The sequence below is a fragment of the Rodentibacter heidelbergensis genome (genome assembly GCF_002000125.1).
GTDB lineage: Bacteria > Pseudomonadota > Gammaproteobacteria > Enterobacterales > Pasteurellaceae > Rodentibacter > Rodentibacter heidelbergensis.
In genome coordinates this window covers 1-57,671 of the sequence record NZ_MLHH01000014.1, presented here as the reverse complement: position 1 = coordinate 57,671, position 57,671 = coordinate 1, and the positions used below count along the sequence as shown (strand labels likewise).

Below are 57,671 nucleotides of genomic sequence, written 5' to 3'. Positions count from 1 at the left end.
GCGAGAGGAACCTGCTTATCTTCTTGGTTCATCAACCTCACAATTTCCAAAGGAGAAAGTTGATCAATGTTCATTGAATTCGGGTTACGCTGTTCGGTGATTAAGGTTGAGAGTGTGTTAAGAAGTGTGTTATTCATCATTGTTTTATTTTAAATATCGGCTGAAAACCTTAACAATCCTCACGTTAAGGCATGGGAAAAATCGCCCCTAAACTAACCGCACTTTTAGCACCGGTCACTTCAGGTAAATTACCGGATTGATTATGTAATCGGCGATAGGCTAACCAAGCAAAAGCTGCCGCTTCAACATAATCTAAATCCATTCCAAATTCATTGGTGGTATGAATATTCCATTGGGGCAACAGGTTAGCCAAACGTTGCATCATTAAGCTGTTCTTTGCCCCGCCACCACAAACAAGGAGCCGTTTAGGGAGAGGGGAATAAATGGTTTTTAAACTTTCTGCAACGCTACGCACCGTCAATTCTACCAAGGTGGCTTGTACATCTTGTGGGAGAGGTTCGGTGGAGTGTTGCGCCACCTGTTGAATTTTTTGTTCCAACCAAGCCAAATTGAATAATTCCCTTCCCGTGCTTTTTGGAGGGGAGAGTTGAAAAAACGGCTCGTCTAATAAAGCATCGAGTAATGTGTCATTTATCTGCCCACTTGCCGCCCACTCACCATTTTTATCATAGGCTACCCCTTTATGTTTTTCGATCCATTGATCCAGTAAGGTATTGCCCGGGCCGGTGTCAAAGCCAACAACAGGTTGGTTCGGTATTAATACAGACACATTGCTTATCCCGCCAATATTTAATACCACAGTAACCGATTGAGGATCAAAAAAGACCGCTTGGTGAAAAGCCGGCACAAGAGGAGCACCTTGTCCGCCCAATGCCATATCTTTACGCCGAAAATCACCAAGCGTGGTGATCCCGGTGAGGGCGGCCACTAAATTCATATCACCAATTTGCAGAGTAAAGGGATATTGCCCTTTTGGTGAGTGCCAGATAGTTTGCCCATGGCAGCCGATGGCTTGAATTTTTTTAGGTGAAATAAGGTGTTTGTGTAAAAAAATATTGACACAATCGGCATAAAGTCGCCCCAATTGATGATCTAATTCACCCAGCCTATGTAAAGTGGTTTCACCTGATTGCACGAGAGCCGTGATGTTCTCTCGTAAATATTGGGGCATCGGGGTAAAATCAGTCGCCACTAATTGAGGTGGGCTGGTGGAAAAATCCACCAACGCCACATCCACCCCGTCCAGACTTGTTCCGGACATCATCCCGATATAATATTGTGCGCGCATTTTACTCTACTATATAAGGTAAAGGCTGAATGGTGAGCAGGCTTGCCTCTTCTGCCAAACGGAAGGATTGGTCGATTTCCACATCATTATTCATCACAACCTGTAACCACAATATTCCCTCAATATTGACCGCACGGATAATCGTACCGGTTTTACGCCAATGACCTTCAATTTGCATTTCAATGGATTCCCCCACTTCAGGCGTTGATGCGGTTTCACCTTTTAGGATAAACATCGCCCGCTTATTAGCACCACGGTATTTGGCCCGAGCGACAATTTCTTGCCCAAGGTAGCAGCCTTTAGTGAACGAAATCGCTTGTTCAATAGCTTGTAAATTCAACGCTTGTGGAATAAATTCATTTTGTGTTTTGGCCGTTAAATTCGGCAACCCGACTTGAATATCCGCCGCTTCCCACAGCGCTTCCTCTGCATTAAAGGTGATTGGTAATGGGGTTTCATTAATCAAAATCGAGCGTTGTTCATCGATCTCGATTGAGAAGTGCGGTTGAATTTTTCCGCATTTTTCCCCTATCAATCCCACAATTTGCCAATCACGCAACTCAAAACTCACCTTGGAGAAGACGGCATATTTTTTTAAGGCCTCTAACGCACTCGGCAACAACGCTTTTTTCACTAATAAAAGAAATTGTGTGGAACTGAGTTTGTATACCCGAAAGATCGCATTCATTTTTCCTTTAGGATCGCAGTGTGCGGTCAGCGTTGAATCCCCATTCGCCAAGGCCACCACATCGCTGGTAAGCTGTCCTTGTAGATAGGTTTCGGCATCTATACCTTGCGCCTCAATAATCTGATACTGATTCAGTGGAATAAATTGAGTCATTCTTTTCTCCTATTCTAAATTCTGAATTTGCTCACGCATTTGTTCAATTAATACCTTCAATTCTACGGCTGAAGCGGTGATCTCTGTATTGATGGATTTTGATGCCAAAGTATTGGACTCACGGTTAAGTTCTTGCATCATAAAATCCAATTTACGCCCAACTGCGCCCCCTTTTTTCAAAATATTTTGGGTTTCTTTGACATGCATTTGTAAACGATCAAGCTCTTCTGCCACATCCACACGCTGTGCAAGTAAAATCATTTCTTGTTCTACCCGTTGCGGATCAAGACTAATTTGCGCTTCTTCAAAGCGTTGCAACAACCGCTCACGTTGCCACTGTAAAACCTCGGGCATTTGTGAGCGCACTTTATCGGCCTCAACCATAATGGCGTCTAAACGTTGTTGGATAATATCTTGCAATTTCTCCCCTTCCCGTCCACGCATCGCAATAAAGTCTGTCAGCAATCCATCAAAGGCGCTCAATAAATCTTGGCTAATGGCATCTAAATCCTGCTCTTGGGCTTCCACCACTCCCGGATAACGTAATACATCCGTTAAATTAATTTCTCCCTCACCCGCTTGGATTTTAATCCACTGTAAAGATTGAATGACTTGGTTTGCCAATTCTTTATTGAGATTAAGCTCACCATTGACTTGTTTTTTTAGATCAATCCGTAAGCTACATTCCACTTTACCACGGGCAAGTGTTTGGCGAAGTTTTTCACGCAAACCGTTTTCCAACCCTCTAAATTGCTCAGGTAGGCGAAAGAAAGTTTCCAAATAACGTTGGTTAACGGAGCGGATCTCCCATACCGCATCGCCCCAGTCTTTTTTTACTTCGAGGCGAGCAAAGGCTGTCATACTGTAAATCATAAGATCTCCCATTTTTGTCTTAGTTGATTTGTCGGCTATTGTAACGAGAAAGTGCGGTGAATTCTAAAGATATTTTCATATGCTTTGTTTACACTTTGTAAATTTTAAAATACAATCCGTGTAAATTTTATATTACAAAAAAATAAGGAACATATGATGAACAAAACTGTTGGTAGTACCTTACTGGTTTCCGGCACCATGATCGGGGCAGGGATGCTGGCAATGCCACTCACATCCGCAGGCATCGGCTTTGGCTTTACCCTCGTTTTATTATTAGGGCTTTGGGCGTTGCTTACATTTACCGCATTATTATTTGTAGAACTTTACCAAACCGCAGAAAGCGATGCGGGTATTGGTACGCTTGCCGAACAATATTTTGGTCAATTCGGGCGTGTTGTTGCCACTGCCGTTCTCATTGTTTTCTTATATGCCTTAATCGCCGCTTATATCAGCGGGGGTGGGTCTTTATTAAGCAGTTTATTACCGGAAGGACTGGGTAACAAATCAAGCATTGTCTTATTTACCTTAATTTTTGGTGTCTTCATTGTAATAGGAACTCATAGTGTCGATCGCATTAATCGTCTTCTGTTTTTCGTCATGCTCGCCGCTTTTGCCGTGGTATTGGGTTTAATGTTGCCTGAAATCAAAATGGACAACCTGCTGGCAATCCCTATCGATAATGCATTAATTATTTCTGCCAGCCCGGTTTTTTTTACGGCCTTTGGCTTCCATGGTTCGATTCCGAGTTTGAATAAATATTTAGAGGGGAATGTTAAAGCCCTGCGGATTTCTATTTTAATCGGCTCAGCCATTACACTTGGTGCCTATATTTTATGGCAACTTTCTACCCATGGTTTGCTCACTCAAAATGAGTTTTTACAAATTCTAAAAGAAGATGCCACGTTAAATGGTTTAGTCAAAGCAACCCTTGCCATTACAGGCAGTACGATGATTGCCGGTGCTGTGAAGTTATTTTCTACGTTAGCGCTTGTCACCTCTTTTTTAGGAGTAGGATTAGGGTTATTGGAATGTATTGAAGACTTGCTAAAACGTTCATTTAATGTTTCAGCGGGGCGCATTTCCCTTGGCTTATTAACCTTTATTCCGCCTTTAGCTTTTGCACTGTTTTATCCGGAGGGATTCATTTTAGCGTTAGGTTATGCCGGTCAAATGTTTGCTTTCTATGCGGTCGTATTGCCGGTCAGTCTGGTTTGGAAAGCACGCCGTCTTCACCCTAATCTCCCATATCGAGTATGGGGAGGCAATGTCACCTTACTTATCGTATTAATACTTGGCGTAGTGATCACCTCTATTCCATTTGCTATCCGTGCCGGCTACCTCCCTTTTGTCGTAGGCTAAAATCACTTGAAAATTGACCGCACTTTGCTCTGCACTCAAAAAACAATGGACAAAACCACCAGTTAGTGTGCAAAGTGCGGTCATTTTTTATGCTAAATTATTCCCCTTTCCCTACGATTTTAACTTGCCTTTTCCTTTAAAAGGTGTAGAATTCTCGGACTTTTTGTCTATATATACAGAGAAAAAAGTAAGCTATATTTCTAGGTATCTTTCGAGCTTAGAAATATTCTTTTAATCATCAAATAGTGAGAGGAAGGTTATGGTAACCATTCGTTTATCTCGTGGCGGAGCTAAAAAACGCCCTTTTTATCAAATCGTTGTTGCAGACAGCCGTTCACCTCGTGACGGTCGTTTCATCGAACGTGTTGGCTTCTTCAATCCAATTGCACAAGGTAATGCAGAACGTCTTCGCATTGACTTAGACCGTGTAAACCACTGGGTAGGTCAAGGCGCATCATTATCCGATCGTGTTGCCTGCTTGGTAAAAGAAGCTCAAAAAGCCGCTTAATTCGCTTTTGAGTGGAGATAGGTGAAAAATATGGAACAACAACGTATTGAAGTTGTGGGCAAATTAGGCTCAACCTATGGTATCCGTGGGTGGTTGCGTATTTATTCATCAACAGAATATGCCGAAAGCATTTTTGACTATCAACCTTGGTTTTTAAAAATTAAGGGACAATGGCAACCCACAGAGCTTGAAAATTGGCGTCATCATAATCACGAACTGATTGTGAAACTGAAAGGCACCGATGATCGTGAAACGGCTCAGCTTTTAGCGAATGTTGAAATTGGGGTAGATCTTTCTGTGTTCCCTAAATTGGAAGAAGGTGATTATTACTGGCACGATTTAATCGGTTGCTCAGTTATCAATCTTCAAGGTTATACCATGGGAACAGTCACAGAAATGATGGAAACCGGTTCAAATGATGTGTTGGTCGTCAAAGCCAATAGTAAAGATGCTTTTGGAAAACAAGAACGGTTAATTCCGTTTTTGTATGAACAAGTAGTTAAAAGAGTCGATCTCACCACAAAAACGATTGAAGTGGATTGGGACGCTGGTTTCTAATCTCAGGTATGCTCAAACGTAATCTTGTCTGTTTTAAACAAAATAAGGCTGACTTATGCAGATTGGAATAATCACATTATTCCCCGAAATGTTTAAAGCAATTACGGAATTTGGGGTAACAGGGAGAGCCGTAAAACATCATCTCTTGCAACTGCAATGCTGGAATCCGCGTGATTTTACGCAGGATAAACATAAAACCGTTGATGACCGCCCCTATGGCGGAGGACCGGGAATGTTAATGATGGTGCAGCCCTTACGGGATGCCATTCATTCAGCAAAAGCTGCTGTGGGAGAAGGTGCAAAGGTGATTTACCTTTCACCACAAGGGCGTAAACTCGATCAATCCGGTGTCATGGAACTGGCACAAAATCAAAAGCTGATTTTAGTGTGCGGGCGTTATGAAGGGATTGATGAACGATTGATTCAAACTGAAATTGATGAAGAATGGTCAATCGGTGATTACGTTTTAACCGGAGGGGAATTACCCGCAATGACATTAATTGATGCCGTTGCAAGGTTTATTCCGGGTGTATTAGGCAAACAAGCCTCTGCAGAAGAAGATTCTTTTGCCGATGGTTTATTAGATTGCCCACATTACACAAGGCCGGAAGTGTTAGAGGGCTTAATCGTTCCACCCGTGCTGATGTCGGGAAACCACGAAGAAATTCGAAAATGGCGATTAAAACAATCGCTTGAAAGAACGTGGCGCCGTCGCCCTGAGCTATTGGAAAGCCTAGCTCTGACTGACGAACAACGTAAGCTGTTAAAAGAAGTGAAAACGGAAAATAACAGTAAACTCAGTTAATTCTAGGATCATGAGATCAATTAAGGATCAAAAAATGTCTAACATTATTAAACAACTTGAACAAGAACAATTAAAACAAAACGTACCTAGCTTCCGCCCAGGTGATACTTTAGAAGTAAAAGTATGGGTAGTGGAAGGAAGTAAACGTCGTTTGCAAGCATTCGAAGGCGTGGTTATTGCAATTCGTAACCGTGGTTTGCACTCTGCATTTACTTTGCGTAAAGTATCAAACGGTGTAGGTGTTGAACGTGTATTCCAAACTCACTCACCGGTTGTTGATTCAATTACCGTTAAACGTAAAGGTGCGGTACGCAAAGCGAAACTTTACTACTTACGCGAGCGTTCAGGTAAATCAGCTCGTATCAAAGAGCGTTTGGGCGAATAATTTCGCAAATAAAGAAAATGATAAGGCTTGGCATGTCCAAGCCTTTTTTCTTATCAAAATCATAAAAACTTAACAAAACTTGCAAAATATCAAATTTTTTTTAAATAACATAGTGCATCCCTTGAAAAGCCCCCCTAAGAGAGTAGAATAGCCACGATTATAATATCAAAAAGAGCGCATTATCGATGTCAGATGTTAAACAGGCTTCTACGGTAGCATTAAGCCCCGCTGAAGTGACAGATTTCGCAGAAAACGCTGCAGCTTATAAAGCTCAAAAGCGTCCTTTTCTCTCTTTTATGTCCGGTATTAGTGCCGGCGCTTGCATTGCCTTAGCTTTTGTTTTTTATACCACAACACAAACGGCATCAGCCGGTGCACCATGGGGGTTAACAAAATTAGTTGGTGGTTTGGTTTTCTCTATCGGCGTCATTATGGTGGTGCTATTAGGCACTGAACTTTTTACTTCATCAACCCTCACATTCATTGCTCGAGTAGAGGGAAAAATTACCACTTGGCAAATGCTTCGCAACTGGATTGTTGTCTATTTTGGGAATTTTGCCGGTGGCTTGATTATTGCCGCACTGATTTGGTTTGGCGGCCAAACCATGGCGGCAAACGGGCAATGGGGCTTGACAATTCTTAATACGGCACAACATAAGATCCACCACAGCTGGTTTGAAGCCTTTAATTTGGGTATTTTGTGTAACATCATGGTGTGTTTGGCCGTTTGGTTATCTTATTCCGGTAAAACCGTTGTCGATAAAGCCTTTATTATGATTTTACCAATTGCGTTATTTGTATCAGCAGGCTTTGAGCACTGTGTTGCGAATATGTTTATGATTCCAATGGGTATTCTTACGGCTCATTACAGCAGTCCGGAATTTTGGCAACAATTAGGTATTGAAGCGAGTCAATATACCGATTTAGATGTCTATCATTTTATTGTAAAGAATTTAATCCCGGTAACGTTGGGAAATATAGTGGGTGGTGCAATTTGCATTGGTTTATTTCAACGTTACCTCACAAAATCCCACTAATCAGTTGAAACAAATTATTTTTATTAATTAACAAAGGAAATGACTATGTCAGAACTTAATGAAGCGCAAAAAGTGGCTTGGGCCGGTTTCACCGGTGGTGATTGGCAAGAAAATGTCAATGTACGCGACTTTATTCAAAAAAACTATACGCCGTATGAAGGTGATGATTCTTTCTTAGCAGGGCCAACCGAAGCGACCACAAAACTTTGGGAATCGGTCATGGAAGGCATTAAAATTGAAAACCGTACTCATGCCCCATTGGATTTTGATGAGCATACTCCATCAACCATTACTTCTCATGCACCGGGTTATATCAACAAAGATTTAGAAAAAATCGTTGGTCTTCAAACCGATGCGCCACTCAAACGTGCCATTATGCCGTTCGGTGGTATTAAAATGGTGGAAGGCTCATGTAAAGTCTATGGTCGTGAGCTCAACCCTGAAGTGAAGAAAATTTTTACTGAATATCGTAAAACCCACAACCAAGGGGTGTTCGATGTTTATACACCGGATATTTTACGTTGCCGTAAATCAGGCGTATTAACCGGTTTACCGGATGCTTATGGCCGTGGTCGTATCATTGGGGATTATCGCCGTGTTGCACTCTATGGTGTTGATTTCTTAATGAAAGATAAATACGCACAATTCTCCTCTTTACAAGACAACCTTGAAAACGGTATCGATCTTGAAGCCACTATTCGCTTACGCGAAGAAATCGCAGAACAACATCGTGCACTTGCTCAAATGAAACAAATGGCAGCAAGTTACGGTTACGATATTTCTAATCCAGCTACCAACGCCCAAGAAGCGATCCAATGGATGTATTTCGCTTATTTAGCGGCGATCAAATCACAAAATGGTGCGGCAATGTCCTTTGGTCGTACTGCAACCTTCATCGATATTTATATCGAGCGTGACTTAAAAGCAGGCAAAATCACCGAAGTAGAAGCCCAAGAGTTGGTCGACCACTTAGTGATGAAACTGCGTATGGTTCGTTTCTTGCGTACTCCTGAATACGATCAATTATTCTCCGGTGACCCAATGTGGGCAACCGAAACTATCGCCGGTATGGGGTTAGACGGTCGTACATTAGTGACCAAAAACACTTTCCGTATTTTGCACACCCTTTACAATATGGGTACATCTCCGGAACCAAACCTCACTATTCTTTGGTCTGAGCAGTTACCGGAAAACTTCAAACGTTTCTGTGCGAAAGTGTCTATCGATACCTCTTCCGTGCAATATGAAAACGATGATTTAATGCGCCCAGATTTTAACAACGATGACTACGCAATCGCTTGTTGTGTTTCACCAATGATCGTGGGTAAACAAATGCAATTCTTCGGTGCTCGTGCAAACTTAGCGAAAACCTTGTTATATGCAATCAATGGCGGTATTGATGAAAAATTAGGTATGCAAGTAGGCCCTAAAACCGCACCAATTACAGATGAAGTATTAGACTTCGACACAGTAATGACCCGCATGGATAGCTTTATGGATTGGTTGGCAAAACAATATGTTACTGCCCTAAACATTATCCACTATATGCATGATAAATATTCATATGAAGCGGCATTAATGGCGTTACATGATCGTGATGTATTCCGTACCATGGCATGCGGTATCGCTGGTCTTTCTGTAGCGGCAGACTCACTTTCTGCGATCAAATACGCGAAAGTAAAACCAATTCGTGGTGATATTAAAGATAAAGACGGCAATGTAGTCGCCTCTAACGTGGCGATCGACTTTGAAATCGAAGGTGAATATCCACAATATGGTAACAACGATAACCGTGTTGATGACATTGCCTGTGATTTAGTTGAACGTTTTATGAAGAAAATTCAAAAACTTAAAACTTATCGCAATGCTGTACCAACCCAATCTGTACTTACTATTACTTCTAATGTTGTATACGGTAAGAAAACCGGAAATACCCCGGATGGTCGTCGTGCCGGTGCACCATTTGGCCCGGGCGCGAACCCAATGCATGGCCGTGACCAAAAAGGTGCGGTTGCCTCATTAACTTCCGTAGCGAAACTGCCGTTTGCCTATGCAAAAGACGGGATTTCTTACACTTTCTCAATCGTACCAAATGCGTTAGGTAAAGATCCGGAAGCACAACGCCGTAACCTTGCAGGTTTAATGGATGGTTATTTCCATCACGAAGCCACTGTTGAAGGCGGCCAACACTTAAATGTTAACGTGTTAAACCGTGAAATGTTGTTAGATGCCATGGAAAATCCGGATAAATATCCACAATTAACCATTCGTGTCTCCGGTTACGCCGTGCGTTTTAACTCTTTAACCAAAGAGCAACAACAAGACGTGATCACCCGTACTTTCACGGAATCAATGTAAAAACATTAAAAAAATTGACCGCTCTTTAGCGGCAATCACAATGATGGGCCTGATTTTATTCAGGCTCATTTTTTATGTTGTCATATTCTGATAAAATTGAGCTATCTTATTTGATTGCGAGTTGATTATGTCTGTTTTAGGAAAAATTCATTCCTTTGAATCCTGCGGTACGGTTGATGGGCCGGGTATTCGTTTCATTTTATTTATGCAAGGCTGTTTAATGCGTTGCAAATACTGCCATAACCGTGATACCTGGGATTTAGACGGTGGCAGAGAAATTAGTGTTGAAGAATTAATGAAAGAAGTGGTGAGTTATCGCCATTTTATGAATGCTACCGGAGGTGGCGTGACAGCATCGGGGGGTGAAGCCATTCTTCAAGCGGAATTTGTGCGTGATTGGTTCCGTGCTTGTAAAAAAGAAGGGATTAATACTTGCCTTGATACCAATGGTTTTGTCCGTCACTACGATCATATTATTGATGAATTGCTCGATGTGACCGATCTCGTGTTACTTGATCTAAAAGAATTAAATGATCAAGTGCACCAAAATTTGATCGGCGTGCCCAATAAACGCACATTGGAATTTGCCAAATACCTACAAAAACGTCATCAAAGAACGTGGATTCGCTATGTGGTCGTGCCCGGTTATACGGATAATGATCATGACGTTCACTTACTTGGCCAATTTATTGAAGGCATGGAAAATATCGAAAAAGTCGAATTGCTGCCTTATCACCGCCTTGGCGCACATAAATGGAAAACCCTTGGCTTTGATTATGAACTGGAAGACGTGATGCCCCCAACACGAGAATCATTAGAACATATCAAATCCATTTTGGAAGGCTACGGACATACCGTGAAATTCTAGCGTTATCGGTTTCGTCTAAGGAGTAAATAATGAAAAAACTGATGTTAATTTTCCCTGTCGCACTGCTTGCAGCTTGTAGCGTTCAACCTCAACATTCGATTGAAAGCCAAAATGTTAAGCTTACGCCACCTACAAAAGATCGCCAAGGCTATGCCCGCTTGGTCAAAGAGGTGAATTATTATATTGATACGGATTCCATTTGGATTGATAACGAAGAGCCTCAAGAGGTTCATTTTGATGCGGTCATCAATTTAGACCAAGGATTGTATGTTTATCCAAAAGAAGCGAAACGCTATGCCCGTTCCGTTCGCCAATATAAAATTCTCAATTGTAAAAACTATCGTTTAACGCAAGTACGCACGGATTTTTATGATGAATTCTGGGGTGAGGGATTGCGCGCAGCGCCGAAAAAACAGGAAAAATACAGTATTCGTTTAACACCGAAGACCACACTGTATCATGCTGCACAGATACTTTGTGTCAATTACAGTAAATAATTGATTTAGCATACAAAAGGTCGCCTATGGCGACCTTTATCAATTTCAACCATTAAAAGATAAGGCGATCACGATTTTTCTCAAGAGTAGCCTTGCCAATGCCTTGAACTTCAAGTAATTGCTCGGCACTGGTGAACTTACCGTGTTTTTCACGATATTGCACAATCACCTCCGCTTTTTTTGCGCCAATACCGGTTAAGAATTTTTGAATTTCACTTGCCGTTGCCGTATTGATATTAAGTTTCCCCTCTATATTGGTTGAAGAGGTATTTTCAGCCATCGCCATTTGAGTCGGCATCGGTTCTGCCGCTTTTTCTTTTGCCAATGTATTGGCACTCAATAAAGTACAGCTCAAAATAACTGAACTGATTAAGGTTTTCATTAATTTCATAGTGTTTCCTTGTTAATAGTGAGAATGTTGATAAAATCAACTTCAACATTTTTCTATTTCTATGAAAATAAACAAGAAACCCACCCAGCTTTTGCGATCTCACTCGAAAAATTTACCTTTTGTGAAGTAAAAATGGAAGGGATGAAGCAACCACCGTTGAGGTGGTATTAAAATTAGTCAGCTATGTTTAAACTTTTTATTTTTTTGACCGCACTTTTTCTTTCCTTTTCCGCTTATAGCATGCAGTTTGTTTCGCTGACTTTATGCAGCGACAGGCTCTTGGCTGAATTCGCCCGTCCCGAGCAAATTGCAGCCCAATCCACTTATTCCAAAAATCCGCTGATGATGTTAGATAAGGTCAACAGGGATAAACCCACACTAGAGCCACAACTTAGCGCCTTATTACCTTATTTAGATAAAACCTTTCTCATCAATGAAACCTTCTATCCAGAGCTTGTAAAAGCGCTAAAAAAACTGGGGGCAAAGGTGATCCCGATTAATGATGCCCCACAAACCCCTGATGAACTCTTTGCGTTAATGCTGGAATTAGGCAAGCTCACAGGTAATGAAAGCCATTCCGTAGATTTAGTGAATACATTAAAATCGCAACATTTCACACTCAATCCCTCTCTCACAGAAACCTTGATGCTTTCAGATACGGGCATCGTGGAAAGCGATTTTCCACAATATGCCACGTTGCTTAATTTGCTGGGATTAACACCATTAAACATGCCACTTACCACACAATCTTTTTCCCTTGAAAAAATATTGCTCGCCCAACCTCAGGTATTAATTGAAATCTCAGATAAACAAAGCTATAACGAGCAGGCTGAGTTACTCAATCACCCGATTTTACAAAAACTTTTTAAAAACCAACCGCACTTTCGTATTCCAATGAAATACACTTACTGTTTCGATCAGGGCGTATGGCAAGGGGCGGCACTGATTTATCAACAACAGCATACAGACAATTAAACCTGAGCTATGAGCTTTCGCCGATAAATGGAAAGAAAAATGACCGCACTTTTGGTAAAAAAATACCTTAACCCAATACTTTTTCTCCTTTTAGGATTGATGATAAGCGGGGCACTTTGTTATCAGCTTGATCATTTCTCCCATCTCAACAATGCAAAAGGGATAATGACGGATATGCGTTCTCTTGTAATATGGGATATTCGCCTACCCCGACTATTTTTAGCGGTACTGACCGGCGCTGCATTAGCTTTAGCCGGCAATGCGATGCAGGCGGTGTTCCAAAATCCCCTCGCCAGCCCCGGATTGCTCGGCAGTGCCAATGGTGCTACTACTGTCAGCGTCTTTTTACTCTACTATTTTTCCCTTCCAACCGGTCTGTTGCTATTAGGGGGCGTATTGGGTGCATTAACCGCTTTTGCGTTGGTCTATCTCATTGCGCATAAACAAGGCACGACGGTGATGATTTTAAGCGGTGTAGCCGTCAATACACTACTTGCTTCGGCAATCGCCCTTTTACTTTCCAATGCGGAAAGCCCGTGGGCGTTGGCAGAACTTTATCGTTGGCTACAAGGTTCGCTAGTATGGGCAAAAATGGAAACGCTCCTATTCTCACTTCCGATCATCATATTCGGGGCATTTTGCCTGTTTTACACTCGGCGTTATATTGACTTCCTCACTTTTGGAGAAGAAACCGCCGCCACCATGGGCATTGATCCTAAACGGCACTTTTTTATTACCTCATTCGGTGTCGCATTACTGGTGGGCGCAACCATTCCACAAACAGGTACGATCGGTTTTATCGGCTTAATCGCCCCTCATTTTGCCCGTTTATTACTCAAAAAACGCCCCTCCCAGCTTTATATAAGCAGTGCATTAATGGGGGCTTTATTGTTGCTCATCGCCGATCTCAGTGTGCAATATCTGCCACTATTTTCATCGATTTATATCGGCACGCTTACCGCTATCATCGGTGCCCCTGTATTAATTTGGATTTTACTCACACAACAACGGAGGCTTGCCCGTGATTAATATCGAAAAGGTTAGCCAACCTTACGGCTTAACGCGCATCAGCTGTACCATTCCTCAAGGAAAATTAGTGGGCATTATGGGGGCAAATGGGGCAGGCAAATCCACCTTGTTAAAAACCATAGCGGGCATTTTACCTCTCTCAAAGGGGGAAATTTGGCTTAATCAGCGCAAATTAAGTGAAATGACGGCAAGTCAAAAAAGCGAACAACTGGCCTACCTTGCTCAAACCACAGCCATTCATTGGGATCTCTCTGTCTATGAAGTGATTGCCTTGGGCCTCCCCCATTCTCTTAACAGCGCGAAAGAACAAGAAAAAGTGCGGTCGGTTTCAGCACAGTTTTCTGTTTCTAATCTCTTGGACAAGCCCTTTCAACAGCTTTCCGGTGGTGAAAAAGCACGGGTACAACTGGCACGCTGTTGTATTAAAAATACGCCCTTACTCCTTGCTGATGAACCCATTGCACCACTTGATCCCTACTATCAAATCGACATGATGGAACAACTGAAATCCCTCACCCCGAAACAGACCTGTGTCGTAGCCATTCATCATTTATCACTGGCCTACAAATTTTGTGATGAGGTGATTTTACTGGATAAAGGCAAGGTCATTGCCTATGGTGAAACGCAAACCGTACTCAATTCAGACAATCTTGCTAAAGCCTTTCAGGTGCGTGCGGAATTTAACCAAGAGAAAAAGGAAATCTGGGGTATAACGAAATTAAAAGCCTAAGTGGCCTCATTTTTACTTCAAAAAATTCAGCGTAAGTCTTCAATGAAAACTCACGCTGAATGCTAATTTTCTCGACACACCAGCCAAGGGATTTGCCTACCTTGCGCATTTTTATAATAGGTCGAACCATTTTGTCGTGCCACTAAATCCACAAAATAGCCATTAATTGGTTGATAAGAGCGATAAATCACTTCAAATCTCGCCCCTCTCGCATTTAAAGCTCGGTTTTCAATATGATCAAAGGGAATAGGTTTTCCCCCATTTAGCTGAAAATAAATGCCAAAGTTCTCTTTTAAACGGCTTTCTCTTGAAAGCGGAAAGTAGGTTGTTAAATCATCGATGTCCTGCGTTTCAGCATTTTTACAACGATAATAATAACGTTTATAAGCGGTCGGATTATTGAGTTCTGCTTGGCTAATATTCTCTTTTAAGAAACGGGGTTTTGCCGTTTTTTTCGACACCGGTGTACTACAAGCAAAAAGCATTGACATCGCTACACCCAAAAAAATCAGTTTGAATTTGTTCATTGTCATAAAATCGATAAGAAATGAAGCGACTTATCATAGCGGAAATGGCAAATTGTGCAAGCGTAGGAAATATCAAGGAGAAAATGAAATGAAAACTGACTTTTTCCCGCAACAGTGATAGGATAGGCGGAATTTTAGAGCAACCCAATCCAATAAACACAACTATGCCAGCTATTTTAAGAATTGCCACCCGCCAAAGCCCTCTTGCACTTTGGCAGGCAAATTTTGTTAAAAATCGTTTAGAAACCCTTCATCCTACACTGACTGTCGAGCTTGTTCCAATGGTCACGAAAGGTGATGTCATTCTTGATACGCCTTTGGCAAAAATTGGTGGAAAAGGGCTATTTGTCAAAGAGTTAGAAAATGCCCTATTGGAAAAACGGGCGGATATTGCGGTACATTCCATGAAAGATGTGCCAATGCAATTCCCCGAAGGATTGGGATTAAGTGTTATCTGCAAACGGGAAGATCCTCGTGATGCCTTTGTTTCCAATCGCTATACTTCACTGGATGATTTACCTCAAGGGGCGATTGTTGGCACTTCAAGTTTACGTCGCCAATGTCAGCTCAAACAATTACGCCCGGATTTAGATATTCGCTCGTTACGAGGCAATGTCGGCACCCGTTTAAGCAAATTAGATAAAGGCGAATACGATGCCATTATTCTTGCGGCAGCGGGGTTAATTCGTTTAGGAATGAAAGAACGCATCGCTTCCTTTATTGAAACCTCCCTTTCTTTACCGGCAGCCGGTCAAGGTGCAGTGGGAATAGAATGTCGCACCGATGATCTAGAGGTTCAATCCTTGCTGGCACCGCTTGCCGATGAAGAAACGACCGCTTGTGTCTTGGCTGAAAGGGCAATGAATACTCGCTTACAGGGCGGTTGCCAAGTACCTATTGGCGGCTATGCGGTGTTAGACAACAATCAAATTTATTTACAGGCCTTGGTGGGAGAACTTGACGGCTCGGCGATTATTCGTGCAGAAGGAAAAAGTGCGGTCAAAAATGCAGAAGAATTGGGGATACAAATCGCCGAACAGCTACTTGCCCAAGGTGCGGATCGTATTCTGAGCAAGGTTTATTCACAAGGAGAGAAGCAATAATGGCCGTTCTTGTCACCCGCCCTGACGAACGAGGAAAACAATTGGTTGAGCGACTCAATCAATCGGGTATTGTGGCACTGCATCTTCCTTTATTCACCTTTGAAAGCGGAGGGGATTTAGAAGACCTCCCAAAAAAACTCAATCAACTCAACCCTGCCGATTATGTCTTCCTCGTTTCCCAAAGTGCAGTCGATTTTTCCGTAAAAACCCTCAAAGAAACCGGCTTCTGTTGGCGTGAAGATTTACAATACTTTACAGTCGGACAAAGAACCTCACAGTATTTCACCTGTCAAAGCGGACAGGTTGTGCGATACCCAATTAGCCAAGAAAACAGCGAGGCCTTACTTGCACTCCCCCAAATGCAACAGCTCAACGGAAAACAGGTTTTAATTCTCCGTGGCAACGGGGGACGGGAATATTTTGCCGAACAAGCAATACAGCGAGGGGCGAGTGTTGATATTTTAGAATGTTACCGCAGAGTGCCAATCCTCTATAATAAGGAAGAACAAACCAGTATTTGTAAACGTGCCGGTGTTGATACTTTAGTGGTAACCAGCCTCGAAATTCTGCAAGCACTCATTGAATTTGTACCGGAAAATGAGCAAAATTGGCTGAAAAGTTGCCGCTTAGTGACAGTCAGCCCTCGTATTGCAGAAGCAGCGCAACAGCAAGGCTGGCAAAGCGTTACCTTGTCTCCAAAGGCGGACAACCCAAGTTTGTTGAACACATTACTTAGCTCAATGACCTAATAAGGAATGAATATGGCGAAAGATCAATCAAATGAAGTGATAGAAAACCTTGATGAAAGCGTACAAAGTGCGGTTGAAAATCAAGCAGAAATCGCATCCCAACCCGCTCAAACTATTGTTAAAAAAAGTGGTACAGGATTAAGCTTACTGGCTATTTTAATTGCCTTAGGTGTGGGTGCAGCCGGTTATTATTTCGGGCAACAACAAGTGGGTGAAATTCAACAAAAATTGACCGCACTTGAAGGACAGATTGGGCAAACTGCTACCGTTTCCAGCCACAATAACCAAACCGAACAATTTGTTCAGCTTGAAAAAGCCAACAGTGAAACACAAAGCAAAATCACCCAACTTGAACAACAACTTGCAGCAAAAGAACAAGCTTTTAGCACCCTACGCCAACAGCTTGACTATGTCAGCAAACAAGCGGTTGCTCAACAACCTAACGATTGGTTATTTTCTGAAGCCGATTTCTTATTAAACAATGCCTTGCGCAAATTAGTGTTAGACAACGATGTGGATACCGGGGTGTCCTTGCTCAAACTTGCTGATGAGACACTAGCCAAAGTCAACAACACGGAGGCGATGGCCGTTCGTTCTGCCATCAACCAAGATCTCAAACAACTCCTTTCCGTTGACAGTATTGATCAAAATGCCGTGATGCAACGCCTTTCTCAGCTCGCCAATTCGGTGGATGAATTGCCGGTGCTTAATGTGAATTTTGGTGATGATCCTAATTCGGAAAAATTGTCCGATTCGTTAGATGATTGGCAGGCAAATGCAGAAAAAAGTGCGGTCTCTTTTCTAAATCATTTTATTCGTATCAGCCCAAAACAAGGTGCGGATAAAAAAGAGCTGCTTGCTCCAAATCAAGATATTTATTTGCGTGAAAATATCCGTCTGCGTTTGCAATTAGCGATTATGGCCGTTCCACGCCAACAAAATGATCTGTACAAACAATCTTTGGATGCCGTGGCAACTTGGGTGCGTAGCTATTTTGATACTGATGCGGAAGTCACCCAAAATTTCTTAAAATCTATTGATGAATTGGCAGAATTATCCGTTTATGTAGATGTTCCAACCCAATTACAAAGTTTGAACTTGTTGGATAAATATCTCAACCGCGTACCGGCAGAGGTGCAAAAAATCGAAATTGAGGCAGAAAAAGCCCTCAATGAACCGGCTAAATCGGAAGCGGTATCGGAAAATCCAACCAATCATCCGGAAAGCGTTTCTCCGCAAACCAAACCAACCACTGAGCCACAACAATAAGGATAGACTATGTTTAGAACACTATTTTTAATGCTGGCTTTACTCGCCGGACTTATTGCAGGCCCTCATCTTTCCGGTCAGCAAGGTTATGTGCGTATTGAAACGGCGAACAATATTTATGAAATGTCCATCACGACCCTCGTGATCTTATTTGTGGCTACCCTTGCGATCATTTATTTTGTTGAATGGGGTATCAGCCGTTTTCTTCGTTTAAGTAATAATACTTACAGTTGGTTTTCCCGCCGCAAACGGGTGAAAGCACAAAAACAAACCCTTCAAGGTTTAATGAAAATGAACGAGGGCGATTATGCCAAAGCGGAGAAACTTATCGGTAAAAATGCCAAACATTCCGATGAACCGATTTTGAATTTAATCACTGCCGCAGAAGCCGCCCAACAACGTGGTGATGAATTTAGTGCAAACCGCTATTTAATTGAAGCCACAGAGCTTGCTGGTTCTGACAATTTGTTGGTGGAAATTGCCCGCACCCGCATTCTATTACAACAAAACAAATTACCGGCCGCCAGAAGCTCGGTAGATAGCTTGTTGGAAATGACAGATCGCAATAAAGAAGTATTAAAACTTGCTGTTGAAATTTATACCCAATCCAAAGCCTACCAGGCTCTTGATAACATTTTGGATTTAATTCAACGTGCCGGCATATACAATGAAGAAGAATTTAAAGCGATACAGGTTAAAACCGAAAATGGCCTACTTGATGAAAAAATGAATGAAGAAGGCGTGGATGGTTTGCTTGCTTGGTGGGAAGAACAGCCTCGTCGCCGTCGCCAAGACTTAGATTTAAAAGTGGCATTGATTGAGCGTTTAATTGATTGTAATGATCATGAATCCGCTTATGAATTTACCCTCGAAGTGTTGAAAAAATGGGGAGAAAACACCCCATTAAGCCCAACACTTTGCACCCAAATAACCCGCCTACAACCGGTTGATAATACCAAATTAATCAAAATGATCGAAAAACGGGCCAAACGTGCAGATGAAGATCAGCAATGTGGAATCAACCGAGCCTTAGGTTATTTGTATGTTCGCAATAACGAATTTACCAAAGCGGCTGAAGCATTTAAAAAAGTCATCGCTTGTCCAAAACAGCTTGAATCTAACGATACCATGATGGCTATTTATGTCTTTGAACAAGCAGGCGATAACACAACGGCAGAACAAATCCGCCAAGAAAGCCTACGCCATGCGATGTCTCTCCACCCTGAAGAGACAGAAAAAACCGAGGAAAATCCAACCGCACTTTTGGAAAAACAAGCTTAGACGGATAACATCCCCAAACAAAAAGGCACAATACCAATTGTGCCTTTGTTTTTCTCAGAAGATTTATTTCATCAGCAACGCCACAGCTTCGCAGGCGATCCCTTCACCTCTTCCTGTGAAACCTAATTTTTCTGTTGTTGTTGCCTTCACGTTGACTTGTTCAGTATCGCAGGATAAATCAGCGGCAATCACAACACGCATTTCATCAATATAAGGGCGCATTTTGGGGGCTTGGGCAATAATAGTGATATCTACATTCCCAATCTTATAACCTTTTTCTTGAACTTGACGAAAGGCTTCTCTTAACAATCCCCGGCTATCGGCATTTTTATATTGCATATCCGTATCAGGGAAAAGTTTTCCAATATCGCCCAAGGCAGCTGCCCCTAACAGTGCATCAGTTAATGCATGCAGAGCAACATCTCCATCGGAATGGGCGATAAATCCCGTGTGGTAAGGAATGTTAACACCGCCAATAATTAAAGGTCTGTTTTCCCCAAAGGCATGTACATCAAAACCGTGTCCAATTCTTATCATCATTTTTTCCTTGTTAAGTAAAATTCCGCCAAGGCTAAATCTTCTGGGCGGGTCACTTTAATATTATCACTTCTTCCTGCCACCAAGTGCGGTCGAAATCCGGCAAGTTCCATAGCTGAAGCTTCGTCCGTAATCATCTTCTTCTGTTTTAATCCATTTTCAAGCGCATTTTGTAACAAATCGACTCGGAAAAATTGGGGCGTCTGAGCCTGCCAAAGTTGTGAGCGATCTTCTGTGGTGATAATCTTGCTATTTTCATCACTACGCTTGATGGTATCTGTCACCGGAATCGCAAGAATCGCGCCATTTTCATCATGGATTTCTAATAACTTATTTAAATCGGCTTCTGTTAAACAAGGTCTTGCCGCATCATGCACCAATGCCCAAGCATTTTTTTCCTCAATCACATTAAGTGCATTGAGGACAGAATTCGCCCGAGTTTCTCCCCCTTCAACAAGTTGGATTTTTTCATGGGAAAGGAAGTGAAGTTCAGCAAAATAGGGATCTTTTTTACCTAATGCCACGATAATTCGATCAATGGAACGATGAGTTAGCATAATATTTAACGTATGCTCCAAAATCGTTTTGCCTAACACCGTTAAATATTGTTTGGGCTTATCCGCTTTCATTCGGCTTCCCACTCCGGCAGCAGGAATCACGGCAATGATTTTTCGTGACATTATTTATGCTCTTTCACAATATGGTAAAAAGTTTCGTTTTCTTTTACGAGATCGTGCTGCATTCTCGCCCGTTCCTCAATGGATTCAAACCCTTTTGTTAGCCCCTGAATTTCAGCTGAAATCATTTGATTTCTCTGCACCAATTTTTCATTTTCCGCTTTATTTTCAATAATTTGTGCTGACACTGCTTTGTAATCAAAATAACCATTCTTACCAAACCAAAGATCGTATTGGAAAAGTGCAAGAATCCCCACAAGGATAGCAATAAATATCCGCATAAAATTTCGTCTGACTAATAATAAAAGGCTTATAGTTTATCTTGAAATAACGTGAAAGGCGATGAAAAAAGATGTTCTTCCACTGAAATTCAATGTCATCGTTTATAAAAGTATTGCTCAGCAATTTTCTCAACTCGCTAGGCTGACACACTATATTTATAAAATACGAAATGATTGAATATCATTTGATAAAAAAGGATGCCACATAAAGCATCCTTATTTATTTCTACGAAAAAATACGACTAGCAAATATGGCCTGCGGTGATAAGGATATCTTTTTCATTATCCAGTACAGCTTGAGCTGCCAGACGTAAACCTTTTACAATCACATCTAAAGCCATCGTCGGTTGCGTGCCTAGCGTGTCTTGTTCCGGTAATAATGGGATATGGATGAAGCCATGCTTAACGCCTTTATCCCGTAAATAATGCTGAATACCGTAAAATACATGGTTACAAACAAATGTGCCTGCGGTATTTGAAACCTGACAGGGAATCCCGTTCTCTCGTAATGTACGAATAATCGCTTTGATCGGTAATGTAGTGAAATAAGCATCGGGACCATCAGCTACAATAGGTTCATCGATAGGCTGATTTCCCCCGTTATCAGGAATACGAAAATCATCGACATTAATAGCAATACGCTCTGGTGTAATGCCTATGCGTCCCGCTGCTTGGCCTATTGTCATCACATAATCGGGCTGATATTGCTCAATCGCCGCAATGATCGTATCAAGTGCTTTATATCGCGTAACAGGGACTTCACAAGTCACAATCTCTCCCCCATCTAATTTAACATGGGCTAACTGATTAACCGCTTCAAGGGCGGGATTAATTGTTGCGCCACCAAAAGGCTCAAAACCGGTGATTAAGATTTTTTTCATTCTATCCCTCCATTAAAAGGCAAACCGATACATGATGAGAATATTAAAAATAAGCAGTATAAACCCAGGTATAACCTGCATTGAAATAACATGATGTTTATTTTTGAGTTCAAGCAATGCGGCAGGAACAATATTGAAATTGGCTGCCATTGGTGTCATTAACGTACCACAATACCCTGATAACATACCAAGTACACCGATAATTGCCGGATTTCCGCCATTTTCAATAACAAGTAGTGGAATACCAATACCGGTTGTCATCACAGCAAAAGCTGCAAAAGCGTTTCCCATTACAATGGTGAATAGCATCATCCCTACACAATAAGCAATCACCTTAATCAATAGAATATTCTCTGGGATCATCATTTTCACGATACCTGCCACGGTATCCCCTACACCGGCTTGATTAAAGAGATAACCAAGTGCGGCTAAAAATTGTGATAAAATCGCCGCCCATCCGATAGAATCAAGCAGTCTACGACCTTCATGTAAGCTTTGTACGGTTTTACCTTTTGTTATCAAAAGGGCTATGATAATAGAAACCACCGAGCTTAACCCAAGCCCAACCAATACCCCTAGTTTGGTAAACTGGCTAATTAATATGGTACCAAGAGGAACAATAAGGGCAGGAATAAACAGTTTATTTTTCAATAGAGAGGCTTTTTCCTTACGCTCTTTATCGGTGGTGGTACCATAATTTCCCTGCCCCATGAAACCACCGGCTGCAAGCACGGTGAGAATTAATACCATCGCACCAATTAACCAGTTCGGCACAACTTTTCCTAAAATAAAGGTCATTCCATAAATTAACCAAAACAATCCGCTTCCGATCCGTTTAGGGTTATCCTTATCTAAAAATGTTTGTACAGCGAATGCGAGCAATAATAGCCCTGTGGCTTGATAGATATATTCTAACATGGCTTATTTCCCCTCTTTTTCGATAGATACTGAGGAGACAGAGGCATTTACTCCGGCACTAACCAGTTTTGTATAAATACCGAATACCACAAGAGAGGCAACTGCAGTTGGTAATGCCCATAGCGCCATGGTTTCTAATGAAACATCAAGTTTATTTTCTGTCATGACACCTTTGATAAGCAGCAAACCACTTGCGCCAATAAATAAGAGCTGACTAAAAAAATTCGCAAAATTTTCGCTTGCCGCTGATAAAGCTCGAATACTTTGACGTTTATCATCAGCAAGATGAGGGGAGGATTTTTCAGCGGCAGCCTCTGCCATCGGCGCAATTAAAGGGCGAATCATTGAAGGGTGTCCTCCGATATGTAATCCCATACTATTTGTGATCTTACGCAATACGACATAAGTCATAATAATTTTACTTACAGAGGCTTTTTTCATTGAATTAATCAGATTTTCAGCATGTTGACGCAAACCATAGCGTTCAAGCATACCAATCATAGGAAGGATAAGAATAAAGAGGGACATATAACGGTTTTGAGTAAAAGATTGCCCTAAATTAGACAAAATATCCAATACCGGCATGCCTGCAACCAGCCCGGTTGTCACACCGGCGACTAAAATCACCAGTAGTGTATTGAGCCTTAATGCCAGCCCCACTGTCACAATGACAATCCCAATTAATGGCCATAGATTAATCATAATCACCTCCTATATGGTTACCCCTAAGTGATTTATGAAAAACGGCCTGAACATCTCAAAATAACTTAGGTTAATTTCGTATTATTAAACGCTGTTTATCATGCTTTAGGCATTGATACAGATAAAGATGTGAGATTCTCACCAACAAAACACCTAAGATTCACATTCGTACAGACTTTATACAAAAAACGGTGGCAATTCAACCTTTACAATGAGGCACACTATGTATCCCAGTATTAGAATATAACTTTAAAGCCGTGCTTTTTCTCCACCAAATTCGTCTAATAAATTTTCAATGAGTTTGCTAAGAATACCTGTCATTAAAACAAAGTCTGCATCAAACCGCTGAGCGAAATCTTCTTTTAAAATATCGTCATTTTTTTCACGAACCGTATCAGCAAATTTTAACCGTTTGAGTGTGCAATCCTCGTTCAAAATGAAAGTGAGGGTATCTTCCCATTCCAATGCCAATTTGCTGACCACTTTTTCGCCTTCTTGTAAAAGGGCGAGTATTTCTTCGTTTTCAAGGGGTTGTTTTTTGCAACGAATTACACTGTCTTCTTGGCTACCACGCAGTTCGGCTTCTTCAAGGGCTATCAGCCAATGTGGCAAACTTTCTTGCGTGATCCAATTTGTCATCACGGTGCTAGGCTCATGGGCAAAAGCAAGCGGTACGACAGGCAAAGAGCCGAGGGATTTTCGCAATAAAGCCAGGGCATCTTCTGCTCGTTTGCTTGAGGAGGCATCCACATGAATAAGCTGATTTTCCGTATCAATCCATAATGCGGTATGTTGATTTTTACTAAAAGCACGAGGTAAGAGATTCATCACCACATCATCTTTTAAGGTTTGCTTTTCCACCTTTTTCAATTTTCGATTTTCTTTTTGCTCCAAACTCTCAATGCGTTCATCCAATTCACGTTTTACCACATTTGCCGGCAGGATTTTTTCTTCCTTTTTTGCCACGAGTAAAATGTGATTGCCCACAGAAAAATAAAGTAAATCCGAGCCTTGCAACGGATAGCTCCAACCAAATTTACTTTGATCTTGAGCCCCACAGGGATGAAATTGGCAACTTTCAAGCTGAGTTTGAAGCTGATTGCGCTCCCATTCCAAAGGCTTGGTGAGTCTATAACTCATTAAATTTTTAAACCACATCGTACAGATCCTTCATAATCGGGTAAAATGGGCAACATTGTAGCCGATAAACTCAAGGGAAAAAATGATGCAGCAAAAATTAATCGCCTTTATTGGCGGTGGCAATATGGCACAAGCGATCGTATTTGGGTTATTAAAACAGGGTTATCCCGCAGCACAAATTCTTGTGAATGACCCCAATGAAGAAAAACGAGCCTATTTTGCCAAACTGGGGGTGCAAACAGCAGAAAATAATGCAGAAAGTGCCGCTCGAGCAGAAGTGGTGGTATTGGCGGTAAAACCACAAATCATAGCAGATGTTTGTGCGCCATTAAGTGCGGTGGATTTTTCCGATAAATTACTGATTTCTATTGCCGCAGGCATTTCCACCGCCCGATTACAAGCCCTGATCCCAAGTGCAAAATCCGTTGTACGAGTAATGCCGAATACCCCCGCCTTGGTGGGAGAAGGAATGGCGGGATTATTTGCCCCTGAAAATACGCCGAAAACTGACCGCACTTTTGCGCAAGCTTTGTTAAATGCAGTGGGTAAAACGCAGTGGGTGAAAGAGGAAAATCAAATGCATGCCGTCACAGCCGCATCCGGCAGTAGCCCGGCCTATTTCTTTTTAATGCTGGAAGCTATGCAACAGGCATTGGTTGAAATGAATATGGAGGCCGACACTGCCCGTCAGTTTGTGCAACAAACCATGTTAGGGGCGGCCAAAATGGTGGTGGAAAACCCGCAAACCGCACTTTCTACCCTAAGAGAAAACGTGACCTCAAAAGGGGGAACGACCGCTGCGGCGTTAGAGGTATTTCATCGCCAACAATTTAATCACATTGTGGCGGAAGCCATGCAAGCCTGTGTGGCACGTTCACAAGAAATGGAAACCTTATTCTAATGCAAATTCGTCCCTTTTACTGGCTCGCCTTGAGCTTTCTTGGCTACTATTGTGCTTATGGTGTCTTTTTACCGTTTTTTCCGGCATGGTTGAAATCACAACAATATGGCGAAGAAATGATCGGCCTTGTCATTGGTAGTGCCTATATTTTCCGTTTCATTGGAGGATTATTTTTCTCTTCATTAATTAAAAAAGCCGATCACCTCATCAATGCACTGCGTTTACTGGCGTTAGCTTCCGCCCTAATTATGGCGACAATGAGCTTGGTTGCCCACAATTTCTGGTTGCTGTTTTCGGCGATTGGGCTTTTTGCTATGGTGAATTCCGCCGGTATGCCCATTGGGGATTCCTTGGCTTCCACCTGGCAACGCCAAATTGGATTGGATTATGGCAAAGTTAGGCTGATTGGTTCTATCGCCTTTATTTTAGGGGTGGTGGTGTTTGGTGGCATGATCGGTTGGCTGGGCGAACAAAATACCGTGTGGATTTTGACCGCACTTTTGTTGTTTTATACTATCATTCAGTTATTCAAACCGACCATTGCCCCGAAAGATGAACCTTTAGAAGAAGGGGCGACAAAGCAAATCCGTTTTTTAGCCCTATTAAAAAATCCCATCACCTTACGCATTATGCTGGCAGGCGGGCTAATCCAAGGATCCCATGCTGCTTATTATGTCTATAGCACCATCTATTGGACGGGCATCGGTATTTCCGTGCCCCAAACCAGCTTGCTTTGGGGCATTGGCGTACTCGCAGAAATCCTCTTGTTTTTCTTTTCACGGCGTTTATTCCAAAATTGGTCGGTAAGCCGTATTTTCTTTTTATCCGGGTTCGTGGCGGTTTTACGTTGGGCCGGTTTGGCTTATGCCAACACCTTTTGGCAGATTTTACCCCTTCAACTGGCACATAGCCTCACTTATGCGGCTTGTCATTATGCTATGGTGCGTTATATCAGCACACAACCACAAAGCCATATTGCGAAATTACAAGGTCTGTATAACGGTTTATCTAATGGCGCACTGATCGCCCTCTTTACAGCAATTTCAGGTCTCATTTACCCTATTTCACCTACGATGACATTCTTGCTAATGAGCGGTATTGGCGCGGTATCATTTTTCGTTATTCCACGCAAATTGAATGCTTTTTTGGTGAAAACAAATTAATCATCGCAAGAGGACGCAATGAAAAACACTGCATTAGTTGATTTATTCCTCAATGAATATTGGATTGAAAAAGGGCTTTCAGAAAACACGGTGCAATCTTACCGCTTAGATCTGACCGCACTTTGCGATTGGTTAGATAAAAACAATCTTTCTTTGGAAACCCTCGATGCAATAGATTTACAAGGGTTTCTTGGTGAGCGTGTGGAACAGGGCTATAAGGCAACGAGTACGGCTCGAATGCTCAGTGCAATGCGAAAACTCTTTCAATATTTATACCGAGAAAAATATCGCACAGATGATCCCACGGCTATCCTCAGCTCACCGAAATTACCGACTCGCTTACCCAAATACCTCAGTGAACAACAGGTAAGTGATCTATTAAATACCCCTGATGTGGATATCCCTTTAGAACTGCGGGATAAAGCCATGTTGGAATTACTTTATGCCACAGGTTTGCGTGTGACGGAATTGGTTTCACTCACCATTGAAAATATGAGCGTACAACAAGGTGTGGTGCGGGTGATTGGTAAAGGCAATAAAGAACGGATTGTACCCATGGGCGAAGAAGCCGCCTATTGGATCCGTCAATTTATGCTTTATGGTCGCCCTCTGTTATTGAATGGGCAAAGTTCGGATATTGTATTTCCCAGCCAACGCGCCCAACAAATGACCCGACAAACCTTTTGGCACCGGGTAAAACACTATGCGATCTTAGCCAATATTGACACTGATACCCTCTCCCCCCATGTGCTCCGCCACGCCTTTGCTACTCATTTAGTCAATCATGGGGCCGATTTACGGGTGGTACAAATGCTTCTTGGACACAGCGATTTATCCACCACACAAATCTATACCCATGTGGCAAAAGAACGCTTAAAACGCTTGCATGAAAGATTTCATCCGAGGGGGTAAAGCCCTATTATTTTTCCCCTATTTTACTCGGAAAACTTGTAATAGGATTGAATTATCCTTTAATGTTTAACTTCTCAGCCATCACAGCGGCAAATTCATTAAGCATCCTATAGCGTTTTCGATACATAGAACGTTTTTTACTTGGGATATCATCAAGGCTTTTCTTCTCTTCCAAAGGGAGTATCCAATAATCTTTTCGCTGTCCGCCTGATTCTGAAAAAATAGCATCATAATCCACGCTATAGTGTTTAGACTGAATAAAACGGGATTTATTTTGGTATTTTTGAGGAATACCCAGTAATGTTTTAAACCCTAAAATCCTAGTGAGGGCTTTCATCGTTTCCACCATCAAATAAGCCGGACGTAGCCCGTGACAGGCTTTAGTTAATTGTTTCACCATCTCTTTTGCCCCGTTAAAATTAGGGCCTTGCACAACGGCAATCAACAAGGCATCCCCCAGTTTGGCAAAGGTGAGCAAATACACCAATTCATTTTGTGGTTTGTGCCACAATTCCAATACCCAATACCCCTCCATCGGTTGATGCGTGGTCATACTCAATGTCATTTCAAAATCAGGGATAATCTCACCAAAACTGAGTGGCTGTTTCCACAATGGGATTGAAAGTGCGGTCAATTTTTCAGGTAAAAATAATAGGTTATCGCAAATGGCGACAAAACGTTGTGATGCGGTGAAACGTTTATCTAAAAAGCGACAAACCAAAGGGTAACTATAATTGACACGTTCATTCAATAGCTCAATAAGAAAGGGATGTTGATTAACAAAATGTTCAAATTTTTTGATCCAATGGCGGTGTAAAAAACTACGCAATTGATAACGCAAGCGTTTTAAATGATCGGAACGACCGGGGCGGTCGGGATGAATCACATTGGCTTTTACCCAAGTGTATTGTGGTGTTTTCATTTTATTGTTTGTATAAATAATTCCTTAGGGAAAGGCTATTCTACACCTCTACATCATTTCAGCAAATTGTCGAACTGTGCTATGCTTAGTCGCAACAGATGAAAGGAAAAATTATGGCTGAAATTAAACTGAATTATCACAAAACCCATTTTCTTACGAGTGCACCGAATATCCGTGCCATTCCGGAAGATAGTGGTATTGAAATCGCTTTTGCAGGGCGCTCAAATGCAGGAAAATCCACAGCACTCAATGCGTTAACCAATCAAAAAAATCTTGCCCGCACCTCTAAAACACCGGGGCGTACTCAACTCATTAACTTATTTGAGGTCGAACCACATTGCAAATTGGTGGATTTACCGGGTTACGGCTATGCCGCCGTACCGGAGCAAATGAAAATTCAGTGGCAAAAATCCTTAGGGGAATATTTACAAAAACGTGAATGTTTAGCAGGACTGGTTGTGTTGATGGATATTCGTCACCCGTTAAAAGATCTTGATCAACAAATGATTGAATGGGCAGTTTCTGCCAATTTACCGGTTTTACTGTTACTCACTAAAGCCGACAAATTAAGCCAAAGCGCACGGAGTAAACAGGTAAAAATGGTGCGGGAGGCGATTCTTCCTTTCCAAGGCGATATTCAAGTGGAAGCCTTTTCAGCACAAAATAAAATCGGTATTGATAAATTGGCGGCAAAATTAGATGATTGGTTTTCTCCGGTTTTTGCAAAGTAAAATATGAATTTTGCGGTTAAGATCGTAAAAAAAGCCTGTGGTGAGTGATTTCATCACAGGCTTTTTTATAGTACGAAAATCTTTTCAATTTTAACCGCACTTTTTAAACCTATGTCCCTTGCCATTGTTTATAGCCGAGCCTCTATGGGCGTTCAAGCCCCACTTGTTACCATTGAAGTCCATTTAAGTAACGGAAAACCGGGATTTACTCTTGTGGGCTTACCTGAAAAAACGGTGAAAGAAGCACAAGATCGCGTGCGTAGTGCATTGATGAACGCACAATTTAAATATCCGGCAAAACGTATCACAGTCAATCTAGCACCGGCAGATTTACCGAAAGAAGGAGGGCGATTTGATCTCCCTATTGCCATTGGCATTTTAGCGGCTTCCGATCAATTAGATGCCTCAAGATTAAAAGGTTTTGAATTTGTGGGCGAACTTGCATTAACCGGACATTTGAGAGGTGTCCATGGTGTGATCCCTGCAATTATTGCAGCACAAAAAGCGAAACGGGAGCTTATCATTGCCAAGCAAAATGCCAACGAAGCCTCGTTAGTGTCTGGGCAAGATACTTATTTTGCGCAAACGCTACTTGATGTGGTGCAATTTCTCAATAATCAGGAAAAATTACCCAGCACCACTGAATTAACCCAAGAAAGTGCGGTCAATTTTCTCCCTCAACATCACTTAGATTTAACGGATATCATTGGTCAACAGCATGCTAAACGGGCGCTAACCATTGCTGCAGCCGGGCAACACAATCTCCTTTTCCTTGGCCCACCGGGAACGGGAAAAACCATGCTGGCAAGCCGTTTAACCGCCCTGTTACCGGAAATGACCGATCAAGAAGCCATTGAAACTGCCTCAGTGACAAGCCTTGTGCAAAATGAACTCAATCTCTACAATTGGAAGCAACGCCCTTTTCGTTCTCCACATCACAGTGCCTCGTTACCGGCACTCGTGGGCGGAGGAACAATCCCAAAACCGGGCGAAATTTCTTTGGCGCATAATGGCGTGCTTTTTTTAGATGAATTACCGGAGTTTGAACGAAAAGTATTAGATGCCTTACGTCAACCGCTGGAAAGTGGCGAAATTGTTATCTCAAGAGCCAATGCCAAAATTCAATTTCCCGCCCGTTTTCAATTAGTGGCGGCAATGAACCCCAGCCCGACAGGGCATTATACGGGCACTCATAATCGCACCTCACCACAACAAATTATGCGTTATCTCAATCGTTTATCCGGGCCGTTTTTGGATCGATTTGATTTATCCATTGAAGTGCCGCTTCTGCCACAAGGAAGCTTACAACATTCAGGGGATCGAGGTGAAAGCAGTGCACAAGTGCGGGAAAAAGTATTAAAAGTAAGGGAAATTCAATTAGCCCGAGCCGGTAAAATCAATGCTTATCTAACCGGCAAAGAAATTGAACGTGATTGTAAATTAAAAGAAAAAGAGGCGTTATTTCTTGAAAAGGCATTGAATAAATTGGGGCTTTCCGTGCGTGCCTACCACCGTATTTTAAAAGTTTCACGCACTATTGCCGATTTAAATGGGGAAAAACATATCTCCCAAGCCCATTTGGCAGAAGCCTTGGGCTATCGGGCAATGGATAGGTTATTGCAAAAACTCGTTAACCTATGACGATTGTGAGCCAACAATAAATTGATGTTGGTTGATAGAGCGATGAATATAGGTTGTAACAAAAGTATTCCCCAACATAGGTGAGGGTTTCAGGATGACGCATAAATAAACATTGCCCTTCCGTGAGAAAATCCACGGAAGAGCGATAGCTTTATTTTTTCCAGTTTTTTAAGGCATCGGCAAAGGCATTGCCCATAGCACTATTGTTTTGGGAACGTGAGGTCCGATCTTGTCGTGTATGGTGAGATCGTGGTTTCGCCGATAAAGTGCGGTCAGATTTATCGCTGTTTTTCACCGCGCTTTCTTCTAACCGCATCGTCAAGGCAATACGTTTACGGGGAATATCCACCTCTAATACTTTAACTTTAACGATATCCCCGGTTTTCACCACTTGATGCGGATCTTCAACAAATTTATCACTAAGTGATGAAATATGCACCAACCCGTCTTGGTGAACCCCAATATCCACAAAGGCACCGAAATTGGTCACATTCGTAATCGTGCCTTCTAAAATCATCCCGGCTTTTAAATCGGTAATTTCTTCTACCCCTTCAATAAAGGTAGCGGTTTTAAATTCACCACGAGGGTCACGCCCCGGCTTTTCCAATTCTTTGAAAATATCTTGTACGGTCGGTAAACCAAAACGCTCATCAGTAAACTGTGCGGCATTAAGCTGACGAACTGTACTGCTTCCCATTAATTCTTGAATAGATTGTTGGGTCGCCTGCAAGATTTTTTCCACTAATTCATAAGCCTCAGGGTGAACGCCTGACGCATCGAGCGGATTTTTACCTCCGGCAATACGCATAAAACCGGCACATTGTTCAAAGGCTTTTGGCCCTAAACGAGGCACATTTTTCAATTGTTCACGGCTGTCAAAACGACCGTTTTCATCACGATAAGCCACAATATTTTGTGCTAAGGTTTTTGTCATCCCTGCAACACGGGCGAGTAATGGGGCGGAAGCCGTGTTTAAATCGACCCCAACGGCATTCACACAATCTTCCACCACCGCATCTAATTTACGCGCTAACTGGGATTGATTAACATCATGCTGATATTGCCCTACACCAATGGCTTTAGGCTCAATTTTCACCAGTTCCGCCAATGGGTCTTGTAATCGGCGGGCAATAGAAACCGCACCACGCAAGGATACATCTAAATGTGGAAACTCATTAGCGGCAAATTCGGAAGCAGAATAGACCGAAGCCCCCGCTTCACTCACCACCACCGTTTGTGGTTTATTTTCTTTGATTTCTTTAATCACTTCTTTCGCAAAACGTTCTGTTTCACGAGAGGCTGTACCATTACCAATGGCTATCAACTCGACATTATGTTGGCGGATTAAGCTAAATAAAGTCATTTGTGCTTCGCTTTCACGGCCGGTATGAGGATAAATGGTTGCCGTATCCAATAATTTTCCGGTGTTATCCACCACTGCCACTTTCACCCCGGTGCGTAAGCCCGGGTCAAGCCCCATAGTATTTTTTGAGCCGGCAGGTGCCGCCATTAAAAGTGCGGTCAAATTTCGGGCAAAAACATCAATGGCTTCTTCTTCCGCTTTTTCACGCAGAGCGCTCATTAATTCCGTTTCTAAATGGAGAGAAACTTTAATCTTCCACGTCCAAGCAATCACTTGCTCACGCCATTTATCTGCCGGCTGACCGCTTAAACGGACGCCCAAATGTTCTTGAATAATGTCTTCACAATAACTGTGACGAGCCCCTTCTTCCGCATCGGGATCGGCATTTAAGGTCAGCTGTAAAATGCCTTCATTACGTCCTCTGAACATGGCTAAAGCACGGTGTGACGGCACATTTTTCAATAATTCCTGATGATCGAAATAATCTTGGAATTTTGCTCCCTCTTGTTCTTTCCCTTCTGCTACTTTTGCTTCAATTTGTGCATTTTGCTGTAAATATTGACGCACTTTTGCCAATAATTGGGCATCTTCAGCAAAGCGCTCCATTAAAATATAGCGAGCGCCATCTAATGCCGTTTTGGTATCTGCAACATCTTTTTCTTCATCTACGAAAGAAAGTGCGGTCGTTTCCGGATCATTTTTTGGTTCGTTCCAAAGTAACTCGGCAAGTGGCTCAAGCCCCGCTTCAATGGCAATTTGTCCTTTGGTACGGCGTTTCGGTTTGTAAGGCAAATAGAGATCTTCAAGTTCGGTTTTACTTTGTGTCGCTTCAATTTGCGTACGCAATTCATCGGTGAGCTTGCCTTGTTCTTCAATGGATTTCAAAATACTTTGGCGGCGATCTTCAAGTTCACGCAAATAGCCTAAGCGGCTTTCAAAATGGCGAAGTTGGGTGTCATCCAACCCACCTGTCGCTTCTTTACGATAACGTGCAATAAATGGAATAGTGTTACCGTCATCTAGCAATTGAATGGCGGCGAGAATTTGATGAGAAGCAACATTAAGTTCTGCTGCGATAATTTGACTAATTTGTTGATTTAACATCGGTATACGTCTTTGTTGAAAATAAAATCGGGCATAGAATACTGGTTTTGATACCTTGGCTCAAATATAATTCAATAAATTTTCCAACCTTTACAAAAGAAATGGCAAAATCCAATTACATTACACGCCAAGGCTGGAACGCCTTGGACAAAGAACTGAAATTCTTGTGGAAAGAAGAACGCCCCAAAGTCACCCAAGCGGTTTCTGATGCCGCCGCTTTAGGGGATCGCAGTGAAAATGCGGAATATATTTACGGCAAACGCCGATTAAGAGAAATTGATTGCCGTGTGCGTTTTCTCACAAAACGTTTGGAAGTTTTACAAATTGTGGATTACAACCCCAAACAAGAAGGCAAAGTGTTTTTTGGCGCTTGGGTGGAATTAGAAGATGAAAATGGAGAAGTGAAGCAATATCGCCTTGTAGGTTGCGATGAGTTTGATCCGGCAAAAAATTGGATTTCGATTGACTCTCCGGTTGCCCGGGCTTTGATTGGAAAAAGTGTTGATGATGAAGTGATGGTGGAAACCCCTTCGGGGCGGATTACACTTTATGTTAATCGTATCTGGTACGAAAATATCTAAATTTTTCATCATTTTGATAAAAGAGAACCCACACATAGAAAGTGCGGGTTCTTTTTTCATTGATTTACCATTAGGCTTTAGGGCCTGCGGCGATTAACGCTTTTCCTTCTGCATTGGTCGCATATTTCTCAAAGTTTTTGACGAAACGACCGGCTAAATCTTCCGCTTTCGCTTGCCATTGGGCTTTATCTGCATAAGTATCACGAGGATCTAAGATAGCAGGATCGACCCCCGGCAATGCGTTTGGAATCGCTAAGTTGAAGATTGGTAATTCACGCATTTCAGCTTGTTCAATAGAACCGTCTAAAATCGCATCAATGATGCCACGGGTATCTTTGATTGAAATACGTTTGCCTGTACCGTTCCAACCGGTATTCACCAAATACGCTTCTGCCCCTGCCGCTTGCATACGTTTTACTAACACTTCCGCATATTGTGTTGGGTGAAGCGTTAAGAATGCCGCACCAAAACAAGCAGAGAACGTTGGTGTTGGTTCAGTGATACCCCTCTCCGTCCCTGCCAATTTTGCAGTGAAACCGGATAAGAAATAATATTTGGTTTGTTCCGGCGTTAATTTAGAAACCGGTGGTAACACCCCAAAGGCATCGGCAGTGAGGAAAATCACTTTGGTGGCATGACCTGCACGGGAAATCGGCTTAACAATATTATCAATGTGATAAATTGGGTAAGACACACGGGTATTTTCAGTTTTTGAACCGTCATCAAAATCCACAGAACCATCAGCACGAACCACCACGTTTTCTAACAAGGCATCACGGCGAATGGCACGATAAATATCCGGTTCGTTTTCTTCGGAAAGGTGAATGGTTTTCGCATAGCAGCCGCCTTCGAAGTTGAAGACACCGACATCATCCCAACCATGCTCATCATCACCGATTAACTCACGTTTTGGATCGGTTGAAAGGGTGGTTTTACCTGTGCCGGATAAACCGAAGAAGACCGCAACATCACCTTCTTTGCCCACATTCGCAGAACAGTGCATGGAAGCGACACCTTTAAGCGGTAGGAAATAGTTCATAATAGAGAACATCCCTTTTTTCATTTCACCGCCATACCAAGTCCCGCCGATTAACTGAATTCGCTCTGTTAAATTGAATGCCACAAAGTTTTCAGAATTTAATCCCTGTTCTTTCCAGTTTGGATTGGTGACTTTAGAACCATTCATCACCACAAAATCAGGTTCAAAATTTTTCAATTGTTCTTCTGTTGGGCGGATAAACATATTTTTTACAAAGTGCGCTTGCCATGCCACTTCAGTCACAATACGCACAGCAATGCGATCTTGTTCGCTTGCGCCACAGAAACCGTCAATCACAAACAAGCGTTTACGGGAAAGTTGATTGGTGACTAAATCTTTCAAGCTTTGCCAAGTTGCCTGATTCATCGGTTTATTATCATTTTTTGCCGCATCCGACGTCCACCAAACGGTATCTTTGGTTTTTTCATCTAATACAATGTATTTATCTTTTGGCGAACGGCCGGTAAAAATGCCGGTATCCACTGCCACCGCACCGGTTGTGGTTAATGTACCTTTTTCAAAGCCCTCTAAACCCGGTTTGGTTTCTTCTTCGAATAATTGCTCATAGCTTGGATTATAGACAACCTCTTTTACATCATAAATGCCTAATGTCTCAAGTTGTTTGATTACTTTGTTTACATCTGTCATAACTCACCTCTATGGAAAAAGTCTAAAATTTAACCTATGTTTATTCTAAATAAAGTGAATTAAAAAAAATGTTAAGTAGATCTCATTTTTGAAAATTGATGATTATTTTGAATTTTTTGGAGGGATTTGATGATCTGTATCAAAAAGTGCGGTCAGTTTTTGGTGTGATTTTAATAACAGAACAAGGATTACTCTGCACCTAAAAATCCCCCTATCCGAAAGGTAGATAAGGGGATTATCGCTCTCACTGTGCTATGATAAGCATTGATGACTTAGAGAATATGCTCATATTGTTCCAACATTGCTTTCGGCCACACACTGGATTGTACCTCACCGATATGTTTTTTACGCAATAAGAACATCGCCATGCGTGATTGACCAATACCGCCACCAATGGAAAGTGGTAATTTCCCACTTAGCAATTCTTGATGCCAATCCATTTTTAAGCACTCTTCTTTACCGGTTAATCCCACCTGTAAACGAAGTGCTGCTTCATCCACACGGATCCCCATAGAAGATAACTCAAATGCACTATTGAGCTGTTCGTTCCAAACGAGAATATCACCATTTAAACCTTTGTAGCCATTCTCCGATTCTGTTGTCCAGTCATCGTAGTCCGGTGCACGTCCATCGTGAGGTTTACCATCGGATAGTTTGCCGCCGATACCAATTAAAAATACCGCACCATATTCTTTACAGATGGCGTTTTCCCGCTCTTTACTGGAAAGATCAGGATAGCGTTTCACCAAATCTTCACTGTGCACAAAAGTAATTTGTTTTGGCAACACGGAAGGAATATCAAAACGCGCCTCCACCGCAAGTTCTGTCAAACGAATAGCACGATAAATTGCATTAACGGTTTCTTTTAAATACGCAAAGTTACGGCGACCGGCAGGAATGACTTTTTCCCAATCCCATTGATCCACATAAATGGAATGGGTCGGATCTAAAGAATCTTCATCAGGACGTAAAGCCTTCATATGAACAAAAAGCCCTTCTCCCTCTTTAAAGTGAAAACGGGCAAGGGTATGACGTTTCCATTTTGCCAAAGAGTGCACCACTTCATACACCGCATTTGGAATACACTTCACATGCACTTGAACGGCTTTCTCAATACCGGATAAGTTGTCTTGCATACCATTGCCCACTTCACTTAGGATAGGGCCTTGCACTTCAATAATACCTAACTGTTCGATTAAGTTTTGAGTGAACGTGTTCTTAACAAAACTGATCTCTTGCTGCTGTAAAATAAATGTTTTTTTCATATTTTCCGCCTATTTCTAAAGGAACAAGTAAAGTTTTGCGTATTATTTAACAAACCATCACTTTCTTTCAAGTGATTTATTTACATTTAAAATAATTTTAAATATTATTCAATTAAATGGTGATTTATTAAATTTTTTCTAAAGGAGGCTTTTATGCATAATATTGATAATCTCGATCAACAAATTCTCCGTGTTCTCACCAAAGATGCACGCACACCTTATGCTGAAATGGCAAAAAATTTTGGCGTTAGCCCCGGCACAATTCACGTTCGGGTAGAAAAAATGCGCCAATCCGGTGTGATTGAAGGCACAAAAGTGATTATTGACGAACGTAAACTTGGCTATGATGTTTGCTGTTTTATCGGCATCATTTTAAAAAGTGCAAAAGATTACGAAAAAGTGATAAAAAAACTGGAAACCTTTGATGAAGTGGTAGAAGCCTATTACACCACAGGCAATTACTCGATTTTCATCAAAGTAATGACCCACACCATAGCCGAACTACATTCGGTTTTGGCCACCAAAATTCAATTAATTGATGAAATTCAATCCACCGAAACACTGATTTCCATGCAAAATCCTATTTTGAGGGATATTAAGCCTTAAAAATGTTTCTTTGATGGAATTTACCTCTACGACAATGGCGAGCAGTGAATATCTTCTATTCATAGGGAAAAATGACTGAACTCTAAAACAATTTAGCCAATGGATATGATATGAGGTAAATTCCCTCAAGCTCTCTTAATTGGGAAATTTACACAAATTTAAGCCCAATTCCCCCCTCAATTTATTCATTCTCTTCCTGTTAACAAAATTTAGTTTGCACGATATATCGTGCAATTCTAAAAATTGAGTCAATCACCACTTTCTCCTACATTGTCATCAATACTTAAGTCAATGGAGAAAAACACAATGTCAAAAGAAATTGCCCTCATGTTAATGAGCCACGGAAACTTTGCTAAAGCGGCAATAGAAAGTGCGGAATTAATTGTGGGAAAACAAACAAACTTTGAAACCTTATCAATATTTACCGTAGATAACGTTTCTCACTTAAAACAAGAATTACAAGAGAAAATCGCCTCATTAGATACACAATCAGGGTTGATTTTTTTAACTGATATTCTCGGTGGCACACCGATGAATTTGGCCTCTCACTTACTCACAAAAGAAAATATTTTAGTCTGTTGCGGATTGAATTTACCCCTATTACTCGATGTACTAATGAATCGTGATTTACCATTTGATGAAATGAAATCGCTTATTCAAACAGCCTATCAAAACGGATTAACCATTCGAGATTTCAATGATTTACAAAAACAGGAGGACGAAGATGATTTGCTTTAGTCGCATTGATGATCGCTTAATTCACGGACAAGTCGTTACCACTTGGGTCAATCTATTCAAAGTAGAACAAATTGTGGTGCTAAACGATAAATTAGCGACCGATCAAACTCAAAAAAATATTTTAGCTATGGCTGCTCCACAAGACATCAAAGTTGTCGTACTGACAATTGAAAAATTTGCAGAAATTTATCGAACCAAAGGACTCAGCAGACGCACAATGTTACTGTTTACCAACAGTATTGATGTGTTATCAACCGTCAATGCAGGCGTTCCTATTAATGAGCTAAATGTTGGCGGAATGCGTTTTCAAGAGGGGAGAACCCAATTAACGAAAGCTTTATCTGTGACTAACGAAGAGCGTTCGGCTTTTCAACAACTTTTGGATAAAGGGGTGACGGTGACCATTCAAATGGTACCCAATGATGAAAAAGTAAACTTAACGGAGGTGATTAAATGATAACTGCACTTTTCGTTGCATTATGGGCGGGTATTTGTGCGATTGATGATATCGGTACGCAAATGATTAGACGACCACTCTTGATCGCAACAGTTGTCGGCTTAATTATGGGTGACTTACAGACCGCACTTTTAATTGGGGCAACCTTAGAGGTGATGTGGATGGGCGTAGGGAATGTTGGTGCCTATTCCGCACCGGATATGATTTCAGGTACCGCAATTGGCACAGCATTAGGTATTGCCGCAGGAGGTACTGAAGCAGCGATTGCCCTTGCTGTTCCAACCTCATTACTTGCTCAGCAACTTTTGATTTTATACCGTTCGGGCATTGTAGCCCTAAACCCAATTGCAGAGCGTTGGGCCGAAGAAGGAAATTTCGATAAAATTTTTCGGATCCAATATATTCCGATGACAATCGCTTTCTTAATTCGTGCTGTGCCTACCTTTTTAGCTGTCTATTTCGGTGCGGATTTAATCGCACAAATCGTGGCACAATTACCGGGTAAAATGATTACCGGTTTAAATGTTGCCGGCAAAATCATTCCCGCTATCGGTATTGGTTTACTTATGTTAATGATGTTGAAAAAAGCAGAACTCTGGCTCTTCTTAGTCGCAGGTTTCACGCTCGCTGTTTATCTTAAATTATCCGTCTTACCGATTACCCTAATTGCCTTACCGTTAGCCCTAATTTATGACTTGGCAATTCATAAAAATACTCAAGCGGTAGCTTCCAATCAAAATACGAATGATGAGGACTATGACCTATGACCCAGCAAACTTCACACAAAATTACTAAACAGGATTTAAATAAAGTCTTTTGGCGAATGCAGTTACTTAATGTCACCAATAATTATCAATCTATGCAGGCAATCGGTTTTCTATCCAGTTTTATCCCTGTTTTAAAACGACTTTATCAAGATAAACCTAAAGAACAGAAAGTCGAGGCAATGAAACGTCATTTAAAATTCTTTAATAGCCACGTCAATTCAGATGCCTTAATTCTAGGTATTACGGCAGCGGTGGAAGAATCCACCCAAGAAAATGAAAAAGAAACCGTCACCGCAATAAAAACCGGTTTAATGGGGCCGCTAGCAGGATTGGGTGATAGTATTTTGAAATTCACTTGGTTACCTATCTGTGGCAGTATCGGTGCAGCACTCTCACTAAATGGTAGCCTGTTAGGCCCCATTTTAATGTTCTTGCTCTACAACATTGTCAATGTTGCCTCCAAATATTATGGTATCCATTATGGTTACCATAAAGGGATGGATATGATTAACGGTAACAGCAATATTTTACAACGTGTCAGCAATATGGCGAACGTTGTGGGGCTAATGGTTATCGGCGCATTAATCGCTTCTGTTGTGAGGGTAAAATTCGGTGTCGAATTTAGTGTGGGTGAAAATACGATCAAACTGCAAGAAATGTTTGATAAAGTGATGCCCGGTTTGTTCAGCCTATTAGTCACGGTCGGTATTTATTCAATACTGAAGAAAACCAATGGTAAATATGCCGCCACACTGATTATTGGCACAATGCTCCTCTGTATTGCACTTGTCTATTTGGGAGTATTAGTAAAATGACGGCAAATTTACAACAACAAGCCCAATTACGAACCCTCCCCATAGAAGGAATGAATAACTTTCGTGATATGGGGGGCTATCTCACCCAAGATTACCGAAAAGTCAAATGGCAACGACTTTATCGTTCCGATCATTTATACAATGCGACTGAAAATGGGATAGCAATGTTAAAACCTCTGAATATTCAGGCAGTGATCGACTATCGCAGCCCAAATGAAATTGCTAAATATCCCAATAAGGTGATAAGTGCTGAGAAAATTTACCAATTTGACCCCAACGCTCACACGGCAGAATTGGCTGCACAATTCACTTCATCAAAGGAAAATGAAGATGAAAATCTGGTGAATAAAATTATTGAGCAGAAACAAAACGGTTGTTTGATACATTATGATGATATTGTGATGAAACAATACAAAAATTTTGTGGAAAAACCAGAATGTCAAAAAGCTTTTGCTTCAATGTTAAAAGTTGCTGCAAATCTGAAAGGGGAGGCATTTATACAACATTGTCGAGGGGGAAAAGATCGCACCGGTTTTGGCGCTATGTTATTGCTAGGGGTTTTAGGGGTCGATAAAAATCAAATTATTAATGATTACATGCTGACCCATATCAATCGCTTGGAACGTAATCGTCAAAAAATGGCAATTTATCGTCAACTCACCCAAGATCAAGAAGTATTGAACTATCTTTATTCACTTATTGATACCAAACCCGAATTCATTGAAATGTCGATTGATACCATTGAACAGAAATATGGTTCAATTCAACGCTATACTGAACAACAACTTGGTATCAGTAAGGCTGAAATCCTTCAATTACAAGCAGATTATCTTGAATAATCAGGTCATATCTTCTCAAAGTGCGGTCAATTTTGCCGATATTTTTGCGTTATACCGCACTACTCAATAATTGAGGTCTAACATGAAAAAATCATGCCTTTTGCTACTCTGCGCTATGAACTTTTTATCAAATTATGCCGTAAGCGCTGTATATACTACGCCAACAACCGACTATCAGCTGGAAAAAATCTTTATTTTTAGCCGACACGGTGTCAGAACGCCGATTATCAAATCGGATAGTCAACTCACACAAGTTACCCCCTATCAATGGACGGCTTGGCAAGAAGCCCCGGGAGAATTAATGTCTAAAGGCGCTGACTTGGAGGTTAAATTCGGGCGTTATATTCGAGATTACCTCAATCAACAAGGTTTAACAAAAATCAACCAATGTTTACCACCTGAACAAGTGTTGATTTATACCAATAGCCTTCAACGAACCTTAGCAACAGGCCAGGCATTAACATTGGGGCTCTTCCCCGGCTGTGGCATTCAGCCGGTAAACAATAGAGCCCTTGGCACAATGGATCCGGTATTTAATCCGATTGTGCGTAATGATAGCGAAACCTTCAAACAAGCGGTCATTTCCCGGATTCCGTTAAAACAAACTCATCAAAAATTACAAACAGCATATCAAGTGCTTGGTGAGGTGATTGATTATGCCCAATCCCCGCATTGCAAAGGCAAAACCGACTGCGCTTTTTTCTCCGAAGAAGGAACACTGAAAATTGAAAAAGGAAAAGAGGTGGGAGTATCCGGTTCATTACGTTTGGGTAAAACGATTGTGGATAATTTGTTGATTGAGCTTTATGCTAATCCGCTTTCATCAAAAATTCTCAGCCGATTAACACCGGAAAAATGGGAAATCATCAATCAAATTAAAAATGAATATTTCACCGTGTTACGAGGCGAAAAATTCATCGCAAGCCACCTTGCCCAACCCTTAGCTACATTTATGCAGCAAGAATTGAACAATTCCCAACGAACAATGAGTTTATTGGTCGGACATGATACTAATATTATTACCCTACTCGGTGCATTAGGGGTAAAATCATACCGCTTGCCAAATCAGTATGAATCGACACCAATCGGAGGGAAAGTCTTTTTTGAAATATGGCGGGATAAAAAGAACAATACAAAATGGGTAAATACACAATATGTTTATCAAAGTATTGAACAAATTCAGCAAGATCAAGCATTAACACTGGCCACTCCACCACAGTCCGTTCAACTTCATTTTGAACAATGCAAAGAAAATGAACTAGGATTTTGTGCATATTCGGATATTGAAACAAAATTGACTGAAATTATAAATCAATCATTCGATTAGATTAAATAAAGGCTGTTATTTCGAACAGCCTTAATACATTAAAAGAAAGGGAATTAAATGGATATTAGTCAAATTTTAAGGATATTAGATAAAAATAAACGGTATAAAGCGATTTTTCTACTGTTATTAAGAAATAACCAACATATCAACAGTGAAAAGTTATCAAGTGAAATACAAGTAAGTAGCCGAACAATAAAAAATGATATCAAATATTTAAAAGAAGCATTAGAAAAATATCAAATTTCTATTTTTTCTAAAGCTGCTTATGGTTATAAATTGCATATCGAACAAGATGAATTAGCCAACGCCTTACTTTCCCACTTTCAAATCTCACAACTTTCTAATATCAATAATAAATTTGAACATAGAGTTAACTATATTCTACGCCAATTACTTTCTAGTGAGCACTATATTAAAATTGAGCAATTACAAGAAGCTCTCTTTTTAAGTTTTAACAGCTCGTTAAGCAAAGAACTCTATCAAGTAAGAAAAACACTCGAAAAATATGATCTAAAATTAGTGAGCAAACCTTATTATGGTATAAAAATTGAAGGTGCAACCTTTAAGAAAATCATGCTTACGGTGAGAATGTATAAATATTTTAACTATAAAACGAAACCAAATTTTTTCATACCTCAATTCAATCAACTTTTTAATCATCCTAAAAAAGAAAAAATTCGTCTTATATTAAATAAAACATTAATTCAATCTGAAATTGTGCTTTCTGACATCTATGCAGAACGATTTTTGTTATATCTGATTTATTTTTATCATCAATACGATCGCCAAAAAGATTATCATATTGAGCTCCCCGTTTTGCCGTTCCACTATAAAAAGACAAAAGAATATTTATTTTTAACTCAATTGAGTGAAAACCTACAACAGGAAAAAAATGCCCTTTTATTCTCTCCGGAAATAATGCGTTTTCTCACTTACATTCTCATAATGAGCAATGATCTTTATCGCTATGCAGATTGTAGTAAAGAAAACTATAATAATCTCATCAAGCAAACGACAGAAATTCATCAATTTATTTTTAATGAAATCGCCGCTATTTTATATGTAGATATTTCAACAGATCACACAGGTTTCAAGGATCTGTTTAAATTACTCATTCCAATTACAGTAAAAATTTCACTTGGCGTATCAGATGATGTAGATCTTGGTTTTTACAATACGAATACTATTCAATCTAACCCTTTGCTACTTAAAGTTGTTGAACGTTTAAACAAGGTATTTAAACAAAAATATTACTATCAATTTTCACAACGAGAGAATTACTTTATTTTTGATATACTCTCCGGCATTTTCAATCGAATAGAATTGAGTAAAAAGAAACTGAAATTAGCGATCATCTCAATTAATGGTAGGTTAAGCACCCAACAAATCAAATTCAATTTAAAAAACTATTTTAGTAATGAAATACTCAAAATTGATACCAAAATGCTCTATGAATTGGAATTAAATAAAAATCTTGATTATGATTACTACCTATGTAATAGCTATGGCCAAAATATGGATATTCCTTATTCTCCTATCTATTATGCTGATGACAACATGCAAGAGAATGAATATGTGAGCTCACTTTCCTCTATTTTCTACCATACCTATCAATATGATAAAACCTTACCTAAAATCACACCTAAACTTATTCCAAAAGAATATAAACTCAATATATTCCCTATCCAAAATCACTTAGAACAAGGCAAAAACTATCTCTACTTAGATATTTTATCTAAAAAACAGAAAATAGGTATTTACTGCAATTTATCTGCGAAAGAAGAAAAATTTGATATCTATCATTTCTCAGATAGTGAAGATTTCACTTTACATAGTGAAATTATCTTTATGGTAATTAATCTTAATATTAACCAGAATACTCAGAAGCTAAAAATGTTGATGAATATTATTAAACAAATTGTAGGTCATCAACTTGATTTACGCCAACTTTGTTTAAGTGAAAATCCTAATTATCAATTCTTTTTTATGCCGGATTATTACAACATTTAAAGCTATAGTTAATGGAAGATTAAACCATAACCTTTCATTATCACTGAAATTTGATATCGTTAAGGAGACATCAATGAAAATGTTTAAAACCCACCGACTTTTTACCGCACTTTTATTAGGAATAGGGGCACTTTCCCTTTCAGGATGCGTACAAAATACCCAAGATATATCACCGCTTGGTTTTACTTTATCAAGTGTCGTTGAAGCACCAAAGGGTAAAGAAAGCGGACGTGGAGAGGCGATTGAACATCTCGTTGTAACTTATGCTCAAGATTATGAAAACGATCCTTATTTGAAAGATGATGTGAAAGCTTTCCGTCGCTGGGAATGGCAAAAGCTTTATCGCTCTTTAGATCAAAAAGTGAAAGAAAAACCTGATTATCTCAATACATACCGACTTCAAGTTGAAGCCTATCTCATTAATAAAGACTATCGCCAAGCCCTTTCTCAGTTAGATCAAATTTTACGCCGTAAACCAGATGATCTACATGCCCTTGCAGTCAGTATTTTGGTAGCAAGAACCTTAGAAGATGAAAAACAAGTCAATCAACGTTTCAATGCCTTAGAAAAACGTTCACCACAAGCGGCACAGACGATGCGTAATTTTTTCCGTTTCACCGAAAAAATTCTACAACAGCCATTTTCCGCTCAACCTCAAACCCAATTGAAATTTGATGCTATTGCCGTATTCGGGCAATCACCCAATCCGGACGGTTCACCATCAAAGGGCTTATTACAACGCTTAGAAAAAACCAAAGAAATGGCGGAAAAATATCCAAATGCAAAATTGGTACTAAGTGGAGGGCCAGTCAAAACGCCTTACGCAGAATCCGATGTGATGGCAAAATGGCTGAAAGAAAATGGCGTAAATCCAAATCGTTTCTTATTTGATCCGATTGCCCGAGATACCCCGGGAAATGCAATTGGTATGGTAAAACTGTTTAAACACCATAACCTGCATACTATTCTTGGTGTCGGAACACAACTTCATATCCCAAGAGCCACCGCTGTATTAAAAGGTTACGCTGATTATGTGGGCTATCCGCTCAAAATTGACGGCGTTGGCGGTGGGAGCGCACCAAGTGCTGAGAAAAAACAGATTGAAGCGCTTTATACCTATGTCAATGTTGCCCGCTCAATGGGATTATTCACGCTCAGTGATTTTCAACGTTTCCAATAATCATTAAAACTCTACAATTTCTCAATCATCTCTCCCCGTTTAAAAACAAACGGGGAAGGGATTTGGTACGTTTTTTATAAGGTAAATATGATGAAAAAATTAGGCTTATTTTTATTAACTTCAGCTCTTGTCCCTTACTACTCTTTTGCCGCATCAATCTATCAAGAAGGGGGCTCTCGAATCGATTTAGGGGGTTCACTCCGCTTCCAAATACACCATAAACAAGGCGAACGCACCGATTTAGACGATAATGGCTCACGCATTCGTTTGCGGATAAACCATAAAATTAGTGAAAATTTAACTGCACTTGGTAATGTCGAAATGCGTTTTACCGATAAAAAAACAGGGAGTTCACTCTACACTCGCTATCTTTACGCCGGTTTTCAATATAAACCACTGGGCACTTTCACTTTTGGTAAACAAATCACTAATGGTGATTTACTCAGTGCAGCAGATTACAGCTATAACCTAACCGATGTGAAAAAAGTGATTAAACGGGCAGATCAGGTCATTCATTTCACATCAAGAGAGTTCTACGGTTTTAAAGTCGGAGCAGATTATATTTTTGGTGAAAGCGGTAAACAAACCGTAGATAAAAGCGGACAAGTAAAAATGTTACCGAACACCAATGGTTATGTTTTAGCACTATTTTTCAATAATACTTTTCAAGATTGGAAAGTTGATGCGAAAGTGGGTGTTAGCCGTCAACGGAAATCAGAAACCAATATAGAACGGGCATTAGGATTGGGGTTAGGATTAACCTATCACGATTTTTCTGTGGGCTTGGATTACGGTCGCCGCCGCTATCATCAACAATATGGTTTTGGTTGGCGAGGACAAAAAGTCGAAGTAAAAAACAAACAAAGCAATGCCCAATTCCACCAAGTGGAAGAATGGCTCGCTGCTGCCAAATATCAATTTAATCCGAAAAGTAAAATTTATGCCGGCTATTTGTGGGGGAAAGCGCAATCACCAATCAAAAATGGTAAAGAAAACTTCACTACACGAAAATTAAAAGGAATTATTTTAGGCGTAGATTACAAATTACATCGCCAAGTCGTCGCATTTCTTGAGGGGGCAAAATACCGCTATAACGGAGGAAAATCAGCAAAACAACATTTTGTTAATCATTCAGATTATGTTGTTAGTGCAGGATTAAGAATTCATTTTTAAATAGATACATCAACATCCTATTTTGAGGGATATTAAACCTTAATATTTTTTAATGGGAGGAAACATAATATAGCGCAGGGATTTCAATCGCAGTGGGGAAAGCAAAGAGAGTGGCGGAAAGTCATGGGAGTCGAACCCACCCGAGAACGCTGGCGTCCTCAACAGGATTTGAAGTCCTGCCACCTCACCGGAGATGACGACCTTCCAAGGTTGAAATTGGCGGTACTTTAGCGTAAATTAGCCGCCAATTCAACGTTATTTTAAACGGGTTCAAAAATGACCGCACTTTTTCAACAGCTACCTGCCGTTGATAAACTTCTCAAAATGCCACAGGGTGAACAACTTATCGCCGAATTTGGCCATTCCGCCGTGGTGGCGATGTGTCGAGAATTATTAACACAGGCACGCCAATCCATTCAAAAAAATCATCAACTTCCTGACTATTTCAATGATATTGAACGCACCTTTGCTGAACTTCAAGTGCGTTTACATCAGCAAAATACCGTACAAATTAAAACCGTACATAATTTGACCGGCACTATATTACACACCAATTTGGGCCGGGCAATATGGTCGGAAGCCGCACAACAAGCCGCATTATCTGCCATGCAGGGAAATGTTGCCTTGGAATATGATTTGGAAGAAGGCAAACGAGGTCATCGTGATCAGCAAATTAGTGTGCTGTTATCCCATTTAACCGGGGCAGAAGCAGCTTGTGTGGTAAATAATAATGCAGCGGCGGTGCTTTTAATGTTAGCAACCTTTGCCCAAGGTAAAGAAGTGGTTATTTCTCGTGGTGAACTTATTGAAATCGGCGGGGCCTTTCGTATTCCGGATATTATGGTTCAGGCGGGGTGTCATTTAGTGGAAGTGGGTACAACCAATCGCACGCATTTAAAGGATTATCGCCAAGCCATCACTGAAAACACGGCATTGTTAATGAAAGTGCATAGCAGTAATTATCAAATTTTAGGTTTTACTTCATCGGTTTCAGAGCAAGCATTGGTTGAGCTGGGGAAAGAGATGAATGTACCGGTAGTGACGGATCTCGGCAGTGGCGCCCTCATTGATTTAAGCCAATACGGTTTACCAAAAGAGCCGACTGTGCAAGAAAAAGTGGCTCAAGGGGTGGATTTAATCAGCTTCTCCGGCGATAAATTATTAGGAGGCGTGCAGGCGGGTATTATTGTGGGGAAAAAAGAATGGATCGCACAACTGCAGGCTCATCCGTTAAAACGGGTATTACGTTGCGATAAAGTTACCCTTGCCGGGTTAGAAGCCACCTTGCGTTTATATTTGAATAGGGAAAAATTAACGGAAACTCTGCCGACATTACATTTGCTCACTCAATCCCTTGAAACATTACAGGATAAAGCAGAACGCCTTAAAGTGCGGTTGGAAAAACGGTTAAATTCACAGTTCGACATTCAAATTGAAGAAAGTCAGGCTCAGATCGGCAGTGGCTCACAACCCATGGCACGCATTCCTTCCCTTGCCGTCACCATTGCGGAAAAAACGAATATGAAATTAACCGCACTTTCCGAACGTTTCAAAAAACGCTCTCAACCCATTATCGGGCGAATGGAAAACGGCAAATTATGGTTGGATGTTCGCAGTGTGGCGACAATAGAAATGTTATTACAAGTGGTGGATGAATTATGATTATTGTCACATCAGGGCACGTTGATCACGGCAAAACCGCATTACTTAAAGCCCTCACCGGCACACATACTGCGCATTTACCGGAAGAAAAAAAACGAGGTATGACGATCGATCTGGGTTATGCCTATTTGCCACTCGGTGAGGGGAAGAAAACACTCGGGTTTATTGATGTACCGGGGCATGAGAAATTCCTATCAAATATGCTGGCAGGCTTAGGTGGCGTTCATTATGCCATGCTGATCGTGGCTGCAGATGAAGGCATTGCCGCACAAACCAAAGAACATTTAGCGATTTTACGTCAATTACAGTTCCATGAAATTATGGTGGTGATCACCAAAGCGGATCGCACGAATTCTGAGCAAATTGACACATTAATCCGACAAATTAAGCAAGATTATCCGTTTTTGAGCCAAGCAAAATATTTCATCACCTCAGCCGAAACCGGGCAAGGTATTGAGGCGTTGCGTGATTATTTACAACAGCTTCCGGAGCGGGCGGAAACCCAAAAACCATTCCGTTATGCCATTGACCGGGTTTTTAGTGTTAAAGGGGCGGGAACCGTCGTCACTGGTACGGCTTTTGCCGGCGTGGTGCAAGTGGAAGATGAACTTTTTCTTTCTACCGGACAAAAAGTTCGGGTGAAAGCCATTCATGCACAAAATACACCAAGCGAACAGGGTGTGGCTGGACAACGTTTGGCACTCAACCTCAATGTAGATTTAGATCGCATTTCGATAAAACGGGGAGACTGGTTATTACAAACTTCCCCCCCTTCGCCAACCTCACGCATCAGCGTAGAGATTTTGGCAGAGATGCCATTAAATGAAAGCCAACCTGTGCATATTTATCACGCTGCCAGCCGCACAACGGGTAAACTGGTGCTGCTACAAGATAAAAACGTGGCAAAAAATGACCGCACTTTGGCAGAAATTATGTTGGATACGCCGCTCTTTTTAGCCTTTGGCGATAAACTTATTTTGCGTAGTGGTGATGCGAAAACCCTTGTGGCAGGGGCAAATGTTTTAGAAATTCATTCACCCAAACGCCATAAAAGAACAGAAGTGCGGTTGAATTTCTTGGCAAATTTAGCGCAAGCGAAAAGTGCCTCACAACGCATTGCGCTTACCTTACAACAAACGGCTGTTGCTACCTCTCAGTTAATGTGGAGCGAACAACTCAACATCAGCCAGTTAGATAACGCCTTGGCAGAATGTGGCGCAATGCGTTATCAAGATATCTGCTTTAATGCGGCTTATCAGAAAGAAAAAACGCAGCAAATTTTGACCGCACTTTCCACCTACCATGAACAACATAACGATCAGTTAGGGGTGAGCAAAGCCCGTCTTTATCGTATGGCGGCGCTCAACCAACCGGAAAATCTGATCTATTACTTTATAGATGAAATGCTAGAGAGGGGGGCTGTTCAACAAACCCGAGGCTGGATTCATTTGCCTGAGCATAAAATCCGTTTTACGGAGCAAGAACAAGCCCAATGGCAAGTGATCTTGGCGGAATTTGAACAAGCCAACGGACAAGCGATTTGGGTGCGTGATATGGCAAAAGCACTGGGGCTTGATGAAAATACAATGCGTAATTTCATGTATAAAGCTGGGAAATTGGGCTATTTAACCCCGGTTGTGAAAGATCGCTTTTTCTTAACAGAAAATATCTACGCTTACGCACGTTTAGTAAAAGAAATTGTCAAACAAAAGGGCAAAGTTTCTGTAAATGAAGTTCGCGACCAATTAAATTTTGGCCGAAAACTGACGGTACAGCTTATGGAATATTTTGACCGTACAGGGTTTTTACGCAGAAAAGGCAATGAGCATATTTTGCGTGACGACCATACCTTTGATCTATAAGGATACAGTATGAAAAAAACATTGATTTCAGTCGTAATTTTAACCGCACTTTTCACCACCGGCTGTCAGGATAAAGAAGCGCAAGCAAAAATTGAGCAACTTAATCAAACAGTCGCCCAAATCACCGCTGAAAATACGCAATTAAAAGCAGATTTAAACGCAGAAAAAGAACGGGCATCAAACATTATTCCAGCCATTTTTACGCAAGAAGATGTGGTATTTAAAAAATCAGAAACCCTCAAATTCCCGAAACCAAAAGCGGGAGAAGACTATTGGCCGGAAGAAGGCCGAATTGACTATGGGATTTCCACATTAAAAACCAATATTGATTGGTTAAATACCCTATTATGGGAAGAACTCACTCGAGATGGCAACAACGTGCCTACCCGTGAACAGATCATTCAATATTATCAAAAAGGATTTGATGAAACCCGCCGAGCCATGTTGGAAGAGCCGAGTTTGGCGTTTGAAACCAACAGTTGGGTGAATTTTATTGGGCAGAAAGAAAAATTAGCCACCTTTTCCATCGGGACTTATGATTTTACCGGGGGCGCTCACGGAATGGGGGAAACACGTTATTTAACGGTTGATCTCACTTCTCACAAAATCTTAAAACTCAAGGATTTATTCGATGAGAACAGCTTGCCTAAGGTGAAAGCACTACTTTGGGATAATTATACGCAACAGGGTACGATAAAAGATGAGGATACCTTTACACCAAAAGCCGATTTTAATGTCTCTGATAACATTTATGTCGATTCTGAAGGGGTACATTTTATTTACAGCGCTTATGCTATCGCCCCTTATGCTGCCGGTGAGCCGGATTTAACATTAAACTGGTGGCAATTAAAGGATTTGTTAAAAACTGAGTTTAAACAACAAAACTATGTGAATTTTGATCTCGATAAGGACTAGGTTGAGAGTTCTTAAGTGGTATTCAGAATGAAGAAAACTGGAAAGTGCGGTGATTTTTCACCGCACTTTTGTTTTAGAACAAATTTCAAATGTGTTTTAGCGGGTATAATCACAATGGGTGAAGATTTTCTTTACTCATTTTTGTTATTTGGAGAAAGCAAATATGTCGGATGTAAAAATACCCTCTGCGGTGGAAGTAAAATTAGGCTTCCAATGGCAAGGGTTGTTGATTTCAATTTTAGTGGGTGTCGGAATCTATTTGATCCCAACACCTGAAGGCTTAACACCTCGTGCTTGGGGAATGCTTGCCCTATTTGTGGCAACGATTGTGGCAATCATTGCCAAAGCGATGCCAATGGGGGCTGCAACCTTAGTGGCGTTAGTCATTAGTGGATTAACCGGCCTCACCCCAATCAAAGCAGGTAAAGACGAAGTAGCAATGCTATCTGGTTTTTCAAATGCGACAATTTGGTTAATCGGTATTGCGATGTTTCTATCCCGTGCAGTGATTAAAACCGGTTTAGGAAAACGTATTGCCCTTTACTTTGTTGCAAAATTTGGTAAGCGTATGATGGGCGTGGCTTATGGTATGGCATTGGCGGATCTGGTTATCGGCCCGGGCATTCCCTCTGCTTCCGCCCGTGGCGGTGGCATTATGTACCCAATTATGCAATCTATTGCCGATGCTTATGATTCCAAACCGGGGCCAACAGCACGCCGTGCCGGTGCATTTTTAGCCATAGCGGTTTCACAGATTGATACCATTGTTTGTACGATGTTTTTAACTGCGATGGCAGGAAACCCGTTAATTGCGGAATTAGCAAAAGGACAAGGCGTTGAAATTACTTGGATGACTTGGTTTATCGGGGCGATTGTACCGGGTATTGTGAGTTTGATCCTCTTACCTTATTTGGTGTATTTATTCTATCCACCGGAACTGAAAGACACACCTAAAATGGCTGAAATGGCGAAAAATGAATTAAAAGCCATGGGGCCTATGTCTACGGCAGAAATTATTCTTGCCCTTGATTTCGTACTATTACTTGTGCTTTGGACAGCAGGCGATCTTGTGTTTGGTATTTCTGCAACAACCTCTGCCTTTGTTGGATTGTTGATCCTCTTATTAACCAATATTATGAGTTGGAAAAACATCGTTTCGGAAACCATTGCTTGGGATACCATGTTTTGGTTTGCGGTGCTGGTAATGATGGCCAATGCACTAAACAAGTATGGCACGATTAGTTGGATCTCAACGCATATTTCTAATTATGTGGGTGTATTTGATTGGCCGATTGCCTTTACCATTTTAGTGTTGGTGTATTTTTACACGCGTTATTTCTTTGCCTCTGCCATGGCGCATATTTCAGCCATGTATTTGGCATTTTTAGCTGCGGCGATTGCTGTGGGAACGCCACCAATCATTGCTGCAATTGGTTTAGGATACACTTCTACACTTTCAATGAGTTTAACTCAATATGCCGGTGGGCCGGGGCCTGCATTATTCGGTTCGGGTTATAACACAACCGGTCAGTGGTGGGGGATCAGTTTTATTGCCTCTATTTTCTCATTGCTTATCTGGTTTGTCGTCGGTGGACTTTGGATGAAACTATTAGGATGGTGGTAATGGCCTAAAAAAGCATAGCATTTTTCGTTGGAAAAACGGAATAATGCTATGCTTACCTCGCTCTTGATGTTTTCATCTTTGGCTATTCTTAATCCATCATTTGAAGCTATTTTGTTCACTGTGTCATACGACACAATAAAAAAATCTGCACCCTAATCAGTGAGTTACCCCACTTTTGAGATGCAGATTAACCTATGGTTATTTTAACTGCTCAGTGTTAGCAATTAATAAACGCCTTGTGCCAACATGGCATCAGCCACTTTCACAAAACCTGCGACATTCGCTCCTACCACATAATTAATGTTTTCTTGACCTTCAAGCGTACCGTATTTTTTACAGTTTGCATGAATATCTAACATAATGCGGTGTAATTTGGCATCCACTTCCTCTGCTGTCCAATAAAGACGTTGTGAGCTTTGTGCCATTTCTAAACCGGAGGTAGCCACCCCACCTGCGTTAGCCGCTTTACCCGGCCCAAATAATACACCCGCCTCTAAAAATGCATCGGTTGCTTCAATAGAAGTTGGCATATTCGCCCCTTCTGCTACTAATTTCACACCATTTGCGATCAATGCTTTTGCATCGGCAATTTCAAGTTCATTTTGGGTAGCACAAGGCAGCGCAATATCCACTTTCACTTCCCAAGGGCGTTTGCCTTCCACATATTGCAAGCCAAACTGCGCAGCATAATCTTTTACACGGCCACGTTTAACGTTTTTAATTTCGAAAAGAGCGCTCAATTTTTCAGTAGTAAAACCTTCAGGATCATACACATAGCCGGAAGAATCTGAACAGGTCACCACTTTTGCCCCTAAAGCTAAGGCTTTTTCAATGGCATATTGTGCCACATTTCCAGAACCTGAAACCGACACCACTTTGCCCGCAAAGCTATCCCCTTTTTCGGCTAACATCGCTTGAGCAAAATAAACTAATCCGTAGCCGGTTGCTTCCGGACGAATTAAACTCCCACCAAAAGATAAGCCACGTCCGGTGAAAACACAGGCTGCTTGGTTTGATAATTTTTTCATATAGCCCGCAAGGTAACCTACTTCACGCCCTCCTACACCGATATCACCGGCAGGAACATCCGTATCTGCACCGATATGACGATATAATTCCGCCATTAATGCTTGGCAAAAACGCATCACCTCTGCATCCGATTTGCCTTTAGGGTCAAAATCCGAACCGCCTTTGCCACCACCCATTGGTAAAGTAGTGAGAGCATTTTTGAAAATTTGCTCAAAGCCTAAGAATTTTAAAATTGAGAGATTAACAGAAGGGTGGAAGCGCATACCGCCTTTGTAAGGCCCAATGGCACTATTAAATTGCACTCGAAACGCACGGTTTACTTGAACCTGACCTTTATCGTCTGTCCAAGCGACACGGAATTGAAAAGCACGCTCCGGCTCAACTAAACGTTCTAATAAGGCCTCTGAACGATACTTTGGATTGGCTTCCAAAAACGGCCAAATAGAGGTAAAAACTTCACGAACCGCTTGTAAAAATTCAGGTTGATGACCATCACGCTGTGCGACTTTTGCTAAAAATGCTTCTAAAGATGAGACTGTTGACATACTGTGTTCCCTTCTTAATTTTTGATGTTAATGTGTTTGTTTTATTATGAGCAACCGTTTGCGAACGGTAGGGACACAATATGCAATGACTAATTTAATATTGCAATGATTTTTTTAAGGAAAAAATGAGTAAAAAAGAAAAAACGAGAAAATATTTAATATTTTCTCGTTTTTATTAGATGACATTTAATTTTCGTGATAAAGATCACCTTTTTGGTATAAAAACTACTTATTTTTACCCTCTAAATAGAGCCATTCCGCGACTTGTTTTGCAAAATAGGTCAAAATGCCATCAGCCCCTGCGCGTTTAAAACAAAGGAGGGATTCCATAATACATTCTTTCTCTTTTAACCAACCATTTTGAATGGCCGCCATATGCATGGCGTATTCGCCGGAAACTTGATAGGCAAAAGTCGGAACGCCAAAATGTTTTTTCACACGATATACCATATCCAAATACGGCATCCCCGGTTTTACCATCACCATATCCGCCCCTTCCTGCAAATCCAGTGCCACTTCTTGCAAGCCTTCATCACCATTTGCCGGATCAAGCTGATAAGTTTTCTTATCCCCGCCTTTAAGGTTAGAGGAAGAACCGACCGCATCACGGAAAGGTCCGTAATAATTTGAAGCATATTTTGCAGAATACGCCATAATTTGCGTATTGATAAAGCCGTTTTCTTCCAACGCTTGGCGAATACGCCCGATACGTCCATCCATCATATCGCTCGGTGCAACGATATCTGCACCTGCCTGTGCATGAGAAAGTGCTTGTTTCACTAAAACCTCTGTGGTGATGTCATTTAATACATAACCTTCCTCATCAATAATGCCGTCTTGCCCATGAATAGTGTAAGGATCAAGGGCGACATCGGTTAACACACCTAATTCCGGATAGGCTGCTTTTAAGGCTTTTACCGCACGTTGTACCAAACCATTCGGGTTATAAGCTTCTTCCGCCATTAAGGTTTTCTTGCTTTGTTCAATAACCGGGAAAAGTGAAATAACCGGCACACCATATTTCACTAACAGACCGGCTTCGATTAACAGTTGATCAATGGTTAAACGTTCTACTCCCGGCATAGAAGGAACAGGTTCCCGGTAATTTTCCCCCTCTAAAATAAACACCGGATAGATTAAATCATCGGCCGTGAGTTTATTTTCAGCCACAAGACGACGGCTAAAATCATGCTTACGCAAACGGCGTAAGCGGCGAGTAGGAAATCCTGTAAAAATTTGTTGGGTCATACTGTTATCCTTTTACTGATTATTTATGACAAGAAAGGGGGCAATGCCCCCATTTGTTATTCCGTTTTTTCTTCCGAATTTTTCACCGCACTTTCTTCCACTTCATCCTTTGGTTGATAGAAACGGGCAACTAATAACCCCACTTCAAACAATAACCACATAGGAACAGCCAGTAGGGTTTGAGAAAATACATCAGGTGGTGTAAGAATCATACCGATAAAAAAGGCGGCGACAATAATATAAGGGCGTTTTTCTGAAAGGGATTTTACAGTGGTCACCCCTGTCCAGCAAAGCAAAATAATGGCAATCGGCACTTCAAAACACACACCAAAGGCAAGAAATAGTGCTAAGGCAAAATCAAGGTAGCTACTGATATCTGTTGCAATCGCCACGCCTTCCGGAGCGGTTTGTGTGAAAAAGCCGAAAACAAAGGGAAAAACCACATAGTAGGCAAAGGCAACACCGCAATAAAATAAAATCGTACTGGAAAAGAGCAGAGGATAAATCATCCGTTTTTCATGTTGGTACAATGCCGGCGCAATAAACGCCCAAATTTGATAAAGCAAATAAGGGACAGAAATAAATATCGAAACAATTGCGGTTAATTTAATTGGGGTGAAAAAAGGGGTTTGGATATTCGTTGCAATCATCGTTGCCCCTTTTGGCATGACTTCCGTGAGGGGGGAGGCAACGAAATGATAAATATCATTAGAAAAATACACCAAACTGACAAAGATAACCGCAACACAAATTACACAACGTAATAAACGGTTTCTTAATTCAACAAGATGGCTAATAAGAGGTTGAGATTCATCCACTTGATTCATAAAAACTCTCTATGATTGGGATTTGGGTGCCGGTGCAACGTCCATATCATCCGGGGGATAATAATCGGATAAACGCTCCGTTAATTCGGCTTGTTCGTGAGGTTCAAGTGCGCTCAGATCTGAGGATGATTTTTCATCGGTTTCTAAGACTTCAGGTGTTTCTGATATCTCTTCTGAAACCACACTGTTGTCAGATTGAATCTCTTCAGCCGAACGTTTGATTTCTTGAATTTGTTCTTCCACCGTTGTGCCCGCCTCAGCCGCTTTTGCCTCTAATTCGGTGCGCATTTTATCTGCTTGCGCTTTTAATTCTTCCACGGTTTTACTAAGCTCGGGAGAAAGGGTTTGCAAATTCAAGGATTCTGCTTTCTTAATACTATCCTGCAATTCTTGTAATTTCAGTTCTTGTTTTAATTCATTTTGAACATTTGCCGCTAACCCACGAATGGTTTTCACCCAGCCCATGACGGTTCTAATTGCCACCGGTAAACGTTTAGGGCCGAGCACCACTAGGCCGACAATCATCAATAAAACAAGTTCAGAAAAACCAATATCAAACACGGGTTATGCCTGTTCTTTCTCTTTTGTGGTTTCAGTTTTTGCGGTTTCGTTTTTTACAGTTTCAGTATGGTTATCAATAGATTTAAATTCCGCGTCTTTGGCTTTTGGCTCACCATCTTGCATAGCTTTTTTGAAACCCTTAACTGCTGCACCTAGATCAGCCCCTGCATTTCTTAATTTTTTCGTACCAAAAACCAATAAAATTACCACTAATAAGATAATCATTTGTGCTGGAGATAAACCAAACATAATTACATTCCCTTCTTCTAAAAATAAAAATTTGGGCTGACTATACTCTTTTTGACCTCATTGAACAATAGCTAAAGCGAATTATTTTTCCCACTTAAAAAGTGCGGTTAATTTTGATAGAGAATATTGTGACAAGTTAGACCCAGAAAATTCTTAGGGTGAAATAGCTTCACTTTACTTTATTGTCTCTCTAATGCGAGGAAAACTAAAAGAAAATCTACTCTTATTACAGAAAGGTAAGGGATAAATATGTGGGAAGAAAATAAAATTAGAGGAGAATAAAATTCGAGGAGCACAAAAACAAAGTGAGCACCTTAACAGGTACTCACTTCAAAAAATAATGCTTAATGTTTTTACGTTAATTATTTAATAATTTTCG

The 57,671-nt window shown here is 41.1% G+C and carries 58 protein-coding genes and 1 tRNA gene (1 of these 59 running past the window's edge); 36 read left to right on the top strand and 23 right to left on the bottom strand.

Annotation, left to right across the window (positions count from 1 at the left end; genetic code table 11):
• The 4 genes in view from murQ to BKK48_RS06955 are tightly spaced (at most 44 nt apart) and all read right to left on the bottom strand, a layout consistent with a single transcriptional unit that may run on beyond the window.
• Window positions 1-140, bottom strand: the beginning of a protein-coding gene (gene murQ / locus BKK48_RS06970; RefSeq protein WP_077427415.1) for an N-acetylmuramic acid 6-phosphate etherase. 790 nt of this gene lie to the left of the window's left edge; 140 of the gene's 930 nt are visible here — the first part of the coding sequence; the start codon lies at window positions 138-140; its stop codon lies off the left edge, out of view.
• A 44-nt stretch (window positions 141-184) separates the two neighbouring features.
• Window positions 185-1,309 (bottom strand): anhydro-N-acetylmuramic acid kinase, encoded by a 1,125-nt coding sequence (locus tag BKK48_RS06965; RefSeq protein WP_077427414.1) that lies wholly within the window; start codon window positions 1,307-1,309, stop codon window positions 185-187.
• Between the two features lies 1 nt (window position 1,310).
• Window positions 1,311-2,150 (bottom strand): CAF17-like 4Fe-4S cluster assembly/insertion protein YgfZ, encoded by an 840-nt coding sequence (gene ygfZ, locus BKK48_RS06960; protein WP_077427413.1) that lies wholly within the window; start codon window positions 2,148-2,150, stop codon window positions 1,311-1,313.
• 9 nt (window positions 2,151-2,159) lie between these two features.
• Entirely contained in the window at window positions 2,160-3,023 is an 864-nt protein-coding gene (locus tag BKK48_RS06955) for a YicC/YloC family endoribonuclease (RefSeq protein WP_077427412.1), read from the bottom strand.
• A 156-nt stretch (window positions 3,024-3,179) separates the two neighbouring features.
• Between BKK48_RS06955 and BKK48_RS06950 the strand changes: the two genes are divergently transcribed.
• The 9 genes from BKK48_RS06950 (at window position 3,180) to BKK48_RS06910 (ending at window position 11,398) form a co-directional block, all read left to right on the top strand.
• The gene (locus tag BKK48_RS06950) at window positions 3,180-4,382 is read left to right on the top strand and encodes an aromatic amino acid transporter (protein WP_077427411.1); all 1,203 of its coding nucleotides are present in this window, start codon (window positions 3,180-3,182) and stop codon (window positions 4,380-4,382) included.
• 259 nt (window positions 4,383-4,641) lie between these two features.
• The gene (rpsP, locus tag BKK48_RS06945) at window positions 4,642-4,890 is read left to right on the top strand and encodes a 30S ribosomal protein S16 (protein WP_018356451.1); all 249 of its coding nucleotides are present in this window, start codon (window positions 4,642-4,644) and stop codon (window positions 4,888-4,890) included.
• 30 nt (window positions 4,891-4,920) lie between these two features.
• Entirely contained in the window at window positions 4,921-5,448 is a 528-nt protein-coding gene (gene rimM, locus BKK48_RS06940; RefSeq protein WP_077427410.1) for a ribosome maturation factor RimM, read from the top strand.
• Window positions 5,449-5,503: 55 nt separating this feature from the next.
• Window positions 5,504-6,253, top strand: a complete 750-nt coding sequence (gene trmD / locus BKK48_RS06935; RefSeq protein WP_077427409.1) for a tRNA (guanosine(37)-N1)-methyltransferase TrmD — start codon at window positions 5,504-5,506, stop codon at window positions 6,251-6,253.
• Between the two features lie 34 nt (window positions 6,254-6,287).
• Window positions 6,288-6,638 (top strand): 50S ribosomal protein L19, encoded by a 351-nt coding sequence (rplS, locus tag BKK48_RS06930; RefSeq protein ID WP_049358025.1) that lies wholly within the window; start codon window positions 6,288-6,290, stop codon window positions 6,636-6,638.
• A 185-nt stretch (window positions 6,639-6,823) separates the two neighbouring features.
• The gene (gene focA / locus BKK48_RS06925; RefSeq protein WP_077427408.1) at window positions 6,824-7,675 is read left to right on the top strand and encodes a formate transporter FocA; all 852 of its coding nucleotides are present in this window, start codon (window positions 6,824-6,826) and stop codon (window positions 7,673-7,675) included.
• 45 nt (window positions 7,676-7,720) lie between these two features.
• The gene (pflB, locus tag BKK48_RS06920; RefSeq protein ID WP_077427407.1) at window positions 7,721-10,033 is read left to right on the top strand and encodes a formate C-acetyltransferase; all 2,313 of its coding nucleotides are present in this window, start codon (window positions 7,721-7,723) and stop codon (window positions 10,031-10,033) included.
• Between the two features lie 127 nt (window positions 10,034-10,160).
• Window positions 10,161-10,901 carry a pyruvate formate lyase 1-activating protein gene (gene pflA, locus BKK48_RS06915; RefSeq protein ID WP_077427406.1) on the top strand — a complete coding sequence of 247 codons (741 nt, stop codon included), beginning with the start codon at window positions 10,161-10,163 and terminating at the stop codon, window positions 10,899-10,901.
• A 29-nt stretch (window positions 10,902-10,930) separates the two neighbouring features.
• A complete protein-coding gene (locus BKK48_RS06910) occupies window positions 10,931-11,398 on the top strand; it encodes a surface-adhesin E family protein (protein WP_077427405.1) in 468 nt (155 codons plus the stop codon).
• Between the two features lie 52 nt (window positions 11,399-11,450).
• On the opposite strand, the gene BKK48_RS06905 is transcribed toward BKK48_RS06910, so the two are convergent.
• Entirely contained in the window at window positions 11,451-11,789 is a 339-nt protein-coding gene (locus BKK48_RS06905; protein WP_077427404.1) for a ComEA family DNA-binding protein, read from the bottom strand.
• Window positions 11,790-11,972: 183 nt separating this feature from the next.
• On the opposite strand from BKK48_RS06905, the gene BKK48_RS06900 reads away from it, so the two are divergent.
• Genes BKK48_RS06900 through BKK48_RS06890 form a run of 3 tightly spaced genes read left to right on the top strand, consistent with a single transcriptional unit; the run spans window position 11,973 to window position 14,523 of the window.
• The gene (locus BKK48_RS06900) at window positions 11,973-12,764 is read left to right on the top strand and encodes a TroA family protein (protein WP_077427403.1); all 792 of its coding nucleotides are present in this window, start codon (window positions 11,973-11,975) and stop codon (window positions 12,762-12,764) included.
• 39 nt (window positions 12,765-12,803) lie between these two features.
• Window positions 12,804-13,793 (top strand): FecCD family ABC transporter permease, encoded by a 990-nt coding sequence (locus BKK48_RS06895; RefSeq protein WP_077427402.1) that lies wholly within the window; start codon window positions 12,804-12,806, stop codon window positions 13,791-13,793.
• Window positions 13,786-14,523 (top strand): ABC transporter ATP-binding protein, encoded by a 738-nt coding sequence (locus tag BKK48_RS06890; protein WP_077427401.1) that lies wholly within the window; start codon window positions 13,786-13,788, stop codon window positions 14,521-14,523. Before BKK48_RS06895 ends, BKK48_RS06890 begins: the two co-directional genes overlap by 8 nt.
• Window positions 14,524-14,585: 62 nt before the next feature.
• On the opposite strand, the gene BKK48_RS06885 is transcribed toward BKK48_RS06890, so the two are convergent.
• Window positions 14,586-15,050: a hypothetical protein gene (locus BKK48_RS06885; protein ID WP_077427400.1), complete on the bottom strand. Its 465-nt coding sequence runs from the start codon at window positions 15,048-15,050 to the stop codon at window positions 14,586-14,588.
• A 164-nt stretch (window positions 15,051-15,214) separates the two neighbouring features.
• Here BKK48_RS06885 and hemC point away from each other — a divergent pair, with 164 nt between their 5' ends.
• Genes hemC through BKK48_RS06865 form a run of 4 tightly spaced genes read left to right on the top strand, consistent with a single transcriptional unit; the run spans window position 15,215 to window position 19,452 of the window.
• Complete coding sequence (gene hemC, locus BKK48_RS06880; protein ID WP_077427399.1) at window positions 15,215-16,153, top strand: hydroxymethylbilane synthase; 939 nt, start codon at window positions 15,215-15,217, stop codon at window positions 16,151-16,153.
• Complete coding sequence (locus BKK48_RS06875; RefSeq protein WP_077427398.1) at window positions 16,153-16,902, top strand: uroporphyrinogen-III synthase; 750 nt, start codon at window positions 16,153-16,155, stop codon at window positions 16,900-16,902. Before hemC ends, BKK48_RS06875 begins: the two co-directional genes overlap by 1 nt.
• Window positions 16,903-16,914: 12 nt before the next feature.
• Window positions 16,915-18,171 carry a uroporphyrinogen-III C-methyltransferase gene (locus tag BKK48_RS06870; protein WP_077427397.1) on the top strand — a complete coding sequence of 419 codons (1,257 nt, stop codon included), beginning with the start codon at window positions 16,915-16,917 and terminating at the stop codon, window positions 18,169-18,171.
• Between the two features lie 9 nt (window positions 18,172-18,180).
• Window positions 18,181-19,452 (top strand): heme biosynthesis protein HemY, encoded by a 1,272-nt coding sequence (locus BKK48_RS06865; RefSeq protein ID WP_077427396.1) that lies wholly within the window; start codon window positions 18,181-18,183, stop codon window positions 19,450-19,452.
• Window positions 19,453-19,515: 63 nt separating this feature from the next.
• Here BKK48_RS06865 and ispF read toward each other — a convergent pair whose 3' ends face one another.
• The 7 genes from ispF to rdgC form a co-directional block, all read right to left on the bottom strand.
• Window positions 19,516-19,989, bottom strand: coding sequence for a 2-C-methyl-D-erythritol 2,4-cyclodiphosphate synthase (gene ispF, locus BKK48_RS06860; RefSeq protein ID WP_077427395.1), 474 nt, complete (start codon window positions 19,987-19,989; stop codon window positions 19,516-19,518).
• Complete coding sequence (ispD, locus tag BKK48_RS06855; RefSeq protein WP_077427394.1) at window positions 19,989-20,669, bottom strand: 2-C-methyl-D-erythritol 4-phosphate cytidylyltransferase; 681 nt, start codon at window positions 20,667-20,669, stop codon at window positions 19,989-19,991. Before ispD ends, ispF begins: the two co-directional genes overlap by 1 nt.
• Entirely contained in the window at window positions 20,669-20,947 is a 279-nt protein-coding gene (gene ftsB, locus BKK48_RS06850) for a cell division protein FtsB (RefSeq protein ID WP_077420966.1), read from the bottom strand. Before ftsB ends, ispD begins: the two co-directional genes overlap by 1 nt.
• Before the next feature lie 242 nt (window positions 20,948-21,189).
• Window positions 21,190-21,828 (bottom strand): pyroglutamyl-peptidase I, encoded by a 639-nt coding sequence (gene pcp, locus BKK48_RS06845; protein ID WP_077427393.1) that lies wholly within the window; start codon window positions 21,826-21,828, stop codon window positions 21,190-21,192.
• 12 nt (window positions 21,829-21,840) lie between these two features.
• Window positions 21,841-22,746 carry a DUF979 domain-containing protein gene (locus BKK48_RS06840; protein ID WP_077427392.1) on the bottom strand — a complete coding sequence of 302 codons (906 nt, stop codon included), beginning with the start codon at window positions 22,744-22,746 and terminating at the stop codon, window positions 21,841-21,843.
• Between the two features lie 3 nt (window positions 22,747-22,749).
• Window positions 22,750-23,448, bottom strand: a complete 699-nt coding sequence (locus BKK48_RS06835; RefSeq protein WP_077427391.1) for a DUF969 domain-containing protein — start codon at window positions 23,446-23,448, stop codon at window positions 22,750-22,752.
• A 249-nt stretch (window positions 23,449-23,697) separates the two neighbouring features.
• A complete protein-coding gene (rdgC, locus tag BKK48_RS06830) occupies window positions 23,698-24,606 on the bottom strand; it encodes a recombination-associated protein RdgC (protein ID WP_077427390.1) in 909 nt (302 codons plus the stop codon).
• 67 nt (window positions 24,607-24,673) lie between these two features.
• Between rdgC and proC the strand changes: the two genes are divergently transcribed.
• From proC to xerD, 3 genes are read left to right on the top strand one after another with little or no spacing between them, the layout of a single operon-like run.
• Entirely contained in the window at window positions 24,674-25,489 is an 816-nt protein-coding gene (proC, locus tag BKK48_RS06825; RefSeq protein ID WP_077427389.1) for a pyrroline-5-carboxylate reductase, read from the top strand.
• Window positions 25,489-26,652 (top strand): 3-phenylpropionate MFS transporter, encoded by a 1,164-nt coding sequence (locus BKK48_RS06820; protein ID WP_077427388.1) that lies wholly within the window; start codon window positions 25,489-25,491, stop codon window positions 26,650-26,652. Before proC ends, BKK48_RS06820 begins: the two co-directional genes overlap by 1 nt.
• Window positions 26,653-26,670: 18 nt before the next feature.
• Window positions 26,671-27,564: a site-specific tyrosine recombinase XerD gene (xerD, locus tag BKK48_RS06815; RefSeq protein ID WP_077427387.1), complete on the top strand. Its 894-nt coding sequence runs from the start codon at window positions 26,671-26,673 to the stop codon at window positions 27,562-27,564.
• Window positions 27,565-27,616: 52 nt separating this feature from the next.
• Here xerD and BKK48_RS06810 read toward each other — a convergent pair whose 3' ends face one another.
• Window positions 27,617-28,486, bottom strand: coding sequence for a VirK/YbjX family protein (locus BKK48_RS06810; protein WP_077427386.1), 870 nt, complete (start codon window positions 28,484-28,486; stop codon window positions 27,617-27,619).
• A 113-nt stretch (window positions 28,487-28,599) separates the two neighbouring features.
• Here BKK48_RS06810 and yihA point away from each other — a divergent pair, with 113 nt between their 5' ends.
• Both yihA and BKK48_RS06800 read left to right on the top strand, forming a co-directional pair.
• Window positions 28,600-29,217, top strand: a complete 618-nt coding sequence (gene yihA / locus BKK48_RS06805) for a ribosome biogenesis GTP-binding protein YihA/YsxC (protein WP_077427385.1) — start codon at window positions 28,600-28,602, stop codon at window positions 29,215-29,217.
• A 111-nt stretch (window positions 29,218-29,328) separates the two neighbouring features.
• Complete coding sequence (locus BKK48_RS06800) at window positions 29,329-30,858, top strand: YifB family Mg chelatase-like AAA ATPase (RefSeq protein ID WP_077427384.1); 1,530 nt, start codon at window positions 29,329-29,331, stop codon at window positions 30,856-30,858.
• A gap of 151 nt (window positions 30,859-31,009) precedes the next feature.
• Here the strand turns inward: BKK48_RS06800 and BKK48_RS06795 are convergent, their stop codons facing one another.
• A complete protein-coding gene (locus BKK48_RS06795; RefSeq protein ID WP_077427383.1) occupies window positions 31,010-33,325 on the bottom strand; it encodes a Tex family protein in 2,316 nt (771 codons plus the stop codon).
• A gap of 101 nt (window positions 33,326-33,426) precedes the next feature.
• Between BKK48_RS06795 and greB the strand changes: the two genes are divergently transcribed.
• The gene (greB, locus tag BKK48_RS06790) at window positions 33,427-33,906 is read left to right on the top strand and encodes a transcription elongation factor GreB (protein ID WP_077427382.1); all 480 of its coding nucleotides are present in this window, start codon (window positions 33,427-33,429) and stop codon (window positions 33,904-33,906) included.
• A 70-nt stretch (window positions 33,907-33,976) separates the two neighbouring features.
• On the opposite strand, the gene pckA is transcribed toward greB, so the two are convergent.
• Together pckA and asnA are read right to left on the bottom strand one after the other, a co-directional pair.
• Complete coding sequence (gene pckA / locus BKK48_RS06785; RefSeq protein WP_077427381.1) at window positions 33,977-35,593, bottom strand: phosphoenolpyruvate carboxykinase (ATP); 1,617 nt, start codon at window positions 35,591-35,593, stop codon at window positions 33,977-33,979.
• A 272-nt stretch (window positions 35,594-35,865) separates the two neighbouring features.
• On the bottom strand, window positions 35,866-36,858 hold the full coding sequence (asnA, locus tag BKK48_RS06780) for an aspartate--ammonia ligase (protein WP_077427380.1): 993 nt from the start codon (window positions 36,856-36,858) through the stop codon (window positions 35,866-35,868).
• Between the two features lie 153 nt (window positions 36,859-37,011).
• Here asnA and asnC point away from each other — a divergent pair, with 153 nt between their 5' ends.
• From asnC to BKK48_RS06730, 10 genes are all read left to right on the top strand, one after another.
• Window positions 37,012-37,464 carry a transcriptional regulator AsnC gene (gene asnC / locus BKK48_RS06775; protein ID WP_077416789.1) on the top strand — a complete coding sequence of 151 codons (453 nt, stop codon included), beginning with the start codon at window positions 37,012-37,014 and terminating at the stop codon, window positions 37,462-37,464.
• A gap of 306 nt (window positions 37,465-37,770) precedes the next feature.
• Window positions 37,771-38,202, top strand: coding sequence for a PTS sugar transporter subunit IIA (locus BKK48_RS06770; RefSeq protein ID WP_077427379.1), 432 nt, complete (start codon window positions 37,771-37,773; stop codon window positions 38,200-38,202).
• On the top strand, window positions 38,189-38,659 hold the full coding sequence (locus BKK48_RS06765) for a PTS sugar transporter subunit IIB (RefSeq protein ID WP_077416701.1): 471 nt from the start codon (window positions 38,189-38,191) through the stop codon (window positions 38,657-38,659). The genes BKK48_RS06770 and BKK48_RS06765 overlap by 14 nt, the downstream gene beginning before the upstream one ends.
• The gene (locus tag BKK48_RS06760; RefSeq protein ID WP_077427378.1) at window positions 38,656-39,426 is read left to right on the top strand and encodes a PTS mannose/fructose/sorbose/N-acetylgalactosamine transporter subunit IIC; all 771 of its coding nucleotides are present in this window, start codon (window positions 38,656-38,658) and stop codon (window positions 39,424-39,426) included. Before BKK48_RS06765 ends, BKK48_RS06760 begins: the two co-directional genes overlap by 4 nt.
• Window positions 39,423-40,241: a PTS system mannose/fructose/sorbose family transporter subunit IID gene (locus BKK48_RS06755; protein WP_077427377.1), complete on the top strand. Its 819-nt coding sequence runs from the start codon at window positions 39,423-39,425 to the stop codon at window positions 40,239-40,241. Before BKK48_RS06760 ends, BKK48_RS06755 begins: the two co-directional genes overlap by 4 nt.
• Window positions 40,238-41,080 (top strand): tyrosine-protein phosphatase, encoded by an 843-nt coding sequence (locus tag BKK48_RS06750; RefSeq protein ID WP_077427376.1) that lies wholly within the window; start codon window positions 40,238-40,240, stop codon window positions 41,078-41,080. The genes BKK48_RS06755 and BKK48_RS06750 overlap by 4 nt, the downstream gene beginning before the upstream one ends.
• A 115-nt stretch (window positions 41,081-41,195) precedes the next feature.
• A complete protein-coding gene (locus BKK48_RS06745) occupies window positions 41,196-42,407 on the top strand; it encodes a histidine-type phosphatase (RefSeq protein ID WP_208604184.1) in 1,212 nt (403 codons plus the stop codon).
• A 57-nt stretch (window positions 42,408-42,464) separates the two neighbouring features.
• Entirely contained in the window at window positions 42,465-44,417 is a 1,953-nt protein-coding gene (locus tag BKK48_RS06740) for a BglG family transcription antiterminator (RefSeq protein ID WP_077427374.1), read from the top strand.
• Between the two features lie 73 nt (window positions 44,418-44,490).
• The gene (locus BKK48_RS06735; RefSeq protein ID WP_077427373.1) at window positions 44,491-45,597 is read left to right on the top strand and encodes a YdcF family protein; all 1,107 of its coding nucleotides are present in this window, start codon (window positions 44,491-44,493) and stop codon (window positions 45,595-45,597) included.
• Window positions 45,598-45,684: 87 nt separating this feature from the next.
• On the top strand, window positions 45,685-46,770 hold the full coding sequence (locus BKK48_RS06730; protein WP_077427372.1) for a porin: 1,086 nt from the start codon (window positions 45,685-45,687) through the stop codon (window positions 46,768-46,770).
• Between the two features lie 111 nt (window positions 46,771-46,881).
• On the opposite strand, the gene BKK48_RS06725 is transcribed toward BKK48_RS06730, so the two are convergent.
• A tRNA-Sec gene (locus BKK48_RS06725) sits at window positions 46,882-46,976 on the bottom strand.
• Between the two features lie 70 nt (window positions 46,977-47,046).
• Here BKK48_RS06725 and selA point away from each other — a divergent pair.
• The 4 genes from selA (at window position 47,047) to BKK48_RS06705 (ending at window position 52,833) form a co-directional block, all read left to right on the top strand.
• Window positions 47,047-48,432: an L-seryl-tRNA(Sec) selenium transferase gene (selA, locus tag BKK48_RS06720; RefSeq protein ID WP_077427371.1), complete on the top strand. Its 1,386-nt coding sequence runs from the start codon at window positions 47,047-47,049 to the stop codon at window positions 48,430-48,432.
• A complete protein-coding gene (gene selB / locus BKK48_RS06715) occupies window positions 48,429-50,294 on the top strand; it encodes a selenocysteine-specific translation elongation factor (protein WP_077427370.1) in 1,866 nt (621 codons plus the stop codon). The genes selA and selB overlap by 4 nt, the downstream gene beginning before the upstream one ends.
• A 9-nt stretch (window positions 50,295-50,303) precedes the next feature.
• Complete coding sequence (locus BKK48_RS06710; RefSeq protein ID WP_077427369.1) at window positions 50,304-51,209, top strand: RsiV family protein; 906 nt, start codon at window positions 50,304-50,306, stop codon at window positions 51,207-51,209.
• Window positions 51,210-51,372: 163 nt separating this feature from the next.
• Window positions 51,373-52,833: a DASS family sodium-coupled anion symporter gene (locus BKK48_RS06705; RefSeq protein WP_077427368.1), complete on the top strand. Its 1,461-nt coding sequence runs from the start codon at window positions 51,373-51,375 to the stop codon at window positions 52,831-52,833.
• A 224-nt stretch (window positions 52,834-53,057) separates the two neighbouring features.
• On the opposite strand, the gene gdhA is transcribed toward BKK48_RS06705, so the two are convergent.
• From gdhA to tatA, 5 genes are all read right to left on the bottom strand, one after another.
• Window positions 53,058-54,407, bottom strand: coding sequence for an NADP-specific glutamate dehydrogenase (gene gdhA / locus BKK48_RS06700; RefSeq protein WP_077427367.1), 1,350 nt, complete (start codon window positions 54,405-54,407; stop codon window positions 53,058-53,060).
• Window positions 54,408-54,632: 225 nt separating this feature from the next.
• On the bottom strand, window positions 54,633-55,655 hold the full coding sequence (gene hemB, locus BKK48_RS06695) for a porphobilinogen synthase (protein WP_077427366.1): 1,023 nt from the start codon (window positions 55,653-55,655) through the stop codon (window positions 54,633-54,635).
• 56 nt (window positions 55,656-55,711) lie between these two features.
• Window positions 55,712-56,482, bottom strand: coding sequence for a twin-arginine translocase subunit TatC (gene tatC / locus BKK48_RS06690; RefSeq protein WP_077427365.1), 771 nt, complete (start codon window positions 56,480-56,482; stop codon window positions 55,712-55,714).
• Window positions 56,483-56,491: 9 nt separating this feature from the next.
• On the bottom strand, window positions 56,492-57,043 hold the full coding sequence (gene tatB / locus BKK48_RS06685) for a Sec-independent protein translocase protein TatB (RefSeq protein ID WP_077427364.1): 552 nt from the start codon (window positions 57,041-57,043) through the stop codon (window positions 56,492-56,494).
• Window positions 57,044-57,046: 3 nt separating this feature from the next.
• Entirely contained in the window at window positions 57,047-57,292 is a 246-nt protein-coding gene (gene tatA / locus BKK48_RS06680; protein WP_077427363.1) for a twin-arginine translocase TatA/TatE family subunit, read from the bottom strand.
• Between the last annotated feature and the right edge of the window lie 379 nt (window positions 57,293-57,671).

Bases quoted from the DNA above. Each gene is read 5' to 3' on its own strand.
- BKK48_RS06965 (WP_077427414.1), bottom strand. From the start codon at position 1,309: ATGCGCGCACAATATTATATCGGGATGATGTCCGGAACAAGTCTGGAC.
- ygfZ (WP_077427413.1), bottom strand. From the start codon at position 2,150: ATGACTCAATTTATTCCACTGAATCAGTATCAGATTATTGAGGCGCAA.
- BKK48_RS06955 (WP_077427412.1), bottom strand. From the start codon at position 3,023: ATGATTTACAGTATGACAGCCTTTGCTCGCCTCGAAGTAAAAAAAGAC.
- BKK48_RS06950 (WP_077427411.1), top strand. From the start codon at position 3,180: ATGAACAAAACTGTTGGTAGTACCTTACTGGTTTCCGGCACCATGATC.
- rpsP (WP_018356451.1), top strand. From the start codon at position 4,642: ATGGTAACCATTCGTTTATCTCGTGGCGGAGCTAAAAAACGCCCTTTT.
- rimM (WP_077427410.1), top strand. From the start codon at position 4,921: ATGGAACAACAACGTATTGAAGTTGTGGGCAAATTAGGCTCAACCTAT.
- trmD (WP_077427409.1), top strand. From the start codon at position 5,504: ATGCAGATTGGAATAATCACATTATTCCCCGAAATGTTTAAAGCAATT.
- rplS (WP_049358025.1), top strand. From the start codon at position 6,288: ATGTCTAACATTATTAAACAACTTGAACAAGAACAATTAAAACAAAAC.
- focA (WP_077427408.1), top strand. From the start codon at position 6,824: ATGTCAGATGTTAAACAGGCTTCTACGGTAGCATTAAGCCCCGCTGAA.
- pflB (WP_077427407.1), top strand. From the start codon at position 7,721: ATGTCAGAACTTAATGAAGCGCAAAAAGTGGCTTGGGCCGGTTTCACC.
- pflA (WP_077427406.1), top strand. From the start codon at position 10,161: ATGTCTGTTTTAGGAAAAATTCATTCCTTTGAATCCTGCGGTACGGTT.
- BKK48_RS06910 (WP_077427405.1), top strand. From the start codon at position 10,931: ATGAAAAAACTGATGTTAATTTTCCCTGTCGCACTGCTTGCAGCTTGT.
- BKK48_RS06905 (WP_077427404.1), bottom strand. From the start codon at position 11,789: ATGAAATTAATGAAAACCTTAATCAGTTCAGTTATTTTGAGCTGTACT.
- BKK48_RS06900 (WP_077427403.1), top strand. From the start codon at position 11,973: ATGTTTAAACTTTTTATTTTTTTGACCGCACTTTTTCTTTCCTTTTCC.
- BKK48_RS06895 (WP_077427402.1), top strand. From the start codon at position 12,804: ATGACCGCACTTTTGGTAAAAAAATACCTTAACCCAATACTTTTTCTC.
- BKK48_RS06885 (WP_077427400.1), bottom strand. From the start codon at position 15,050: ATGAACAAATTCAAACTGATTTTTTTGGGTGTAGCGATGTCAATGCTT.
- hemC (WP_077427399.1), top strand. From the start codon at position 15,215: ATGCCAGCTATTTTAAGAATTGCCACCCGCCAAAGCCCTCTTGCACTT.
- BKK48_RS06875 (WP_077427398.1), top strand. From the start codon at position 16,153: ATGGCCGTTCTTGTCACCCGCCCTGACGAACGAGGAAAACAATTGGTT.
- BKK48_RS06870 (WP_077427397.1), top strand. From the start codon at position 16,915: ATGGCGAAAGATCAATCAAATGAAGTGATAGAAAACCTTGATGAAAGC.
- BKK48_RS06865 (WP_077427396.1), top strand. From the start codon at position 18,181: ATGTTTAGAACACTATTTTTAATGCTGGCTTTACTCGCCGGACTTATT.
- ispF (WP_077427395.1), bottom strand. From the start codon at position 19,989: ATGATAAGAATTGGACACGGTTTTGATGTACATGCCTTTGGGGAAAAC.
- ispD (WP_077427394.1), bottom strand. From the start codon at position 20,669: ATGTCACGAAAAATCATTGCCGTGATTCCTGCTGCCGGAGTGGGAAGC.
- ftsB (WP_077420966.1), bottom strand. From the start codon at position 20,947: ATGCGGATATTTATTGCTATCCTTGTGGGGATTCTTGCACTTTTCCAA.
- pcp (WP_077427393.1), bottom strand. From the start codon at position 21,828: ATGAAAAAAATCTTAATCACCGGTTTTGAGCCTTTTGGTGGCGCAACA.
- BKK48_RS06840 (WP_077427392.1), bottom strand. From the start codon at position 22,746: ATGTTAGAATATATCTATCAAGCCACAGGGCTATTATTGCTCGCATTC.
- BKK48_RS06835 (WP_077427391.1), bottom strand. From the start codon at position 23,448: ATGATTAATCTATGGCCATTAATTGGGATTGTCATTGTGACAGTGGGG.
- rdgC (WP_077427390.1), bottom strand. From the start codon at position 24,606: ATGTGGTTTAAAAATTTAATGAGTTATAGACTCACCAAGCCTTTGGAA.
- proC (WP_077427389.1), top strand. From the start codon at position 24,674: ATGCAGCAAAAATTAATCGCCTTTATTGGCGGTGGCAATATGGCACAA.
- BKK48_RS06820 (WP_077427388.1), top strand. From the start codon at position 25,489: ATGCAAATTCGTCCCTTTTACTGGCTCGCCTTGAGCTTTCTTGGCTAC.
- xerD (WP_077427387.1), top strand. From the start codon at position 26,671: ATGAAAAACACTGCATTAGTTGATTTATTCCTCAATGAATATTGGATT.
- BKK48_RS06810 (WP_077427386.1), bottom strand. From the start codon at position 28,486: ATGAAAACACCACAATACACTTGGGTAAAAGCCAATGTGATTCATCCC.
- yihA (WP_077427385.1), top strand. From the start codon at position 28,600: ATGGCTGAAATTAAACTGAATTATCACAAAACCCATTTTCTTACGAGT.
- BKK48_RS06800 (WP_077427384.1), top strand. From the start codon at position 29,329: ATGTCCCTTGCCATTGTTTATAGCCGAGCCTCTATGGGCGTTCAAGCC.
- BKK48_RS06795 (WP_077427383.1), bottom strand. From the start codon at position 33,325: ATGTTAAATCAACAAATTAGTCAAATTATCGCAGCAGAACTTAATGTT.
- greB (WP_077427382.1), top strand. From the start codon at position 33,427: ATGGCAAAATCCAATTACATTACACGCCAAGGCTGGAACGCCTTGGAC.
- pckA (WP_077427381.1), bottom strand. From the start codon at position 35,593: ATGACAGATGTAAACAAAGTAATCAAACAACTTGAGACATTAGGCATT.
- asnA (WP_077427380.1), bottom strand. From the start codon at position 36,858: ATGAAAAAAACATTTATTTTACAGCAGCAAGAGATCAGTTTTGTTAAG.
- asnC (WP_077416789.1), top strand. From the start codon at position 37,012: ATGCATAATATTGATAATCTCGATCAACAAATTCTCCGTGTTCTCACC.
- BKK48_RS06770 (WP_077427379.1), top strand. From the start codon at position 37,771: ATGTCAAAAGAAATTGCCCTCATGTTAATGAGCCACGGAAACTTTGCT.
- BKK48_RS06765 (WP_077416701.1), top strand. From the start codon at position 38,189: ATGATTTGCTTTAGTCGCATTGATGATCGCTTAATTCACGGACAAGTC.
- BKK48_RS06760 (WP_077427378.1), top strand. From the start codon at position 38,656: ATGATAACTGCACTTTTCGTTGCATTATGGGCGGGTATTTGTGCGATT.
- BKK48_RS06755 (WP_077427377.1), top strand. From the start codon at position 39,423: ATGACCCAGCAAACTTCACACAAAATTACTAAACAGGATTTAAATAAA.
- BKK48_RS06750 (WP_077427376.1), top strand. From the start codon at position 40,238: ATGACGGCAAATTTACAACAACAAGCCCAATTACGAACCCTCCCCATA.
- BKK48_RS06745 (WP_208604184.1), top strand. From the start codon at position 41,196: ATGAACTTTTTATCAAATTATGCCGTAAGCGCTGTATATACTACGCCA.
- BKK48_RS06740 (WP_077427374.1), top strand. From the start codon at position 42,465: ATGGATATTAGTCAAATTTTAAGGATATTAGATAAAAATAAACGGTAT.
- BKK48_RS06735 (WP_077427373.1), top strand. From the start codon at position 44,491: ATGAAAATGTTTAAAACCCACCGACTTTTTACCGCACTTTTATTAGGA.
- BKK48_RS06730 (WP_077427372.1), top strand. From the start codon at position 45,685: ATGATGAAAAAATTAGGCTTATTTTTATTAACTTCAGCTCTTGTCCCT.
- selA (WP_077427371.1), top strand. From the start codon at position 47,047: ATGACCGCACTTTTTCAACAGCTACCTGCCGTTGATAAACTTCTCAAA.
- selB (WP_077427370.1), top strand. From the start codon at position 48,429: ATGATTATTGTCACATCAGGGCACGTTGATCACGGCAAAACCGCATTA.
- BKK48_RS06710 (WP_077427369.1), top strand. From the start codon at position 50,304: ATGAAAAAAACATTGATTTCAGTCGTAATTTTAACCGCACTTTTCACC.
- BKK48_RS06705 (WP_077427368.1), top strand. From the start codon at position 51,373: ATGTCGGATGTAAAAATACCCTCTGCGGTGGAAGTAAAATTAGGCTTC.
- gdhA (WP_077427367.1), bottom strand. From the start codon at position 54,407: ATGTCAACAGTCTCATCTTTAGAAGCATTTTTAGCAAAAGTCGCACAG.
- hemB (WP_077427366.1), bottom strand. From the start codon at position 55,655: ATGACCCAACAAATTTTTACAGGATTTCCTACTCGCCGCTTACGCCGT.
- tatC (WP_077427365.1), bottom strand. From the start codon at position 56,482: ATGAATCAAGTGGATGAATCTCAACCTCTTATTAGCCATCTTGTTGAA.
- tatA (WP_077427363.1), bottom strand. From the start codon at position 57,292: ATGTTTGGTTTATCTCCAGCACAAATGATTATCTTATTAGTGGTAATT.